Annotated in this window: 49 protein-coding genes (1 of these 49 running past the window's edge); 28 read left to right on the plus strand and 21 right to left on the minus strand. The window is 32.2% G+C overall.

Translation table 11 applies throughout. The features are described from left to right. Window positions 1-2,040: PKD domain-containing protein (locus ACJJVO_RS08145; RefSeq protein ID WP_405572703.1), on the minus strand; the 2,040-nt coding region annotated here is incomplete at its 3' end. 101 nt (window positions 2,041-2,141) lie between these two features. Continuing rightward, window positions 2,142-2,597 carry a hypothetical protein gene (locus ACJJVO_RS08150; RefSeq protein WP_405572706.1) on the minus strand — a complete coding sequence of 152 codons (456 nt, stop codon included), beginning with the start codon at window positions 2,595-2,597 and terminating at the stop codon, window positions 2,142-2,144. 199 nt (window positions 2,598-2,796) lie between these two features. On the opposite strand from ACJJVO_RS08150, the gene folE reads away from it, so the two are divergent. The 6 genes from folE (at window position 2,797) to ACJJVO_RS08180 (ending at window position 7,865) form a co-directional block, all read left to right on the plus strand. After that, window positions 2,797-3,474 carry a GTP cyclohydrolase I FolE gene (folE, locus tag ACJJVO_RS08155; protein WP_405572709.1) on the plus strand — a complete coding sequence of 226 codons (678 nt, stop codon included), beginning with the start codon at window positions 2,797-2,799 and terminating at the stop codon, window positions 3,472-3,474. Between the two features lie 58 nt (window positions 3,475-3,532). Then, window positions 3,533-5,014: a cysteine--tRNA ligase gene (gene cysS, locus ACJJVO_RS08160; protein ID WP_405572711.1), complete on the plus strand. Its 1,482-nt coding sequence runs from the start codon at window positions 3,533-3,535 to the stop codon at window positions 5,012-5,014. 2 nt (window positions 5,015-5,016) lie between these two features. Beyond that, window positions 5,017-5,253, plus strand: coding sequence for a membrane protein insertion efficiency factor YidD (yidD, locus tag ACJJVO_RS08165; RefSeq protein WP_282032120.1), 237 nt, complete (start codon window positions 5,017-5,019; stop codon window positions 5,251-5,253). 428 nt (window positions 5,254-5,681) lie between these two features. Continuing rightward, on the plus strand, window positions 5,682-6,506 hold the full coding sequence (gene lgt, locus ACJJVO_RS08170; RefSeq protein WP_405572714.1) for a prolipoprotein diacylglyceryl transferase: 825 nt from the start codon (window positions 5,682-5,684) through the stop codon (window positions 6,504-6,506). Next, window positions 6,506-7,009 (plus strand): DUF192 domain-containing protein, encoded by a 504-nt coding sequence (locus ACJJVO_RS08175; protein WP_405572715.1) that lies wholly within the window; start codon window positions 6,506-6,508, stop codon window positions 7,007-7,009. Before lgt ends, ACJJVO_RS08175 begins: the two co-directional genes overlap by 1 nt. Then, window positions 7,002-7,865 carry an alpha/beta fold hydrolase gene (locus tag ACJJVO_RS08180; RefSeq protein ID WP_405572717.1) on the plus strand — a complete coding sequence of 288 codons (864 nt, stop codon included), beginning with the start codon at window positions 7,002-7,004 and terminating at the stop codon, window positions 7,863-7,865. The genes ACJJVO_RS08175 and ACJJVO_RS08180 overlap by 8 nt, the downstream gene beginning before the upstream one ends. Before the next feature lie 79 nt (window positions 7,866-7,944). Here ACJJVO_RS08180 and ACJJVO_RS08185 read toward each other — a convergent pair whose 3' ends face one another. From ACJJVO_RS08185 to asnB, 8 genes are all read right to left on the minus strand, one after another. Next, window positions 7,945-10,023: a PKD domain-containing protein gene (locus tag ACJJVO_RS08185; protein WP_405572720.1), complete on the minus strand. Its 2,079-nt coding sequence runs from the start codon at window positions 10,021-10,023 to the stop codon at window positions 7,945-7,947. Window positions 10,024-10,187: 164 nt separating this feature from the next. Further along, entirely contained in the window at window positions 10,188-13,244 is a 3,057-nt protein-coding gene (secDF, locus tag ACJJVO_RS08190; RefSeq protein ID WP_405572723.1) for a protein translocase subunit SecDF, read from the minus strand. 164 nt (window positions 13,245-13,408) lie between these two features. Beyond that, window positions 13,409-14,020 carry a hypothetical protein gene (locus ACJJVO_RS08195; protein ID WP_405572726.1) on the minus strand — a complete coding sequence of 204 codons (612 nt, stop codon included), beginning with the start codon at window positions 14,018-14,020 and terminating at the stop codon, window positions 13,409-13,411. A 93-nt stretch (window positions 14,021-14,113) separates the two neighbouring features. Next, window positions 14,114-15,205 carry an acyltransferase gene (locus tag ACJJVO_RS08200; RefSeq protein ID WP_405572729.1) on the minus strand — a complete coding sequence of 364 codons (1,092 nt, stop codon included), beginning with the start codon at window positions 15,203-15,205 and terminating at the stop codon, window positions 14,114-14,116. Window positions 15,206-15,397: 192 nt separating this feature from the next. Then, entirely contained in the window at window positions 15,398-16,324 is a 927-nt protein-coding gene (gene mdh, locus ACJJVO_RS08205) for a malate dehydrogenase (protein WP_405572732.1), read from the minus strand. A 130-nt stretch (window positions 16,325-16,454) separates the two neighbouring features. After that, window positions 16,455-17,471, minus strand: a complete 1,017-nt coding sequence (locus ACJJVO_RS08210) for a DUF6588 family protein (protein WP_405572735.1) — start codon at window positions 17,469-17,471, stop codon at window positions 16,455-16,457. 161 nt (window positions 17,472-17,632) lie between these two features. Then, window positions 17,633-19,582 (minus strand): DNA topoisomerase (ATP-hydrolyzing) subunit B, encoded by a 1,950-nt coding sequence (gene gyrB, locus ACJJVO_RS08215; protein ID WP_405572737.1) that lies wholly within the window; start codon window positions 19,580-19,582, stop codon window positions 17,633-17,635. A 309-nt stretch (window positions 19,583-19,891) separates the two neighbouring features. Then, the gene (gene asnB, locus ACJJVO_RS08220) at window positions 19,892-21,556 is read right to left on the minus strand and encodes an asparagine synthase B (protein WP_405572740.1); all 1,665 of its coding nucleotides are present in this window, start codon (window positions 21,554-21,556) and stop codon (window positions 19,892-19,894) included. Window positions 21,557-21,820: 264 nt separating this feature from the next. Between asnB and ACJJVO_RS08225 the strand changes: the two genes are divergently transcribed. Continuing rightward, on the plus strand, window positions 21,821-22,357 hold the full coding sequence (locus ACJJVO_RS08225; RefSeq protein WP_405572743.1) for a DUF2911 domain-containing protein: 537 nt from the start codon (window positions 21,821-21,823) through the stop codon (window positions 22,355-22,357). A 138-nt stretch (window positions 22,358-22,495) separates the two neighbouring features. Here the strand turns inward: ACJJVO_RS08225 and ACJJVO_RS08230 are convergent, their stop codons facing one another. Then, entirely contained in the window at window positions 22,496-23,041 is a 546-nt protein-coding gene (locus tag ACJJVO_RS08230) for an HNH endonuclease (RefSeq protein ID WP_405572745.1), read from the minus strand. Between the two features lie 55 nt (window positions 23,042-23,096). Further along, window positions 23,097-23,729, minus strand: coding sequence for a 7-carboxy-7-deazaguanine synthase QueE (locus ACJJVO_RS08235; RefSeq protein WP_405572748.1), 633 nt, complete (start codon window positions 23,727-23,729; stop codon window positions 23,097-23,099). Between the two features lie 229 nt (window positions 23,730-23,958). Here ACJJVO_RS08235 and ACJJVO_RS08240 point away from each other — a divergent pair, with 229 nt between their 5' ends. Genes ACJJVO_RS08240 through ACJJVO_RS08265 form a run of 6 tightly spaced genes read left to right on the plus strand, consistent with a single transcriptional unit; the run spans window position 23,959 to window position 28,528 of the window. Then, the gene (locus tag ACJJVO_RS08240; RefSeq protein WP_405572751.1) at window positions 23,959-25,497 is read left to right on the plus strand and encodes a helicase HerA-like domain-containing protein; all 1,539 of its coding nucleotides are present in this window, start codon (window positions 23,959-23,961) and stop codon (window positions 25,495-25,497) included. Window positions 25,498-25,516: 19 nt separating this feature from the next. Then, the gene (locus tag ACJJVO_RS08245) at window positions 25,517-26,074 is read left to right on the plus strand and encodes a hypothetical protein (RefSeq protein WP_405572754.1); all 558 of its coding nucleotides are present in this window, start codon (window positions 25,517-25,519) and stop codon (window positions 26,072-26,074) included. Window positions 26,075-26,116: 42 nt separating this feature from the next. Continuing rightward, window positions 26,117-26,491 carry a cupin domain-containing protein gene (locus ACJJVO_RS08250; RefSeq protein ID WP_405572756.1) on the plus strand — a complete coding sequence of 125 codons (375 nt, stop codon included), beginning with the start codon at window positions 26,117-26,119 and terminating at the stop codon, window positions 26,489-26,491. A 1-nt stretch (window position 26,492) separates the two neighbouring features. Next, a complete protein-coding gene (locus ACJJVO_RS08255; RefSeq protein WP_405572758.1) occupies window positions 26,493-27,320 on the plus strand; it encodes an alpha/beta fold hydrolase in 828 nt (275 codons plus the stop codon). A gap of 21 nt (window positions 27,321-27,341) precedes the next feature. After that, on the plus strand, window positions 27,342-28,106 hold the full coding sequence (rluF, locus tag ACJJVO_RS08260) for a 23S rRNA pseudouridine(2604) synthase RluF (protein WP_405572761.1): 765 nt from the start codon (window positions 27,342-27,344) through the stop codon (window positions 28,104-28,106). Continuing rightward, window positions 28,106-28,528, plus strand: coding sequence for a VOC family protein (locus ACJJVO_RS08265; protein ID WP_405576918.1), 423 nt, complete (start codon window positions 28,106-28,108; stop codon window positions 28,526-28,528). Before rluF ends, ACJJVO_RS08265 begins: the two co-directional genes overlap by 1 nt. On the opposite strand, the gene ACJJVO_RS08270 is transcribed toward ACJJVO_RS08265, so the two are convergent. The 4 genes from ACJJVO_RS08270 to ACJJVO_RS08285 all read right to left on the minus strand — a co-directional run bounded on the left by ACJJVO_RS08270 (window position 28,514) and on the right by ACJJVO_RS08285 (window position 34,763). Further along, window positions 28,514-29,242, minus strand: a complete 729-nt coding sequence (locus tag ACJJVO_RS08270) for a TIGR02206 family membrane protein (protein ID WP_405572764.1) — start codon at window positions 29,240-29,242, stop codon at window positions 28,514-28,516. The genes ACJJVO_RS08265 and ACJJVO_RS08270 overlap by 15 nt on opposite strands. A 9-nt stretch (window positions 29,243-29,251) precedes the next feature. After that, on the minus strand, window positions 29,252-30,136 hold the full coding sequence (locus tag ACJJVO_RS08275; RefSeq protein WP_405572766.1) for a bifunctional 5,10-methylenetetrahydrofolate dehydrogenase/5,10-methenyltetrahydrofolate cyclohydrolase: 885 nt from the start codon (window positions 30,134-30,136) through the stop codon (window positions 29,252-29,254). Between the two features lie 103 nt (window positions 30,137-30,239). After that, on the minus strand, window positions 30,240-31,571 hold the full coding sequence (gene ffh / locus ACJJVO_RS08280; protein ID WP_405572769.1) for a signal recognition particle protein: 1,332 nt from the start codon (window positions 31,569-31,571) through the stop codon (window positions 30,240-30,242). A 252-nt stretch (window positions 31,572-31,823) separates the two neighbouring features. Further along, on the minus strand, window positions 31,824-34,763 hold the full coding sequence (locus ACJJVO_RS08285) for a hypothetical protein (RefSeq protein WP_405572772.1): 2,940 nt from the start codon (window positions 34,761-34,763) through the stop codon (window positions 31,824-31,826). Between the two features lie 104 nt (window positions 34,764-34,867). Between ACJJVO_RS08285 and ACJJVO_RS08290 the strand changes: the two genes are divergently transcribed. The 5 genes from ACJJVO_RS08290 to ACJJVO_RS08310 are packed head-to-tail and all read left to right on the plus strand — an operon-like array spanning window position 34,868 to window position 40,503. Beyond that, entirely contained in the window at window positions 34,868-35,383 is a 516-nt protein-coding gene (locus tag ACJJVO_RS08290) for an RNA polymerase sigma factor (protein WP_405572775.1), read from the plus strand. A gap of 57 nt (window positions 35,384-35,440) precedes the next feature. After that, window positions 35,441-36,337, plus strand: a complete 897-nt coding sequence (locus ACJJVO_RS08295) for a FecR family protein (protein ID WP_405572778.1) — start codon at window positions 35,441-35,443, stop codon at window positions 36,335-36,337. Beyond that, window positions 36,330-38,642, plus strand: coding sequence for a TonB-dependent receptor domain-containing protein (locus tag ACJJVO_RS08300; protein WP_405572781.1), 2,313 nt, complete (start codon window positions 36,330-36,332; stop codon window positions 38,640-38,642). The genes ACJJVO_RS08295 and ACJJVO_RS08300 overlap by 8 nt, the downstream gene beginning before the upstream one ends. 41 nt (window positions 38,643-38,683) lie before the next feature. Further along, window positions 38,684-39,955 (plus strand): acyloxyacyl hydrolase, encoded by a 1,272-nt coding sequence (locus ACJJVO_RS08305; RefSeq protein ID WP_405572784.1) that lies wholly within the window; start codon window positions 38,684-38,686, stop codon window positions 39,953-39,955. 2 nt (window positions 39,956-39,957) lie between these two features. Beyond that, the gene (locus ACJJVO_RS08310; protein ID WP_405572787.1) at window positions 39,958-40,503 is read left to right on the plus strand and encodes a YfiT family bacillithiol transferase; all 546 of its coding nucleotides are present in this window, start codon (window positions 39,958-39,960) and stop codon (window positions 40,501-40,503) included. A gap of 40 nt (window positions 40,504-40,543) precedes the next feature. Here ACJJVO_RS08310 and ACJJVO_RS08315 read toward each other — a convergent pair whose 3' ends face one another. From ACJJVO_RS08315 to argS, 3 genes are all read right to left on the minus strand, one after another. Beyond that, window positions 40,544-41,836, minus strand: coding sequence for a carboxypeptidase-like regulatory domain-containing protein (locus tag ACJJVO_RS08315; RefSeq protein WP_405572790.1), 1,293 nt, complete (start codon window positions 41,834-41,836; stop codon window positions 40,544-40,546). A 101-nt stretch (window positions 41,837-41,937) separates the two neighbouring features. Next, on the minus strand, window positions 41,938-42,990 hold the full coding sequence (locus ACJJVO_RS08320) for a helix-turn-helix domain-containing protein (protein WP_405572793.1): 1,053 nt from the start codon (window positions 42,988-42,990) through the stop codon (window positions 41,938-41,940). A gap of 55 nt (window positions 42,991-43,045) precedes the next feature. Further along, entirely contained in the window at window positions 43,046-44,827 is a 1,782-nt protein-coding gene (gene argS / locus ACJJVO_RS08325; RefSeq protein WP_405572796.1) for an arginine--tRNA ligase, read from the minus strand. Window positions 44,828-44,972: 145 nt separating this feature from the next. Here argS and ACJJVO_RS08330 point away from each other — a divergent pair, with 145 nt between their 5' ends. From ACJJVO_RS08330 to ACJJVO_RS08340, 3 genes are all read left to right on the plus strand, one after another. After that, window positions 44,973-46,100 carry an arabinogalactan endo-beta-1,4-galactanase gene (locus ACJJVO_RS08330; RefSeq protein WP_405572798.1) on the plus strand — a complete coding sequence of 376 codons (1,128 nt, stop codon included), beginning with the start codon at window positions 44,973-44,975 and terminating at the stop codon, window positions 46,098-46,100. A 329-nt stretch (window positions 46,101-46,429) separates the two neighbouring features. Then, entirely contained in the window at window positions 46,430-48,508 is a 2,079-nt protein-coding gene (locus tag ACJJVO_RS08335) for a tetratricopeptide repeat protein (protein WP_405572801.1), read from the plus strand. 36 nt (window positions 48,509-48,544) lie between these two features. After that, window positions 48,545-49,171: a chromophore lyase CpcT/CpeT gene (locus tag ACJJVO_RS08340; RefSeq protein ID WP_405572804.1), complete on the plus strand. Its 627-nt coding sequence runs from the start codon at window positions 48,545-48,547 to the stop codon at window positions 49,169-49,171. Between the two features lie 50 nt (window positions 49,172-49,221). Here ACJJVO_RS08340 and ctlX read toward each other — a convergent pair whose 3' ends face one another. Together ctlX and ACJJVO_RS08350 are read right to left on the minus strand one after the other, a co-directional pair. Then, the gene (gene ctlX / locus ACJJVO_RS08345; protein WP_405572807.1) at window positions 49,222-50,154 is read right to left on the minus strand and encodes a citrulline utilization hydrolase CtlX; all 933 of its coding nucleotides are present in this window, start codon (window positions 50,152-50,154) and stop codon (window positions 49,222-49,224) included. A gap of 63 nt (window positions 50,155-50,217) precedes the next feature. Further along, complete coding sequence (locus tag ACJJVO_RS08350) at window positions 50,218-50,586, minus strand: hypothetical protein (RefSeq protein WP_405572810.1); 369 nt, start codon at window positions 50,584-50,586, stop codon at window positions 50,218-50,220. Between the two features lie 39 nt (window positions 50,587-50,625). On the opposite strand from ACJJVO_RS08350, the gene ACJJVO_RS08355 reads away from it, so the two are divergent. The 7 genes from ACJJVO_RS08355 to ACJJVO_RS08385 all read left to right on the plus strand — a co-directional run. After that, window positions 50,626-52,383 carry a M14 family metallopeptidase gene (locus ACJJVO_RS08355; RefSeq protein WP_405572813.1) on the plus strand — a complete coding sequence of 586 codons (1,758 nt, stop codon included), beginning with the start codon at window positions 50,626-50,628 and terminating at the stop codon, window positions 52,381-52,383. 81 nt (window positions 52,384-52,464) lie between these two features. Next, window positions 52,465-52,653, plus strand: coding sequence for a hypothetical protein (locus ACJJVO_RS08360; protein ID WP_405572816.1), 189 nt, complete (start codon window positions 52,465-52,467; stop codon window positions 52,651-52,653). A 182-nt stretch (window positions 52,654-52,835) separates the two neighbouring features. Then, entirely contained in the window at window positions 52,836-53,039 is a 204-nt protein-coding gene (locus tag ACJJVO_RS08365; RefSeq protein ID WP_405572818.1) for a hypothetical protein, read from the plus strand. A 354-nt stretch (window positions 53,040-53,393) separates the two neighbouring features. Then, window positions 53,394-53,825 (plus strand): hypothetical protein, encoded by a 432-nt coding sequence (locus tag ACJJVO_RS08370; protein ID WP_405572821.1) that lies wholly within the window; start codon window positions 53,394-53,396, stop codon window positions 53,823-53,825. 166 nt (window positions 53,826-53,991) lie between these two features. Then, on the plus strand, window positions 53,992-54,519 hold the full coding sequence (locus ACJJVO_RS08375; protein WP_405572823.1) for an STM3941 family protein: 528 nt from the start codon (window positions 53,992-53,994) through the stop codon (window positions 54,517-54,519). A 167-nt stretch (window positions 54,520-54,686) separates the two neighbouring features. Next, window positions 54,687-56,240 (plus strand): Ig domain-containing protein, encoded by a 1,554-nt coding sequence (locus tag ACJJVO_RS08380; protein ID WP_405572825.1) that lies wholly within the window; start codon window positions 54,687-54,689, stop codon window positions 56,238-56,240. Window positions 56,241-56,466: 226 nt separating this feature from the next. Then, window positions 56,467-57,671, plus strand: the 5' portion of a protein-coding gene (locus tag ACJJVO_RS08385; RefSeq protein WP_405572827.1) for a RimK family protein. The gene runs 241 nt beyond the window's last position; 1,205 of the gene's 1,446 nt are visible here — the first part of the coding sequence; the start codon lies at window positions 56,467-56,469; its stop codon lies off the right edge, out of view.

Here is a 57,671-nt window from a genome sequence, read left to right on the forward strand (position 1 = left end):
ATCTGCATCATCAAAACTTAAATGATAACTCACATTGTAATCTGATGAGGGTTGTGATCCTAAAATAATCGCAGTCTGTGACTCTAAATCGAACTCTGAAAATCCATCATTGCTCTCATCATCACATGTCTCTAAATCTGAAACTGGATTGATGGTGGGTTGGCCGTCTACATTTAGAATAAAAGACAAAATCTCAAAACAACCAGAACTCAAATATTCTACTCTAATAAATACAATTTCTCCATCAGTACCAGAATAACTTCCAGTGTCAGTTATAGGATTAATGTCTGCATTTGCATCTCCAAGTGTATTATGGTAAGTAACCACTAAATCCGAAACATTTGTTGCACTAGCAAGAACTACTGCTGTATTAGATTCTAAGTTAAAAATATAAGGAGGGATACCCGTATCACAGATATATAAATCATTTGGACTCTCAGTAATAACCTCAGGTAAAACTTCTATACATACATCTTTTGTATATTCACAACCAAAATCATCTGTAACTTTATATGTATAACAGTATACACCTGCTGCTGATGGTTGAACTGTAATTACATTTCCGGCTGTATTAGTGATAGTAGCATCTGCATTCCATGCTTCAGTTTCAATTACGGGTGTAAATGACAATTCTGGAGGTTGAAGATTTGGATCAAACTCTATTCCCCATGCAAAAACATGGCCATTATCTGCTCCTAGATTATCTACAATTCTTATGGTCCAATCTCCATTAAGAGGAGAACCAAGAAGACCATTCAATGAGTTTATAGAACTATAAGTTCCTTCTGGAACAAATGAATCATTATAAGTTGCAGGTCCATCACCATTAGGAAACGTACCACCTGTTTGAACACCTCCTACTAACGTTGGAAACCCTCCTGTAGGCACAAAACAATACTGACTACCTGTTCCTGGAGTTGTATTATTACTATCACCGTCAACAGTTCCTGTAGCCCAAGGAATACCTAAATTAGCACTACCACCACCTTGATCATGCATTCTAACAACTTGACCATTAGGAGAAATAATTTCGATATCTAAATCCCCCAAATAAGAATGCTCCATAGTTACACATATACTAATCAATTGGCTAATATCTGTTAACTCTTGATCAGAATCATAACAATCTACAGTAATAGAAGTCTCATAAACAGCACCACTTCCATCTGGTAAAAAGGTAATACCACTTACAGGAGGTGTACAATTATTTATAAACTCAACAGCTTCAACTTCACCTGTAATATCTGTATTATCACCAAAACAAAGCACAGATTTTGCTGCTTCAGTACCTGAGAAATCAGGTTCAGTAGCTACTTGAATAACCTGATTAATTAAATTATTATTATCACATCCTAATGGATCAACAGAAGTATTAGCGTCACGAATATTTAAATTCACAATATATACACCTGGATCAGGGTATGAAAATGTAGCTGTTTGACCAGATGCCGTATTTCCGTCTCCTAAATCCCATTCATAAGTAGCTCCAGCTCCATCAACTGAAAACACACCGCTTCCTGTTAATGTAATTTCTTCGTTAGGACATACTCTAATATATCCATCTCCATTTGGAGCTGGAGATGTAGAATCAATTTGAGAGTTAATAGTTTGACAAGGTGTTAGACAATTAATATTCGCTGCCCATCCATCAATACTACCAGATCCACTTGACACAAATTGAATGGTAATACAGCCTGATGTATTATCTTCTGTAGCCTGCACTAAACCAGGAGTATTGGTCCCAGAAAAATCTCCAAAAGAAGTTGCTGCAACACTATCTCCATCATAAATTGTCATTACATCAGGTGTTGCACCTAATTGTGTGGAAAATGATATAAAATTTAATTGTATGGTTTGCCCTGGCTCTTCAGGACAAATAGTTAAAACAAAATCTTCATCATTAGAATAGTTACCAAATTCACCGCCCGAATCATAAAATATGCCTCCACATTGACTTATAGTTGCGGTTTGCATATTTACATCTTGAGCCAATAATAGCGATGAAAATAATAGAGGGATTATTGTAATTAAATATTTCATGAGTTTACTTTTATTGTTCTTTGTTAGTGTCACTATTTGTTAGCAGTTAATAATAGAATAACATTGCTTTTAATACGCTAGCTTCAAACGACGATACTATTTTATTGGTACTGAGATTTAACGATGATATAATAATTTGTATTATCCACCTGAAACAAACCAGCTTCTCTTGAATAAAAATTCAAGTCATATTTTAATGGATTAAAATCATTAGGATTAAACGCTTTAGCATCTGCAGAATTTGAATCATTAAATAAAGACACTTCAGATAATTTAGGACAGGTTTTTTTATCCTTAACATCTGAAATTAATTTAATAACAACTCTATTCCTAAGAATATGCTTTATGCTTTTTAATCGATGCGGCATATTAAAGACAAGTTTCTCTGCAGAATCACCATAAACTTCAATAATTTGAGCACGCTCTTTAGCAGTTAATGGCAAATTAACATTAGCATCAAACTTTGCTAATGGAAGTGCATTTTTTTGTTTTGATTGTTGACCAGACATGCAAAAAGGCATGATTATTAAAGTCATAATAATTAGTATTTTTTTCATAGCTTAACCATAATAATTAGAATTTCGAAAATTAAGAAAATTTTATATAACCAATTGTTAATTCGTCAATGATATTGACTTTTTAACGGTTTTACATATATAACAGTCATAATTAAAAATCTCCTACCTTTATATGAAACTATTTTTATTGTTTATCTTTGTTTTTTGTTTTTAAAAACTGATAAACAATTATTTTATAATGAAAATTGAAAATGATTTTAATGATATTGATGCACTAGGTGATGATCACCTAAGTTCATCTAGTGAAACTCCTTTGAGAGCTGATGCTTTTGAATTATCTAGCAGCGAAAAAATAAATATCATTAAAGGTGATGTAAAGCATATTTTAGAAACTCTAGGCTTGGACTTAACTGACGACAGTCTTAAAGGCACTCCAAATCGTGTTGCTAAAATGTTTGTAAACGAAATATTTAGTGGCTTAGATCCTGATAAAAAACCAAACGCTTCTACCTTTGATAATAAATATAAATATGGTGAAATGCTAGTGGAAAAAAACATTACTGTTTATTCTACTTGTGAGCATCACTTACTGCCTATAGTTGGTAGAGCACATATCGCATATATTTCTAATGGTACTGTGGTAGGATTATCTAAAATGAATAGAATTGTAGATTATTACGCCAAACGACCTCAGGTTCAAGAACGTTTAACAATTCAGATTGTAAAGGAACTTCAAAACGTTTTAAACACAGATGATGTTGCTTGCGTTATTGATGCAAAACATTTATGTGTAAATTCTCGAGGTATAAGAGATATTGAAAGCAGTACTGTTACTTCAGAATTTGGAGGTAAATTTAAAGAACCAGATACGCGAAGAGAGCTTTTAGAATACATAAAATTAGAAACGCAATTCTAGCTTTCATTTTTTTAGATTAAATTACTTAATATATTGGTTCATTTTTCAAAATAGCATCATGTCGTTATACACTTCAAATAAATTAAAAATATATAATACACTCTCTGGGGAAAAAGAAGTTTTTGAACCAATAACTGAAGGCTATGTTGGCATGTATGTATGTGGACCAACTGTTTATAGTAATGTGCATTTAGGCAATGTAAGAACTTTTATGTCTTTTGATATGATTTTTCGCTACTTAAAACACTTGGGTTATAAGGTGCGTTATGTAAGAAACATTACAGATGCTGGACATTTAGAAAATGATGCAGACGTTGGAGAAGACAAAATCACTAAAAAAGCAAGATTAGAAGCTATAGAACCCATGGAAATCGTTCAGCGTTATACGGTAGATTTTCATAATGTACTAAACACTTTTAACTTTTTACCACCAAGTATTGAGCCTACAGCCACTGGTCACATTATTGAGCAAATTGAATTAATTCAATCCATAATAGATAATGGCTTTGCTTACATTGTAAATGGCTCAGTTTATTTTGATGTACACAAATACAATGAATCTAACGAGTATGGAATTTTAAGCAAACGAAAATTAGAAGATTTAATTCATAATACGCGTGCGCTTGATGGACAAAGTGATAAGAAAAACCCTCAAGATTTCGCCCTTTGGAAAAAAGCAGAACCAACTCATATTATGCGTTGGCCATCACCATGGAGTGACGGTTTTCCTGGATGGCATTTAGAATGTACAGCCATGAGCACCAAATATCTTGGTGAATACTTTGATATCCATGGAGGAGGTATGGATCTAAAATTCCCACATCACGAATGTGAAATCGCACAAAACCAAGCCGCAAAAGGACAGGCACCTGTAAAATATTGGATGCATGCCAATATGTTAGAACTGAATGGTGCCCGTATGAGTAAATCGACTGGTAACTACATAAATCCGGCTGAATTACTATCAGGAGACAACGATATAATGTCTAAGGCATATAACCCTAGTGTTATTCGCTTTTTTATGATGCAAGCCTCTTACCGAAGTGTTTTAGATTTAACAGATGCTGGTTTGGCTGCTGCTGAAAAAGGATTCCATAGACTTATGGATGCCATTAGTTTAATCGATCTTTTGAAAACAGCAAATACATCATCATTTAATGTTGCAGAATGGAAGCAGAAATGCTACGACGCTATGAATGATGATTTTAATACGCCTATTTTAATTGCTACGCTTTTTGAAGCTGTTAAATTCATTAACCAAGTTAAAGATGGAAGCGCAACAATAACTGCTGATGATCTTATACTTCTAAAAGAAACTATTGAAACTTTTGTGTTTGATGTACTTGGTTTAGTCAATATTTCTAAAGAAAATACTAGTAACGACAAATTAGCTGGAGCCGTTGACATTTTAATCAATCTCAGAAAAGAAGCACGATTAAATAAAGACTTTGCATTGTCTGATAAAATTAGAGACGAATTAGCTGAAGCTGGCATTCAACTTAATGATAGTAGGGAAGGCACCACTTTTACGACTAACTAATAGTGAAGAAATTTTTAACCTATCCGTTTCTATTTATTATTAAAGTCTATCAGACCATAATATCTCCATTTACTCCGGCTACCTGCAGATATCAACCTACATGCTCACATTATGCTAAGGAAGCTCTTGAAGTTCATGGTTTTTTTAAAGGAGGCTGGTTGGCTATAAAGCGAATTTTTAGTTGCCATCCTTGGGGAGGAAGTGGTTTTGACCCTGTTCCAAAAAAGGATGACAACTAAAAATTTTGCCAACGCGCCAGCTCGCCCGTTCTCTAAAAATGTACTCCGTACATTTTCTTTACGTTCCGTCGCCTTGGGGAGGAAGTGGTTTTGACCCTGTTCCAAAAAAGGATGACAACTAAAAATTTTGCCAACGCGCCAGCTCGCCCGTTCTCTAAAAATGTACTCCGTACATTTTCTTTACGTTCCGTCGCCTTGGGGAGGAAGTGGTTTTGACCCTGTTCCAAAAAAGGATGACAACTAAAAATTTTGCCAACGCGCCAGCTCGCCCGTTCTCTAAAAATGTACTCCGTACATTTTCTTTACGTTCCGTCGCCTTGGGGAGGAAGTGGTTTTGACCCTGTTCCACATAAAGAAGATTAATATTACGTTAATCTCATTTTCAATCGCAATCAAAATATTATATTTACCGAATAAAGATAATTTCTATGTTTCTATTACACATTGATTGGGATCCTATTAAATTTATTGATCTCGGATTTTTTAAACTTCATTTTTATAGCCTAATGTGGATTACAGCCTTTATTCTAGGCTTTCAGATCACTAAGCGTATTTATAAAAATGAGGGACAATCTGAAGAATCGTTAGATTCCTTATTCATATATTCTGTATTAGGAATTATGCTTGGCGCAAGATTAGGTCATGTTATTTTTTATCAATCAGAACTTATAACCGAAGATTTTTTTAGCATCTTTTTACCATTCAAGTTCAAAGGAGGTTTTGAATTTACAGGCTTTCAAGGTTTAGCGAGTCATGGTGCTGCTATTGCTATGATTATTTCAATGTATCTCTACAATAAAAAAGTACTACATAAAACGGTGCTTTGGATTTTAGATCGCGTAGTAATTCCTGTAGCTTTAGGAGCTGTATTTGTTAGAATAGGAAACTTTATAAATTCTGAAATAATAGGAAAATATACTGGCAGCGATTTTGGAGTTGTGTTTAAGCAATTAGGAGAAACTGCTCCAAGACACCCTGCACAACTGTATGAAGCATTCTGCTATATTTTTGTATTTCTAATTCTCTTTTACTTCTATTGGAAAACTAAAAAATCTGAACAGCAAGGCTTTCTATTCGGCCTATTTTTAGTACTACTTTGGACGGTAAGATTCTTTGTAGAATTTGTTAAAGAAGCTCAAAACCCAGAACGTGCAGATTGGTTATTAAACACAGGTCAACTACTAAGCATTCCTTTTGTTTTAATCGGATTATACTTTATGTTTATCTACAAACCCAAAACAAAACTAAATTAATGAACTTTCAACGGTTTCTATCAACAGTACTTATTGTTTTTGGACTTACATTACTTTCTTCATGTAAAGAAGACAAGAAAGCAGTGCCTGAAGACAAAGTGGTGGTTAATTTTAAAAACGAAGGTACACTTACACTAAAAAAGGCAGATTCAGATACTATAATTAAGACCATAGATATTGAAATTGCCGACGATGATTACGAAACACAAACTGGTTTAATGTACAGAACCAAACTTGAAACTAAACATGGTATGCTATTTATATTTGCAGACACGCAAATGCGTAGTTTCTATATGAAAAATACCAAAATTCCTTTAGATATTATTTACATTGACGAAGATCTATCTATTGTTAGCATTCAAAAGAACGCAAAGCCAATGGACGAAACTTCGCTGCCATCTGAAGCACCAGCAAAATATGTTTTAGAGATTAATGGTGGTCTTTCAGACACATGGCAAGTTGCCGTTGGAGATAAGATCAGTTTTACATTAAAAAATGAATAGATCGCAAGATCTATATATCAACACACCTTTAGGACACCAATTAAGCCTTACTTCTTTTAAGCCACAATGTTCAAATAATAAAAGTATTATCATTTCTTCAGCCACTGGAGTATTACAACATTATTATTTTAAGTTCGCTTTATATTTTTCAGAATTAGGTTATACAGTTTATACCTTCGATTATTCTGGAATTGGAAAATCACATTTGAGTATTACCCACTTAAAACAAAATACTAATGATTTAAAAGCTTGGGGAGAAAATGATCAAGCGTCTATTGTAAACTATGCAAAATCACAAAATTCAGACCATAAAATAACCATCATTACGCACAGTATTGGAGGTCAAATATTAGCCTTCAATAAAGAAATCTCTCAAATAGATGCTATAATTACTATTGCATCACAAAGCGGTTATTGGAAACATTGGAAAGGTTTTGAACGTTTTAAGATGTTTACGTTTTGGTATGTGCTCATTCCTACACTTACTCCTATATTCGGATATTTTCCTGCAAAGAAGTTAGGACTTTTTGAAAATCTACCTAAACTAATGGTTTATCAATGGAAACGCTGGGGAAAACACAAAGATTATTTACTGAGCGAATTTGAGTTTAATTACCTTCAATTCAAAAATTATAATAAACATTTGCTTGTGTTAAGTTTTACTAAAGATGAATTTGCTTCAAAATCATCAGTAGATTGGTTTGCTCAACAGTTTTCTAATGCTAATGTAGATAGACGGCATATAATCCCAAAAGACTTGGGTATTTCTAATGTTGGACATTTTGGATTCTTTAGAAATCAATTCAAAGCGTCTCTATGGAAAATGACGCATGAATGGATTGAGAATAATACTTAACTATTAAATTATTATTTTAAAGAAAAAAAAAAAAAAAACACCTCTCTATTAAGAAAGGCATTTTTATAATTCTATAAATCTATAGCTTCACTAATTTCTTTACAACATTTAACCCAAATTCCTCATTAGATATCTCTAATAAATAGGTCGATTTTTCTAATTCTCCTAGGTTATTAATTGTGATTTGGTTAGCGCTAATTGAATGAACATTTTGGTATACCATACGACCATTTAAGTCATAAATAGTAATGTCCAATTGACTTCCTGTTAAAATAGTTGGCACATTTATTATTAATTGGTCGCTAAATGGATTAGACAACACTTTAATATCATCTAAGTTAAAATCATCTAAACCTAGTGTATCTCCATCAACTCCATCACAGTTTTCATCAATCGCATTGCCCTCAGAATCTTCTGCATCTGGATTAATTAAACCATCAGTATCATTACAATCTAAACCATTTACAACATATCCTAAAGGAGGAGTATCAGAACAATCTTCAATTGTACTATTAGGATCACCATAACCATCACCATCTAAATCTTCATAATACGTTATTGGAGATGCTCCTTCTTCTGTTACATTAACACACACTTCTTTAGTGTATTCACATCCAAAAACATCTACAGTTCTAAACGTGTAACAAAACTCACCTGCAGATTCTGGTGCTACTGTAATTGTATTGCCATTAACCTCAGTAATACTTGAGTCAGAATCCCAAGATTGTGATACAATAGTTGGAACAAAATCAAAATCTTCTAATTGCAAACTACTATCAAAATTTAGTTCCCATGAAAAGACATATCCATTATCTTGAGCTAAATTATCAACAATATGAATTGTCCAATTTCCATTTAATGGAGAACCTAATAACCCTTCTAAAGGATTTACAGAACTATAATTTCCTTCTGGCACAAAACTATCTACATACGTATTTGGACCATCACCTGTAGGAAAAACACCACCTAACTGCACACCATCTACAAGTGTTGGAAATCCACCATTAGGCACAAAACAATAATCAAACCCATTACCTGGTGTGACATCAAAACTATTACCATCCACACCACCTGTTGCCCAAGGAATACCTAAATTAGCAGAACCACCTCCTTGATCATGCAGTCTTACTACTTGACCATTGGGAGATATAATTTCTATATCTAAATCCCCTAAATACGAATGTTCCATATTTAAACAAATGCTTTCAATCTGACTAACATCTGTTAGAACTTGAGCAGAATCAAAGCAAGTTACATTAATAGATGTACTGTAAGCCGCTCCGCTACCATCGGGTAAAAAGGTTAATTCACTTTCTGGTGGAGGACAATTATAAACTAAAGTTAATGGATTTACAACACCTATTAAAGTCGTCGTTTCTCCAAAACACAAGGTACTATCTGTTGCTTGCGTATCTAAAAAATCAGGTTCTCCAGAAACGCGTATTACCAAATTTATACTATTTGTATTTGGACAACCTTGAATAATATCATCTGTATTTGTATCTCTAATATCTAAATTCACTAAATAGACACCTGGTATGTTATATGAAACGTTAATCGTTTGACCCAAAGCCGTATTACCATCGCCCAAATCCCAAGTATAACTTGCTCCTGTTCCATCAGTTTCAAAAATACCACTACCACTTAAGTTTATATTATCACCTATACAGACCTCAATAATACCTTCTGCATTTGCTATTGGAAAGGTTGAATCTAATACAGATGTAATTTCTTGACACGGAGTTGTGCATGATATGTTTGCTGCCCATCCTATATCATTATCAGTAGAATTAGATGTAAACTCTATTGTTAAACATCCTGTTAGATTATCGAATGTAGCAATTAATACACCTGGTGATTGCGTACCTGAATAGACTCCAAGAGATGGAGCAGACACGTCATCTCCATCATAGATCGTTAAAAGATCAGTATTGAGTTGGGTAGAAAACTCTTGAAAATCCAATCGTGTACGTTGTCCAATTTCTTCAGGACAAATTGTTATAATATAACTCTCATTATCTGCGTAATTTACGAATTCACCACCAGCATCATAAAATGTTCCTGAACATGCAGTTATTGTGCCATTTTGCATAAGAACATCTTGCCCAAAACTGCAAAATCCTAACATTAAGAATAATAAGCGTAGTAAATTTTTCATTTTAGCGATTTTTTATATTAGTAAAACTGTACTTCTCCCTTTAAAGATACATAAACTGTAAAAAGGTTGCGTAAAAAGATCAATAATTATAAAACAAAAAAATGCCTTTCAATTAAGAAAGGCATTTTAAATTCTGAATATAATTCAAAAAATACTATAAAGACTTAAGCTTCCTCATCGTCTTCTTTTACTTTTTTCTTAAGTGCTTCTGTTGCATTACCTTTCTTAGCAGTATCATACATAATTGGTGTTGCAATAAATACAGAAGAATAGGTACCAACAATAACACCAACGATTAATGCAAATAACAAATCTTTAAGTGAATCTGCACCAAATAAAAACATCGCTAATAATACAACCAAGGTAGTTAAAGACGTATTTAATGTTCTACTAATAGTACTGTTTATAGAACGATTAATAGTGGTATCAAATTTCCAACCTAAGTTTTCATTGAAATATTCTCTAATTCTATCAAATACAACAACAGTATCATTCAGCGAGTAACCAATTACCGTTAAGATTGCAGCAATGAACGTTTGGTCAACTTCCATGCTAAATGGCATAAATCTCCATGTTAAAGAGTAGATACCTAATACAATTAAAACATCATGAAAAACTGCAGCCACTGCACCAAGAGAGAATTGCCATTTCTTAAATCTTAATAAGATATATAAGAAAACCACAACTAAAGACCCTAAGATGGCCCAAATTGAAGATTTTTTAATATCATCTGCAATCGTTGGACTTACTTTACTCGATAACATTTTACCGATTGCTTTATCTCCAGATCCATCTAAAAACTCAGCATAAGTCATTCCTTCTGGAAGGTATTTTTGAAGCGTTGTAAACAACATTGATTGTACTTTTTCGTCAGCTTCATTAGAACTGTCTTCAACCAAATACTTCGTAGAAATCTTTAATTGGTTTGGACCACCAATAGTTTTTACCTCAGCACTCTCAAATACAGCGTTAAGATCATTCTTAACCTCTTCAACACTCATTTCTTGATCAAAACGCACTTGGTATGTTCTACCACCAACAAAATCAATACCTTGATCTAATCCTGTTGTAAAAAGAGAACCTAAACTTGCTAAAATGAACGCTCCAGAAATGATATATGCAATCTTACGTTTCTTTAAGAAATCAATATTAACATTTGTAAATAAATTTTTAGTTAAACCTGTAGAGAATTCTAATTTACCACCTCTATTTACATACCAATCAACTAATAGACGTGTAATAAAAATTGCTGTAAATAATGATGTTAAAATACCAATGATTAATGTTGTTGCGAAACCTTTAATTGGACCAGTACCAAAAACAAATAATATTAAAGCAGTTAAACCTGTTGTAATATTCGCATCTAATATTGAAGATAAAGCGTTAGAGAAACCATCTTTAATAGATTCTTTTTGCGATTTACCTTTTGCTATTTCTTCTTTTATCCTTTCAAAGATAAGAACGTTCGCATCGACAGAAATACCAATCGTTAATACAATACCTGCAATACCAGGTAACGTTAATACAGCTCCTAAGCTTGCTAATACACCAAAAATTAACAGGATGTTTAATAATAATGCAATGTCTGCAAATCCACCAGCTTTTCCGTAGTAAAATATCATCCAAAGCAGTACAAATGCTAAAGCAATTACAAATGATTTCATACCACTATCAATAGCTTCTTGTCCTAATGATGGTCCTACCACATCTGCTTGTACAATTTCAGCAGAAGCAGGTAATTTACCAGCTCTTAAAACATTTGCTAAATCGACAGCTTCTGTTAATGAAAATGCTCCAGATATTTGAGAATTTCCTCCAGCAATTGGGCCAGAAGATACACTTGGTGCAGAATACACTATATTATCTAATACAATGGCAATAAACCCTTGAGTTTCATAAGCTTTTTTGGTCATTTCTTCCCAAATCTTAGCTCCTTTAGCGTTCATCTGCATACTCACAGCTGGTCTACTTACCGGATCGTAATCTTGCCTAGCATCCGAAATTACTGCACCACTTAATTCTGGTACTCCATCTCTATTTCCTTTTATAGCATACAATTGTGAAAATTCAGAATCTTCTTCTTGAAGACCCCAAACAAATCTTACATATCGCATTTCTGCTGGTAAAGATGCTCTGTTTTTTGGTGCATTTAATTGCTCCATAACTTTTTCTTTGTCCTTAGCTAAGAACATACCAACAACAGAACCACCATTTCCATAACCTTGAATACCTAAAGGGTTTATATTTGCTACGTTAGTAGAATCTGTTTCTATCTGACCAGTTAACTCATCAATTGCACTAGAAGTTTCATCCTGAACCTCAGTTGCATCTACAACCTCTTCTGTAATTTCTTCTTTTGCCTCTTTCTTTTCATTTTCTTCAATCAAATTTTGGTTAACTTCCATTAAATATGGTAAAACTTCTTGAGTTTTATATGTTTCCCAAAACTGTAATTGTGCTGTTTTAGTTACTAAATCCGTAACACGCTCAATATCTTTAGCGCCAGGTAATTCTAAAAGAATACGACCTGAGTTACCTAAACGTTGAATGTTTGGAGATGTTACACCAAACTTATCTATACGTTTACGTAATACTTCGAAAGCTGAAACTATAGACTCGTCTATTTTTGTTTCAATGATACTTTTAACTTCGTTATCTGACATATCGAATTTAATCTCATCACTTAACGTTCTGTTAGCAAAAATATCTGGAGATGCTAATTTAGTATCACCTTTAATAGCATCAAATGCAGTAAAAAACGATTGTAAATATGAATCTTGTGAATCTTTTTGTAATTCTTCAGCATCATCTAAAGCCTTATTAAATACAGGATCTTTAGTATTATTTGCTAAACCTTTTAAAATATCTCTTACTGAAATTTGAAGAATAACATTAATACCACCTTTAAGGTCAAGGCCCAAATTCATGGCATTATTCTCAACTTCAGTATAAGTGTATTTTGCAAAACCTAAGTTGTAAACGTCAATAGACTCAAACTTATCTCCTACTTTAATTTTAGAAGTTTTTAATGAATCTAAGTAACGAACCTCCTCTATGTTTCGCTTAGTTTGATAATCGTCTTCTGTTTCTGCGTACTTAGCAATTGCCGCTTGCTCAGCCGTATCTTCAATTTGATTTGCTCTAAACGTAAATGATAATTGGTAAATACTTACCAAACCAAATAAAAGCGCAAAAAGCTTAATTAATCCTTTGTTTTGCATTGTAATTGTTTATTTAATATCGAGTTTTAATTATAATTTTCTGGGCGCAAATATAGCCTTTACACCAAAACCCGACAATGTTTTTTATGAATTAGATTTTGATCTTTTTAGAGACAAAAAAGACCTTTGTGAAGTTCGAATTATTTTAATATTGAATAATTCTATTATGAAATTGGTCCTGCTCTGACTTCAGGAATTTTATAAGAAAGTCTACCAATAGCATTTACAACAGTATTATTAGCAGCAACTGCTACATTTACTATGTTATTAACTGGTTTTGTATTAAACGGCTTACCAGAATAATTTACTTGAAGCTGATTAGAATGATCCGTTTTTTGATTGACTTCTGTTACTTGAGTGCCTTCAAAATCCCAATTAAAATTACTATCTGATTTAATTTCAGAAATATTAAGCTCGTAATCTTTGGCCTCTTTATCTTTAGGGAAATTATTTGAATGTTGCTGAGAAGTATGATAAGCGATATCAAAACCATCTGCCTTAAAAAGCACATCTTGAATCTGTGAAACTTCAGAATCGCTATGATAGGTAATTCTAAGTTGACCATCTCTATTTTGACCAATCTGAATATGAGTAACACCTATACTTTGTAATTTGTATTGAATAGATTCAATAGCTTTTTCAGAATCTTCTATAGAAACCGATTTATCTAAAAACTGAACTACAATCTGCTGATTAGGTACCGTTTTTTGATCCATAAACGCTCCTAAAAACGCCAAGATCACAACGACTATCGCAAAATGTAATTTAATTTTCATGCGTCAAATATAAGTAAAAAAACAAAGGATTTCTATATGAATTTGAATTGCAAACTTTTAAGCCTCAACCTTCAAATTGTTAAATCTATCAATTTATTTAGCTTTTAATTCCTTGGATGGGTTTTTACCATAACCAATAAGGTAAAATGAATACTTAGGAAATAGCTTATTCACACCTATGGCAACACCCATACTCACACTTAACATAAGCAAAATAATCAAGATATAAGACAGCAACGAATAGCCTTCAAAACTTAAGTTAAAATAGTTTTTTACAGTAAAAATCATCTTTAATATATAAACATGTAAAAAATAAATAGCAAAACTTGTATTTGCTAAACTGTTTATAATGTTGCTTTTAACGTGTTCAAACCTATGTAACCATACCATAAAAAACAAGCAAACAAAGACCATTTTAAATATTATTAAATCAACACCATTATAGGTTAAAAAGTGATTTCTATAAAGACCTACATCTCCATTATTTGTTTGTAAAACAACAAAACCTAAAGCAATAATTAAGAGGTATATGTCTTTACCTTTTAATAGTTTGTAAATTTTATCCTTATGTATGGCGCACATAATTCCCATTAAATATAATGGTGTAAAATAAATCATAGATTGAACAGCTTGAAATAAAAACGTTCGGGTATAAGGTCTTTGTACAAATGAAGCAATTATTAAGAGTATAACAAATATAATGAGCTGCTGTTTAAGTTTAAGTTTAATAAACTTTACATGTAGTGGTGACATTAGCGTCATAACTACTATAAAAGGAATATACCAGTATGCCGTAATATGAGCTCCTGTTATTACATATTTAAATATTGATATTAAATACCAAAACCACCCATTATATTCGGCTAAATTAGAATTATCCCAATAGTTCGGTATGGTAATTAAACTGACAACAATAGGCAATATTGATAAAAATAAGTAAGGCTTTAAAAATCGATTTACACGTCCTCTAACAAAAGTTGAGTACTTATAGTTCTTGTATAAGACAAGATAAAACAGAAAGCCTGAGATAAAAGAAAAATTTAGTGTAGCTCCACTAATGGCGTTAAAAAAAAACTGACTGACGTAGGTATCCAATTTTAAATCAGCCACAAACTGTGCATGAACTGCAATAATCATTACGATTGCCAGTGCTCTATAATGATTAATAGAATTAAAAAACTTCATTTTTGGGACTTCAAATATAAAAGTATTAATGTTACTATCAGGAAACAAGAATAGTTAATAAAAAAACTACTATAAATGAACAATTCACATTATCTAACACCATATTTCCATGAAATTTTGAAAACAAATAACTTAACATAAAAAAAGAGGATTGCTTTAACAATCCTCTTTACTTATTTGTAAAATAAAATTTTATAGTTCTAATAAACCATTTGTTTTCTTCACACCTTCTGCACTTGCTTTCATATGTTCTTTTTCAGCAGCACTTAATGGAACATCAACAATCTTCTCGATTCCGTTTCTACCTAAAACTACTGGTACACCAATACATAAATCAGTTAAACCATATTCACCGTCTAATAAAGTTGAACATGGATAAATTTTCTTTTGGTCGCAAGCAATAGCCTGTACTAATCCACTTACTGCTGCACCTGGTGCATACCAAGCAGATGTTCCTAAAAGTTTTGTTAGAGTCGCACCTCCTACCTTAGTATCTTCTGCAACCTGATTTAAACGGTCTTCAGATAAAAATTCAGATACTTTTATACTGTTTCTTGTCGCGTGAGAAATTAATGGTACCATTCCGGTATCACTATGTCCACCAATTACCATTCCGTCAACATCACTAATAGGAGCTTCTAATGCTTCTGCTAATCTATATTTAAAACGAGCAGAATCTAAAGCACCACCCATTCCAATAATTCTATGCTTTGGCAAGCCTGTAACTTTATGCGCCAAATACGTCATAGTATCCATAGGGTTACTTACAACTATAAGAATAGTATTTGGAGAGTGCTCAACTAAACTTGTAGATACTGTTTTAACAATACCTGCATTAATACCTATTAATTCTTCACGTGTCATTCCTGGTTTACGAGGAATACCTGAAGTAATTACACAAATATCGCTATTTGCTGTTTTAGAATAATCGTTTGTACTTCCTGTAATTTTTGTGTCAAATCCATTTAAAGATGCACACTGCATTAAGTCCATTGCTTTTCCTTCTGCATAACCTTCTTTAATATCAAGAATCACTACTTCTGAAGCAAAGTTTTTAATTGCAATATACTCTGCACAACTTGCGCCTACTGCACCTGCGCCTACTACTGTAACTTTCATATTTATACGTGTTTTTAATGTAAAACTAAATGTTATTAATTACCGTAAATTTACGAATAAAATTACTGCAAACGAAGAAAGCACAAGAGTAAATCTTGTGCTTTTATATTATTTTAATGGTAATCTAATTTTATCTAAATCCGAAGTTGACTCCTAAAGAAAATGCATTAAATTCTGACAAGTGGTATTCTGCATTAAGTCTAAAAAATCCTAATTTTAATTTTGTTCCTACTGTACCTCTAACTGCAGATACTTCACTTGAAACTGAAAATGGATCTTTAATAGTTTCCGTAGTTAAAAAACCGTCAGTTACTCTATAATCACCAAGTATATCAGATTCAGAAGTTCCTTTTATATAACCAACTCCACCGTAGAAATTAATAATTTTAAATTTGGTAGAGGCTATTAATTGAAACAACCATGTATTGGTATTATTTTCTAAACGCTGGTTTTCACCTTCAATTCCAGAAGATTCTGTTATATCATAAGTTCCGTCTAAATGATTGTAAGCCACTAATCCAGACAATGCGATAGGCAAAAGATTATTGGCAGGAAGCCACTCAGTAATTTCAAATTGTAAACCAGCACCATACATAGATAGACTGCCTTGATCAGTATCAATATTAGGTACAAAACGTGCTTTTAATTCTAAACCACTACTTATACCTAATGCTCCTTGTATAAAGGCAGATGGCAATAAGCTCTGATTATGCTCTCCAATACCTTGAGGTAACTCAATTTCGGTAGTTTGCTCTCCAAAAATTAGATCGTCATAGACGACTTCTACATATATATCTGGATCATTTTGCCCTAAAAAAGAGGCTACATTTTGAGAACTTGGTCCTTGTGAAAACTGAACATTATTATAATCGGCTGCATTAAGATTAAACACTTTGTGCTCATCCTTTACCACTGCAGCATTTGCAACAACCGATATTTCAAAACCACCAAGGGGTTTTACTTTTGCGGAATTAAACCAATTGGCATTCATGCTATGCATTAAACCATTTGTTCCTGGTGCTAAATAATCGTTAGCAAAGCGTTTTGCGTCATCTATTCCTGCAGCTAATAAGACATCTAAGTCATTTTGGGCATTTGAAACTGAAGCACTAAAACATAAGGTTAGCAATAAGATTATTTTTTTCATCTAATTAAGTTTAAATTATTTGGGATACAAATATATCAAAATATCCTTAACATCACACTTCGTCGTGTTTTATTGCATTTTATCGTTGTGTTTAAAAACAAAAAAAAGCAATTACATCATTAATGTAATTGCTTTCTAATCTATTTAATTAAGTCTTTTATCTATGCATCAATATTTGCATAAATAGCATTCTTTTCAATAAACTCTCTACGAGGTGGCACTTCGTCTCCCATTAACATTGAGAATACGCGATCTGCCTCTACTCCGTTATCAATTTGAATTTGACGTAATGTTCTAAACTCAGGATTCATTGTTGTATCCCAAAGCTGCTCTGCATTCATCTCACCAAGACCTTTATAACGTTGAATTTTTGAAGACTCTCCAAAATCATCCATAATAGCCTGACGTTCTTCATCATTCCAAGCGTATTGCTTCTTTGCACCTTTTTTAACTAAGTATAAAGGCGGTGTAGCTATATAGATATGACCATTTTCAATCAACTCCTTCATATATCTAAAGAAGAATGTTAAGATTAATGTTTCAATGTGAGAACCATCTATATCGGCATCACACATAATCACAATTTTATGGTATCTTAATTTTGAAAGATTAAGCGCTTTGCTATCTTCTTCCGTACCTATAGTAACACCTAAAGCTGTAAAGATATTTTTAATTTCTTCGTTTTCAAAAACTTTATGAGTCATAGCTTTCTCTACATTAAGAATCTTACCTCTTAATGGCAATATAGCTTGAAAAGCTCTATCTCTACCTTGTTTTGCCGTTCCACCTGCCGAATCTCCCTCGACTAAGTAAACTTCACATTTTGCAGGATCTTGCTCAGAACAATCTGATAATTTACCAGGCAAACCACCAATACTCATTACCGTTTTACGCTGAACCATTTCACGTGCTTTTTGCGCTGCGTGACGTGCTTGAGCGGCAAGAATCACCTTCTGAACAATAGTCTTAGCATCATCTGGATGCTCTTCTAAATAATCAGTTAACATTTCTGAAACCGACTGACTTACTGCTGCTGAAACCTCACGGTTTCCTAATTTGGTTTTTGTTTGTCCTTCAAACTGTGGCTCTTGTACTTTTACAGAAATAATGGCTGTTAAACCCTCACGGAAATCATCACCAGCAATATCAAACTTCAACTTGTCTAACATGCCAGATTCATCCGCATACTTTTTAAGGGTATGAGTTAAACCTCTACGAAAACCAGAAAGGTGAGTTCCACCTTCATGTGTGTTAATATTGTTTACATAAGAATGTAAGTTTTCTGCATAAGAGGTGTTATAAATCATAGCAACCTCAACTGGCACACCATTCTTTTCTCCTTCAAAAGAAATTACATCGTTCATTAAAGGCTCTCTTGTTGCATCTAAAAACTTAATAAATTCTTTAAGTCCTTCTTCAGAATGAAACGTTTCACCTTCAAATTCTCCATCGTCTTTTTTATGACGCTTATCAATTAAATGAATCGTTATCCCTTTATTAAGGTAAGCCAACTCACGTAAACGACTTGCTAAAGTATCGTAATTATATTCTAAAGTCTGCGTAAAAATTGTTGGGTCTGGCTTAAAAGTAACTATAGTACCTCTCTTATCAGTTTCGCCAACTTTTTTAACAGGATACATTGCTTTTCCTCGCTCGTACTCTTGCTCCCACACGTCTCCTTTTCTGTAAACCGTTGCTTTTAAATGTTCTGACAATGCATTAACACAACTCACACCAACACCGTGTAAACCACCAGACACTTTATAAGAATCTTTATCGAATTTACCACCAGCACCAATTTTAGTCATTACAACCTCTAATGCAGAAACACCTTCTTTTTTATGTAAATCTACAGGAATACCACGACCATCATCTTCAGTAGTAATAGAGTTATCTTCGTTGATAGTTACCGTAATATTATCACAGTGACCAGCCAACGCCTCATCAATAGAGTTATCTACAACCTCATATACTAAATGGTGTAAACCACGCACACCAACATCTCCAATATACATGGATGGACGCATACGCACATGCTCCATTCCCTCTAGGGCCTGAATACTATCTGCTGAATAATTATCCTTATTAAATTCTTCTTTCTTTTCGCTCATTATAATGAAATAATTTTAGTTCGATTTATCGCATAAAAAAATGACACGATTGTATCATTTTTGAATACTAACAAATATAAGAAATTAAAACACCTTTTAAAAGCTTTTTACACGTTGAGACGGATAATTATTAACATTTGTTAATTTTTTAAAAAATGGCTTAGAATGCTTAAAAAGCAGCTTAAAACCAATTTGAAGCTCTTAATACCCATCTAAAAACAAGAGTAAACAACAAAATCTCGCAGAAGCGAGATTTTGAACATTTATATTTTAATAATTCTACATAAAAACGACGAATTCACATCTTTTTTAATACGCCTTATCATGCACATTAGCAATAGCTCTACCAGAAGGATCATTCATGTTTTTAAAGGCTTCATCCCATTCTAAAGCTGTTGCCGTACTGCAAGCAACACTTGCTTCTTGAGGCACGCTTAATGCTGCTGCATCACTTGGAAAATGACCTTCAAAAATACTTCTGTAATAATACTCTTCTTTGTTTAGAGGTGTATTTATTGGAAAACGAAATGCTGCATTTTCTATTTGCTCATCTGTAACTTCTGAAGCAACGAGTTCTTTTAAAGTATCGATCCAACTGTAACCTACACCATCAGAAAACTGTTCTTTCTGTCTCCAAGCTACGCTTTCAGGTATCATATCTTCAAATGCTTTACGAACAACCCATTTTTCCATACGTTCTCCGTTAATCATTTTATCTTGTGGGTTGATGCGCATGGCCACATCCATAAATTCTTTATCTAAAAATGGCACACGACCTTCAATTCCCCATGCTGCTAAACTTTTGTTAGCTCTTAAGCAATCGTACATGTGTAACTTATCTAATTTACGAACTGTCTCATCATGAAATTCTTTAGCATCTGGAGCTTTGTGAAAATATAAATAGCCACCAAATAACTCATCTGCTCCTTCACCAGATAATACCATTTTAATTCCCATAGATTTAATAACTCTTGCCATTAAATACATTGGTGTCGATGAACGTATGGTTGTTATATCGTAAGTTTCGATGTTATAAATTACATCTTTAATAGCATCTAAACCTTCTTGGATAGTGAACTTAATCTCATGATGAACCGTACCAATATGATCTGCCACTTTTTTAGCTGCAGCTAAATCTGGAGAACCTTCTAACCCAACTGAAAACGAGTGTAATTGAGGATACCATGCTTTTTCTTTATCATCGGCTTCGATACGTCTTTCAGAATACTTTTTAGCAATGGCAGACGTTACTGAAGAATCTAAACCACCAGATAATAAAACTCCATAAGGCACATCACTCATTAATTGTCTATGTACAGCATCTTCTAAGGCTTGCTTTACTTCAGCAATACTAGTTTCATTATCTTTTACAGCTTCATACTCTGCCCAATCGCGTTTGTACCATTTTACAAATTCACCATCTTTACTAGACATGTAATGTCCTGGAGGAAATAATTCAATTTTAGTACAAATACCTTCTAGTGCTTTTAATTCTGAAGCCACATAGAATGTTCCGTTTTTATCCCATCCTATATATAAAGGAATAATTCCCATATGATCTCTAGCAATGAAATACTCATCTTTTTCAGCATCATAAATAGCAAAACCAAAAATACCGTTCATATCATCAACAAAGTCCACACCTTTTTCTTGATACAAAGCTAAAATCACTTCACAGTCACTTTGTGTTTGAAAATCATACTTACCTTCAAATTGTTTTCTTATCGCTCTATGGTTATAGATTTCACCGTTGGCTGCTAAGATTAATTTTTTATCTGGACTTAACAAAGGTTGTTTTCCTGAAGCTGGATCTACAATTGCCAAACGCTCATGCGCCATGATCACTTTATCATCACTATAAATTCCGCTCCAGTCTGGTCCACGATGACGAATGGTTTTTGCCATCTCTAATACCTGAGGTCTTAAATCTTCAACTTTTTGCTTTATATCGAACGCACATACAATTCCGCACATAACTTTTATCTTTTTAACTAGGCTTTAATTAAACCTTACATTATTAATTAGAGGACAAATATGAAGTTAAACTTTCATATTAAAAACATAAAAAACAATAATGGTTACAATTTAAAACAAAAAATTAAAAAAACTAACCATATTAAAACCAACTTATCCTTAAATAAATAGTTTATCTGTTAATCTGTAAATTTTAGTATTTCCTTACGACATAGTACACATATTAAACTCTATTTTTAACCAAACAAAACAATTAAAATTATTATGAAAACAACAAGACTTTTTACAACTATTGCTTTTGCATTTATGATGCTTGTATCTTTTAATGTAGACGCTCAAAAATTTAGTGGCTTAGACAAAAGCCCAATGGATGCAGCTTCTTTTGGTAGAGGAAACGAACAGTTAATTAAAGTGTATTATGGAAGACCTCAACTTAAAGGTAGAGATGCTAAAAAATTAACTCAAAAAGATAAAGTATGGAGAACAGGTGCTAATGAAGCTACTGAACTTATTTTATTTACCGATATGAAATTAGGAGGCAAAACAGTTAAAGCTGGTACGTATTCTTTATTTACTATGCCAGGCGATAAAGAATGGACAATTGCCATTAGTTCTGATGTAAACAATTGGGGAGCTTCTGGTTATAAAGAAGATAATATTGTTGCTAGCATTACAGTCCCTGTAACAGAAGGCAAAGAATCTTTAGAAGCATTTTCTATCGCTTTTGATAAATCAGATGATGGTGTACAGATGCATATGGGTTGGGGAACTATTAGAGTTGCTGTACCTTTTACAAAGTAAATATATTCACTTTTAGATATTGAAAAACGCCTTGAGAAATCAAGGCGTTTTTTAGCTATTAAAAAAATAGGGTTATCAAAACAAAAACAGCCACAGAAAGAACTTCATTTAAAAAATTCTACCCTAAGTAGACACATATTATAAAGATGGTACATGTCCCCAATTCTCACCAGTTTTAATCCTTTGCAGTTGCATTGTGCTAACACCAAATCGCTTTGCTATCATTTTTAACCTCGTTCTTCTATTTGGATCATTTAGCATCTTTTTTATACGTCTAACATCGTTTTCTGAAAGCTTTGCTGAAGTTAGTTTTTCTGGCCTTTTATAACTAGGATTAGAAAACTGATGGATTTCTTTTTCGCGTTTTGTAACCCATTTAAGATTATCTATGTGATTATTCAATTTATCGTAATCTAAATGAATGACGTATACTCCATCCTTTTGCTCTAAAAAGTGTTGCGCTAGTATTTTATGCAAATAATATGTTTTGAATTTCCCCTTTTCTATTTTTTTTACTTTAAAATACAAGTAACCATGCATCTTATAGGGTTCAAAAAGAACTTTTTTTCCATTTCTAATTCGGGCTAATCGACCGTAATTAGATAATTGATATTTTTCATCAGGATGCACAAAGTCATCAAAAACAACGGTTTTCCATTGCTCTTTCCATAAATCTCTTATCATTTTATAAAAATTAAGGGTTTCTAAAAAAATAATAAAAACTAGTTTATTTTAGTTTTTAAGGGATATTCAAATACTTATGTGTTTGTAAAGAAACTTTCCATTTAGGATTTTCCATTACGTAATCTACTATTTGCGGTACCACTTTATCTCGCTTACTCCATTCTGGTTGTAAATATAATATACAATCTTTATTTACTTTAGCAGCTTGCTCTTCTGCAAAACGGAAATCGTCTTTATTGTAAATAATACACTTTAATTCGTGTGCCTTTTCGTAAACTCTTTCGGTTGGTAATTTCATCTTTTTTGGAGACAGACAAATCCAATCCCAAGTACCAGATAACTCATAAGCACCAGACGTCTCAATATGTGTTTGTACTCCTTTGGCTTTTAGTTGTGCCGTTAAAGGTCCCATGTCCCACATTAACGGCTCACCACCAGTAACAACAATGGTATTGCTATATTTCACTGCATTCTCAACAATCTTTTCCGTTTCCGTAGGCGGATGTAATTCTGCCAACCAGCTTTCTTTAACATCGCACCAATGGCAACCTACATCACAGCCACCAATTCTCACAAAATAAGCAGCAGTACCTTTGTGAAATCCCTCACCTTGAATCGTATAAAACTCTTCCATTAAAGGCAATAACAAACCTTTATCTATTAACTCTTGTCGTTCTCTTCTTGTCATAGTGGGCAAAGATAGTTATTTAGTTTACAGTCTCAGTCTCAGTTTGCAGTAATTTTAGTGATTAGAAGTTGGCTTATTAAAATCTTTTTTGCCTTGTAAAGGCGCAATGACACAAAGTTTAAAAATACAAATATAAAACTGAATACTAAGACAGCGACTGCAAACTGAGACCAAAAACTATTTCATACTTGATTAAAATTAGAGTATTTTTATCCAAATTTTCTGACTAATGAAGAATACAGAAGCATTCATAAAAGATATAAACCAAGGAAACACCTTTAAAGGCGACTATATTACCCTTGGTTCTGCCATGCTTGATGGTAAAACTATAACAAACACCTTTGTAAATGTCCCTTTAAAAACCATGAACAGACATGGTCTTATTGCTGGTGCAACTGGTACTGGTAAAACAAAAACGTTACAAGTATTAGCGGAGAATCTTTCTGAGAAAGGTGTTCCTGTTTTGTTAATGGACATTAAAGGAGATTTAAGTGGTTTAGCAAAACCGAGTCCAGGACACGCTAAGATTGATGAACGAATGGAAAAAATTGGCTTGCCTTTTGAAGCCAAAGGATTTCCTGTAGAATTATTGACGTTATCAGAACAAGATGGTGTAAGACTTAGAGCCACTATCAGTGAATTTGGACCTGTTTTAATTTCTAGAATATTAGATGTTACGGAAACACAAGCAGGAATTATTTCAGTGATTTTTAAATATTGCGACGATAACCATCTGCCGCTATTAGACCTTAAAGATTTCAAGAAAATATTGCAATATGCTACAAGTGAAGGCAAAAAAGAATTTGAAGAATCTTATGGTCGTATTTCAACAGCTTCAACAGGAGCCATCCTTAGAAAACTAATTGAAATTGAGCAACAAGGTGGAGATTTATTCTTTGGAGAAACCTCTTTTGATACTCAAGATTTATTGCGTATCGATGAGAATGGTCGTGGTTATATTAACATTATCAGATTAACAGATATACAAGATAAGCCCAAATTGTTTTCAACTTTCATGTTGAGTTTATTAGCTGAAATCTACTCTACCTTTCCAGAACAAGGAGATAGTGGACGACCAGAATTAATTATGTTTATTGACGAAGCGCATTTAATTTTTAATGAAGCGTCAGACGCCTTATTAAACCAAATTGAAAGCATTGTAAAACTGATACGAAGTAAAGGTGTTGGTATTTATTTTGTTACGCAAAGTCCAACAGATGTACCAGAATCTGTTTTAGGTCAATTAGGTTTAAAAGTACAACATGCTTTAAGAGCATTTACTGCCAAAGACAGAAAAGCGATTAAATTAACTGCTCAAAACTATCCAGATACAGCATATTACGACACAGCAGAAGTATTAACCTCTCTCGGAATTGGAGAAGCATTAGTATCTGCATTAGACGAGAAAGGAAAACCAACTCCATTAGCTGCAACCATGATGCGCGCACCAATGAGCAGAATGGATGTTTTAACCGAATCTGAATTAGGAAGCTTATTAGCCCAATCTCAATTGGCTAGAAAATACAATAAAGAGATTGATAGAGAGAGTGCTTACGAAATGCTAAATGAAAAGATTAAGCAAGCCGAAGCTGAAGAAGCTAAACAAAAAGCTAAAGAAGAAAAAGAAGCATTAAAACGTGCTGAAAGCAAACGAAAAACAAGTACAACGCGGAGAAAAAGCACACGAATGAATCCTATTGTTAAGGTTTTAACCAGTGCAACCGTTATAAGAGGAGTCTTAGGAATATTAAGTAAAATGATTAAATAAAATAATGTCTAAATCTAAAATGAAAAACACCCTATTTGCAGTATTAATTTGTGGCCTAATAATAACTAGTTGCACCACAGACAAAGCATCAAACCCTTTTGCAGTAACTAAGAGTCATATTGGGTTACTAACTGATTCTACACAAGTAAGAGAATTAGAAGCCATTTTTAGTAATGACTCAGTAGTACGTTATATTGCAGGAGATGAATTTATAGGCTCTGTAAATACCATTGAAATTTTTGAAAAAGGAGGAAAAAAACTATTAGACTTATCTCCTAAAGAAGCTTTAGATTCTACTTCAGTTATTTCTAGTGTCAACATTATTGACGCGCGATTTAAAACTGAGAAAAATATATCTACGTTAAGTACGTTTAAAGATATTAATGCCGCTTATAAAATTTCAAAAATTGATAATCTTATAAATGCTATTGTTGTTTCTGTGAATGAAATAAATGCATCTTTCACTATTGATAAAAAGGAATTACCAGCTAGTATGCGTTTTGATATGAATATGACTATTGACCCTATTCAGATTCCTGGAAAAGCGAAGATTAAATATTTTATGATTCATTGGTAGATTAAAATTAGATACCTTAATTTTAGGTAAACAGTTAAAAGTATGCACAAAAAGCAAAAATATACAATTCAAAATTCGCCATTTGTAGTGCCTACAGACGACGGTAAAATTATAAAAGAACACTTTGGAAATGCCACAGATGGTAATTCTCAATTAAGTATTGCTCACATGGTTGCGCCAGCTGGTTGGTCAGAACCTTTTCAAACTCCAGAATTCGATGAATACACCTTTATTATTAGAGGAAAAAAGCAATTTATCATCGATGGTGAAACTATAGTCTTAGAAGCTGGTCAATCAATTAAAGTAGAAAAAAATACCAGATTACAATACTCTAACCCTTTTACCGAACCTTGCGAATACTTAGCTATTTGCTTACCTGCTTTTTCAATAGAAGCAGTAAATAGAGAAGACAACTGATATGAGTAGTTTTGTAATTAAATCTATTGGAAACGCACTCAATGCAACGAGTTTAATTTCATCTAAATATGCCTCTAAAAAGGCACTTAATTTATTTGCTTCTCCAAGAAAAGGGCGTTATAACGACGATCAAAAACGCATTATAGAATCCGCTTATTTTGAAGAAGTCAAATATAACAACATGGAAATTGCAACCTACCGTTGGGTGGGCAAAGGCAAAACTGTTTTGTTAGCACATGGCTGGGAAAGTAATACCTCACGTTGGGATTATATTTTAAAAGACTTAAAAGCACAAGACTATAATATTATTGCTTTAGATGCTCCTGCTCATGGTAGATCTGATGGCAAACAATTTAATGCTGTTTTATATTCTGAATTTATAAATGTAGTGGTGAAAAAATTTCAACCAGACGTTTTAATAGGGCATTCCGTTGGTGGAATGGCAAGCGTATTTTGCTTGCATAAGCACCAATTACCATCTATAAAAAAACTTGTGCTCTTAGGTGCGCCAGCTCATTTTACAGGTGTATTTGACAGATACAAATCAATGATGGGTTTTAACAACCGAATTTCTAATGGTTTAGATCAAATTGTTTTAGAACGTTTTGAGCAACCAGTATCTTATTTTTCTGCAGCTAATTTCACGAAGAACTTTGCCGCAAAAGGTTTAATTATTCATGATAAAAATGATCGCATTATTCCATATGAAGATGGACAATTAATTGCTAGTCGTTATAAAAATTCTAAATTTATTTCTACTACTGGTTTTGGTCATGGTCTAAAAGATGCATCTCTAATTCCACAGATTATTGAGTTTATTAATGAATAATCTTTATTGTATTTTTACAGCATGTCACAAGAATTAAAACGCCTTAATAAATACCTCAGCGAAGCAGGCTATTGCTCACGTAGAGCAGCTGACCGATTAATAGAAGCAGGAAGAGTTACCATAAACGATGTTGTCCCAGAAATGGGTACAAAAGTAGCATCAGAAGATGTTGTAAAAGTTGATGGTGAAATTATTGGCGAACGCAAACAAGATTTTGTTTATTTAGCTTTTAACAAACCCGTTGGAATAGTTTGTACTACAGATACACGTGTTGAAAAGGACAATATTATTGATTACATTAATTATCCCAAACGTATTTTCCCAATTGGAAGATTAGATAAACCCAGTGAAGGTTTAATTCTACTTACGGATGATGGAGATATTGTAAATAAAATTCTAAGAGCTAGTAATAATCACGAAAAGGAATATATCGTCACCGTTGACACTCCTATTTCTCAGACCTTTATTGAGCGTATGTCTGGTGGTATTTATTTGGAAGACTTAGGTAAGCGCACCAAAAAATGTGTAGTTAAGAAGATTGACAAATTTACCTTCAGTATTATTTTAACACAAGGCTTAAATCGCCAAATTCGTCGCATGTGTGAGTACTTAAATTACGAAGTACAAACCTTAAAGCGCGTAAGAATAATGAATATAAAGTTAGATATCTCATTAGGTCAATACAGAGAGCTTACTAAAGAAGAATTTAAAGAATTAAACACACTTATAAGTGATTCTGTAAAAACATTTCAACCCAAAACAATAGATAGGTCTAATAATCATTAATTATGGCACTTACTCCTTTTCACTTAGCAATTCCTGTAGATAATCTTTCTAAATGCAGAAATTTCTACACTAATGTTCTAAATTTTGAAGAAGGACGTAGCAGTGATCATTGGGTAGATTATAACTTTTTTGGACATCAGTTAGTCATACACTATAAAGAAAAACAAACCACTGCAGATGCTACTAATTTGGTAGATGGCAAAGCTATTCCTGTACCGCATTTTGGTGTTGTTTTACCTTGGAAAACATTTCAAAATTTTGCCGAATTATTAAAATCTAAAGGCATTACATTTATTATTGAACCTTATATACGATTTGAAGGACAAGTTGGTGAACAAGCCACCATGTTTTTTAAAGACCCTTCTGGCAATGCTCTAGAGTTTAAAGCTTTTAAAGATATGACTCAGTTATTTGCTAAGTAGTTTTTCTTGCTTACCACAAAGTAAAAACGGTAAATAAATTAAAAGAAACAAAGGAATAATAATCAACTGACCAACTAGAATATAATAAGGCCATTCCCCAAAATAATCTAATAACGTCGCTGATTTAGGTTTCTCATTTAAATAAAAATAATTAGCATCTAAGAGTACATTCAATACTATCATTAAAACGACATAAACCTGAAGTGCTAAAAAAGATTTAAAAACACTTCTCAAGGTTGGTTTCATTTTCAATTCAAATACAAAATAGAAAATAATGGATAGTAACCCTAAATGCACTACCCAATACCTAAAATAATCGAAACTAGGAAAACCATTCGTTATATCTGGTGTAATAACAGCTTGTAAAGTGCCTCCTATGATCCAAAACACTAATATTTCAAACATCCAGTACTTACGGTAGTGTGTAAAAAAAGGAATGAGAAGTGCCATTAAACTACAGAGGTAAAGTGGCAAATCGGTTTTGACATTATAATTACTGAAAAGTATGCGATATAAATGAAATCCAATAAGCGTAGCAGAAACCATCCACCCTAAATAGTGAACAGCCTTTTGTTTTTGTGGCTCATTAAAATGCTTCTTAGAATATTTAACTAGAAAAACAGTAAAGCCAATAGCAAACAGAATAGGAATGATATGCTGAAAACTACCTATCGTTACTTTTGTATTAACGATAGATAGCCACAGTAACTCCATACAAAAATATTACCTATTGTATTTTCTGTGCTGCTCTCTAGCCAATAATGTATTTTTTAATAGCATTGCAATAGTCATTGGGCCTACTCCACCAGGAACCGGAGTGATAAAACTCGCTTTTTTACTCACGTGTTCAAAATCCACATCTCCTGTTATATAATAACCTTTTTCAGAATCATCAGTTACACGAGAAATCCCAACATCAATAATAACAGCATCATCTTTTACCATTTCTGCTTTTAAGAAATTAGGAATACCCAATGCTGATATAATAATATCTGCTTGTGATGTAATCTGTGTAATATTCTTAGTGTGACTATGCGTTAAAGTTACAGTTGAGTTTCCAGGAAAACCTTTTCTACCCATTAGTATACTCATAGGTCGACCAACAATGTGAGAACGACCAATAATTACGGTATGCTTACCATCTGTATCAACTCTGTAACGTTCTAATAATTCTAAAATCCCGAAAGGCGTTGCAGGAATAAAAGTAGACATATCCAATGCCATTTTTCCGAAATTCATAGGATGAAATCCATCCACATCTTTGTTAGGATCTACAGCCATTAATACTTTTTGAGTATTAATTTGACGTGGCAATGGCAACTGTATAATGAAACCATCGATATCATTATTCTTATTTAACTCTTCAATTTTATCTAACAACTCAATTTCACTCGTTGTACTCGATAAACGTACCATTGTAGACTCAAAACCAACACGCTCACATGCTCTCACTTTACTGCCAACATAAGTTAAACTTGCTCCATCATTACCAACAATTACTGCTGCTAAATGCGGAACTTTTTCATCATTAGCTTTCATCTTATCGACTTCGGCTTTGATTTCGTTTTTAATGTCGTTGCTTATTTTTTTTCCGTCTAAAATTGTCATGCTGTTGGTTGTTGTTTTCTAGCAAAAGCGCTATAGCGCTAATATTTACTTGGTTATATTTAAATATTTAAAAAAATCTACGGAATATAGAAACTTAAAATTTCTATTTTGGCATATTCTGCATCGCTTGCATCATACGCTTTCCTCCTCCACCTTGCATCATCTTCATCATTTTACTCATTTGCGTAAATTGCTTTAAGAGTTGATTTACTTCTTGTACAGATGTACCAGAACCTTTACCAATTCGTTTTTTACGACTTGCATTTATTACTGATGGATTAGAGCGTTCTTCTGGTGTCATTGAATGGATAATTGCTTCAATACCTTTAAAAGCATCATCATCGATATCAATATCTTTCATCATTTTGCCAGCTCCAGGAATCATTCCGATAAGATCCTTCATGTTACCCATTTTCTTGATTTGCTGAATCTGTTTTAAGAAATCATCAAACCCAAACTGATTTTTAGCAATCTTCTTTTGAAGTTTACGTGCCTCTTCTTCATCAAACTGCTCTTGAGCACGTTCCACTAAAGACACCACATCACCCATACCTAAAATACGATCTGCCATACGTGATGGATAGAAGACATCAATAGCTTCCATCTTTTCACCTGTACCAATAAACTTAATTGGTTTATTTACTACAGACTTAATAGAAATTGCTGCTCCACCTCGTGTATCACCATCTAATTTAGTTAGGATAACACCATCAAAATTCAAGATATCATTGAAGGCTTTTGCCGTATTCACCGCATCTTGACCTGTCATAGAATCTACAACAAATAAGGTTTCTTGTGGTTGAATTGCTTTGTGAATATTAGAGATTTCAGTCATCATCGCTTCATCTACCGCTAAACGACCTGCTGTATCAATAATAACAACATTAAAACCATTAGCTTTTGCATGAGCAATACCTGCTTGCGAAATCGCTACAGGATCATTATTTCCTCTATCACTAAAAACCTCAACACCTATTTGATCACCGACAACATGTAACTGATCTATTGCAGCAGGACGATAAACATCACAAGCTACCAATAAAGGCTTCTTCGTTTTTTTGTTTTTTAAATAATTGGCAAGCTTACCAGAAAAAGTGGTTTTACCAGACCCTTGAAGACCTGACATTAAAATTACACTTGGATTACCAGAAAGATTAATACCTTCTACATCACCTCCCATTAATTCGGTTAATTCGTCTTTAACGATTTTAACCATTAATTGACCTGGTTGTAATGTGGTTAGTACATCTTGACCAAGTGCTTTTTCTTTTACACGTACGGTAAATTCCTTTGCAATTTTAAAGTTAACATCGGCATCTAAAAGCGCACGTCTTACTTCCTTAAGTGTCTCAGCAACATTTACTTCTGTAATGCTACCATGACCTTTTAATACGTGTAACGCTTTATCTAACTTATCACTTAAATTATTGAACATGTTTCTAGTATTCTATTTGCAGCCTGCAACAAAGCAGCCCGTAATTATTTAATAAGCTGCAAATTTAAGAATTTATGAGCGAATTACTAATGAGTTTAAGAATTAGTTTTTTGTTACAAATGAAGGTTTAAGAAGATAAAACATTACATATATTGACTTTTTGCTTTTAAAGAAAAAGAGCTACTCATGGCGAGCAACTCTTTTTAATCAACTTAACTAACTTACTAAAATTACTAACTTTTAGCACTTTCTTTATTCACAGGTTCTATCTAGAACTATTTCATTATTACTATCATTAACATTATGCAACACTAATTGTTCTGCTGTACATTCCACCACTCTCCAACTACCGTTTATAGCTTGGATATTTGGACCTGCAACATTTGAGAATTCAATAATTACACCATTGTTTTGTGATGTTATCCAACTAGCATCGATTGTAATTGTATCATTATAAATAACTACTATACCTGAGTTTGACTCAAAATCGAAATTATAACCGATTAGATTATCACTTCCGTTATAACTTGTGATGTTCCATTGGCATTCAGTTAAAATTCCATCAATATCTCCTTCTGTACAATCATTAGAATTACAATCTTCTATAATTAACTCATGGGTAAATATTTCATAAACCAAATTATCTGAAGCTAAAGCCACCCTAGAATATATAATTTGTGGATTTGAATAATTTGTAAAAGGACTGACTAAAGCTCCAACTTGTGCTTCAGCATCAGCTACCGACAAGTAAAAATTATACTCTACATCATCATTTGGACAGTTTGCAAAGATTTGCTGTAAATTAAAGTTTGCTAAGCCATCCACAGCACCATCTTCTTCATCGCATGCTGTTAAATTATAATTACCAAAACACTCAAAATAATTGCATTCAACCGTATTTAAGAAAACAGCAAAGACTTCAAAGTTTCCGCTTTCAGCTTCTATTCTTAAATACACTTCTGTCACTAATGTTCCGTATGCTTCAGTATTTACTATTGGGTTTACATCATTCTGTGCATCTATTAAAGTTTCGTGAAATGATGGATAATAAACTTCAGTACAATCTACCAAACCTATGGTGTTTGCGCTTAAATTATAAACAGGCACATTATTTGGTTGGTCACATTCTACAATTTCAAAATCTCCGAAACAACTAAAAACAGCATCATTACAAGATTCAACTATAAGCTCTAATTCTTGTATAGCAAATTCATGTGTTTCTTGATTAAACACTCTAAAATATATGGTTTGAGATGCTAATTCTGTTGGTGTTGTTAACTGAATATTTAAGTGATTTGTTGTATTCACAGCATCTTCATATGTAGGATGATAACTTCCAGCTATTGGATAAAGTGCTATACATTCTGACGTTTGTAAACTATTAGTTTCAAAAACAAAAGTTGCTATTCCGTCATTATTATCATCACATTCTTGAGACAAAACATATAGACTATAACAATTTAAAAGATCTTGATTATTAACTTCACAAGCTTGTTCTAAAACAATATTATTATCATCGTTAACCAAATACAATTCGCCTTGTTCACATTCCACAACTTGCCATTGCCCATTTAATGTTTCATAACCTTGTTGAAATGTAAAATCTATAAATATGTTTGTTGAAATGGTCACAAGATCCCAAGTACCAATTGGTGATTCTAAATTATCTGCACCTTCAACAAATACATTTCCATCAGGTCCAAAATGAACATAAACAGGAACAAATGAATCAAAAAGATTTGTTTGTAACGACCAAGCACATTCCAAAATATCTGCATTAATATCTTCAACTGAACAACCTAAATCTCCTAAACAATCTTGTTCTAATTCCAGTATAGTATTATCTTGAATAATTGTTAATTCATTTGAGGATTCATCATTGTCATTACAAGAGATAATTATCCATTCTCCTCCTAAACTATCTTGAAATGCCGTTAAGTTTGAAAATGTAAGCGCAACACCATTATCTGTAGAAGACAAACTCCAATAACCACCAATTGCAGATGCTGCCATCCCTTCTGAGATTTGTAGCTCTCCATTATCATTAAAAATTAATTGATAGTTGTCATAATTACCTGTGCCATCTGTAAAATCCCATGGACATTCTTGTAAAATGCTACTGATATCTGTAATTGAGCACTCTAAATCATCATCACAATCTTGTTCAAAATACATCCCTGTTCCGTCAACTGAAAGGTGTTCAAAACGTAACTCGTCATCACCACATTCTACAATTAACCAATTACCAAATTCAGCTTCGTAGTAGTAGAAAGATTCAATAAAAAGCTCCAAGCCTGCATCTGTTTCATTAATTGCCCAGGACGTGTAATGTGTTTCTGTTGTAATACCTTCAATAGTTAAAACAGCATTTTCATTAAAATTAAAAAAATACGGACCATCTAAATTATCTAAATCATTATTAGTGTATACATAAACTTCCCAAGGACATTCCATTAAATTCAATACAACTTCATCTTCTACACAATCATCGTTCTCATCCTCACAAAATTGATCTGCGTCTTCAATTGCATTTGCTAATTCTTCATTAGTGTTAACCTCAATGGTTTCACCATTACCATATTCTAAAGTTATAGGAAAGTCTAAACTAACGATTAAAGTATTTTCATCTTGATCCAATTCTTCCAAAAACACGTATAAAGCTTCATCATTTTCAATGACAATGGTTTCGATAAGATTAAATCCTGAATTAAAAACCGAAAATGAAATAGGGTATATAAAATCGACACATTCAATAACATCAATATCATCCTCAACACATGCTTCAATAAAATTTAGAAGTTGGTCTTCATTCTCAATGACAATTTCGCTATAATCACTAAATATAACAGTAATAGGAAATATAAAATCTAAGATATCGTCATCAACAGAAACGTTACTTAATAAATCCTCTAGTTCAAATAAATCAGCTTCAGTTTCAATTATAATAGTAATATCGCTTAACACAATAGTCACTGGTAATTCTACTGAAAAGCAACTTGCATTGTCTAAAAAATCGTCTACTGCTCCATCATTAGTTGCAGTTCTACTCATAAGATTTGCCAAATTAGTACCTGGCACAATAGTTTCTTGCTCATTTTGATCTTCAATTTGAGAAATCTCGTCTTGACAAGATGAAACACAAAAAAGAACAAAAATGAAGCTAATTAGAAAGTGCTTAAATTTGGTTTTCATAGTATTTATACTTTAACTATTTATTATAAAACAGTTTAGTTATAAAAAGTCCTACTCGCAATTATTAAAATATTATTTATAATTTGTGGCACCTTTAAGAAGCTATGAGTAAACCTTTACGAAATAACATTTGCGAATCACAATTATTTGAAAGTATCTATAAAAAGCACGCCAAAAACTTGCATGATTTTTTGTATTACAAATTTGGAGAACACTTAAATCCACAAGATCAAGTTCAAGAGGCATTTATAAAATTGTGGAATAATTGCAGTAAAATTGAACCAAGCAAAGCAAAAAGTTACTTATTCACTACAGCAAATAACTTAATGCTGAATGCTTTTGCGCATCAAAAAGTAGTATTAAAGCATAGTAAAATCCCTCAAAAACATTCTACTAATGAAACACCAGAATTTGTTTTACAAGAAAAAGAATACCATCAAAAACTAGAAAAAGCCATCAATAAACTAACTGAAGCACAACGTGTTGCATTTTTAATGAATAGAGTTGAAGGCAAACGCTTTAAGGAAATAGCAGAACTCTTAGACATTTCTGTAAAAGGTGTTGAAAAACGTATTTATGGAGCTTTAAAAAAATTAAGAGAAGACATAGATGAACTTTAAAACTTAAAGATGGTAGGGATTTTTAAACCTAGACTGTTATATAGTTGAAATAAGAATATGAAAAGAGAAGAACTCATAAAAAAATGGTTAGATAATAACCTAAATCCTGAAGAGCAATATGCTTTTGAGCAGCTTGAGGATTATAATCAACTAATTAAAATGGATGCGACTTTAAAAGGTTTTAAAGCTCCAGAATTTTCAGTAGACCAAACTTACCAAACACTAAAACCGCATCTTAAATCTCAGTCATCAAAAACCAACCAATGGTTAAAACCGCTACTTAGAATAGCAGCTGTATTAGCTATAGGATTTAGTGTCTATTTTTATACTTCAAACTTAGACGAACATATTGAAACTCTTGTTGCACAGCAAACAACAATTCAATTACCAGATAACTCTACGGTAGATTTAAATGCGAATTCAACCTTAACTTTTAATGAAAACAACTGGAGTAAAACAAGAGCAGTTACGTTAAATGGCGAAGCCTTTTTTAAAGTTGCCAAAGGTGAGAAGTTTGATGTCATTACCTCAGATGGAATTGTTAGCGTTTTAGGTACACAATTTAATGTAAAACAGCGTGAATCTTACTTTGAAGTAACTTGTTACGAAGGTTTAGTTGGCGTTACACACAATAATAAAACCGTAAAATTAAAACCAGGACACACCTTCAAAATTATTGACGGAGAACAACTTACAGCTGATAAAGAAACTGACACACAACCTATTTGGCTACATGGAGAAAGCAGCTTTAAAAGCGTTCCTTTAAAACATGTGATTACTGAGTTTGAAAATCAATATGATTTACAAATACATACAGATCAAATTGACACCTCGCGTTTATTCACAGGAAGCTTTACTCATAATAATTTAGATTTAGCCTTGAAATCTGTTACAATACCATTAAATTTAAGCTACAGCAAATCAGGAAAATCTATTTTACTAAAGCGTGAATAAAAAATTACTCTGTCTATTTTTTTTCTTTTTAACTATTGCCTCTTGTAACCTTGCTTTCAGCCAAGAACAAGAGGAGAAACAACCGCTTGCCAAAATTCTAATAGATTTAGAAAAACAATACAACGTAAAATTTTCTTTTGAAACCAAAACAATTGAAGGTCTATTAATTTCTCCATTGTACCCAGAATTATCCTTAGAACAAGTAATTACTCAATTAAAACTTGTTACACAACTTAATTTTGAAATTTTAAGTGACCGATTCATCGCTATTACACCAAAAAGCATATCAGAATTACAAAATGAAATTCAGCATTTAGAAGAAGTTGTGGTTATCAATTATCTTACTAAAGGTATTTCTAAAACCAATAATGGTACAATTGAAGCAGACACCAAATCATTTGAAATTTTACCTGGATTAATTGAACCAGATATACTACAAATAGTACAAAATTTACCAGGAATTATTAGCGTAGACGAACGCATTTCTAACATTAATGTTAGAGGAGGAACAAATGACCAAAATCTTATTTTATATGAAGGCATAAGAATGTACCAAACTGGTCATTTCTTTGGATTAATCTCTGCTTTTAACCCTTATTTATCTGAAAATATTACGGTTTCTAAAAACGGAACAAGTGCCAAATTTGGTAATGGAGTCTCGAGCACTATTGCTATAAAAAATGTAGATGAATTAGATAAAAAAAGAAGCGGAGGCATTGGAGGAAATCTATTAAGTGTAGATGGTTATGCAAAAATTCCGCTCTCAAAAAAAACCGAACTACAATTAGCAGCAAGACGCTCTTTTACTGATATTTTGGTTTCTAAAACTTACGATGCTTATTTTGATAGAATTTTTAGAGATTCAGAATTAAATACAACTAATAACAACACACAATTAGCATTAGATGAACGTTTTTTGTTTCACGATTTTAATGCTAAGTTTTTATACGATATAGACAACACCTCTAAGTTCCGTATTAATGTGATGAATATGTATAACAACTTATATTACAATCAAGTTTTTACCACTTCCGAAAATAATTTTCAAGAAACAAAGAGCCAGCTTAACCAAGTAAGTTTTGGAGCTAGCGCTAATTATGCTAAACAATTAAAAAATGAAATAAGTATATCTACTGAAGCGTATTATTCTAGATATGTCCTAGATGCCAAAAACAATAACATTACTAGTAATCAACTTTTAGAACAAAAAAATAAAGTTGAAGATTATGGTTTACGATTTGATATTTCAAAAGTATTAAGCCCAAGTTTAAAATTAAATTTTGGCTATCAGTTTAATGAAGTTGGTGTGACCAATTTAGAAGATGTTATTAATCCTAATTATACAAGCCTCAAAAAAGAAATTATAAGATCACATGCATTATTTGGTGAAATTGTACGTTACTCTCAGTCTCGTAACACATATTTACGTTTTGGTGCAAGAATCAACTATTTTAGTAAACTACAAGATCTTATTATTGAACCTAGATTTGCATTTAATCAAAAAATATCTGATCACTTTAGGCTAGAAATATTAGGAGAAATTAAAAATCAAGCAATTACGCAGGTTATAGATTTACAGCAAGACTTTCTAGGTATAGAAAAACGACGTTGGCAATTAGCAAACACAAACAATACTCCACTAGTTACAAGCCAACAAGTATCTGCTGGCATTAGTTACAACCATAATAACCTTTTAGTTTCACTTGAAGGTTATTACAAAAATGTCAGTAATATTACAGCCCAAAGTCAAGGGTTTCAAAATCAATTTCAATTTATAAATGACATAGGTTCTTATACCGTAAAAGGCATTGACTTTTTAATTAACAAACGCATTAGTAATTTTAGTACTTGGCTAAGTTATTCTTATAGTAAAAACGATTATCATTTTGAGAATTTAAACGACGGAAATTCTTTTCCAAACTCCTTAGATTTACAACATGTTGCCAATGCTTCTTTAACTTACAACTATAATAATTTTAAAGTTGGTTTTGGTATTAATTGGCATTCTGGCAGACCATTTACAACACCGTTATCATTACAAGATGAAAGTAATATGGTGATAGAATACAACGCGCCAAATAACAAAAGACTACCAGGTTATTTTAGAACCGATATTTCAGCAATTTATAATTTCACAATTTCAAAAGGCGTGAAAGCAGATATAGGAGCTTCAGTTTGGAATATTTTCAACCAAACCAACATTGTCAATCGCTATTACAGTTTAGATGCAGACGATTCACTTATAAAAATTGATAACCGTTCTTTAAAAATCACACCAAATTTTAGTTTTAGAATCAATTTTTAATGGTTTAATGCTATTATTGTAGTACCAACCAACTACAACAAATGCATTACAAAAACTATTTCGGTTTATTTATAGCACTAATTATAATCGTTTTTCATCAAAAATGTTTAGCTCAAACACCTTCTACTAGCGAGAACAATTCACTGTTTTTTATACCTGAAATTCTCATCGGAAAAACACTAGAAGCTAATACTGATTTCCCGGAAACGAAACTTCAAAAAAACTTATTTTTTAGTATAGGACGTTATAATTTTAAGCAAAATAAAGAATGGGCAGCAAGATTGAACTATCCTAAAACTGGTATTTCATTTGGCTATACAGATTTTGGAAATTCAGAAAAAGTGGGTCAAGCTTACTCTATATTGCCATTTATTGAGTTTTCATTATTTAAAAAACGTATTCAAGGCTTAAACTTACAAATTGGCTTAGGTGGCTCTTATATGAATACACAATATGATGAAATTACTAACGAATTCAATAGAGCTATAACCACTAAAATCAATTGGTCATTTAGATCATTTATATATTATGACATGTTTAAATCCAAATCAACAGATTGGAGATTTGGATTGGGTTATTTACACCATTCTAATGGACATACTAATCTGCCAAACCAAGGTTTAAATTCATTAGCAGCAAGTATCTCCACAAAAATTGACCACAAACAATCGCGTATTTCTACGTTTGAAAAATCAAATTTCAAGGCTAAATCTCAAATGTATTATGATTTTAGATTTGGGTTAGGGCAAAATGTACTATCAAAACATTTCAATACTAAAAAAGAAGTGTATTCTATTGCTGCTTCTGCAGGAAAAATTATTAATAACACCTTTAAATTTGGTGGTGGATTTTATTACAGATTCTACGAGCACTATTATGATTATATAAAAAACAATGAAGCTTTAGTTGCAGAACAATTACCACATTTTACAAAAAACCCTTATAGTTACGCAACCGCTTTTGGTTTATTTGCATCTTCAGAATTACTAATAGACCACATTGGTATTGAGTTTAATATTGGACTAAACATATACAAACCATTTTATAAAATAGACTGGCAACTTAACCAAGGGTATTCTTACGACCTAGAAAACGGAGAAACCGTAGAAGTTTTAGGAGAGCTAGATTGGTATTACGAAATTAAACGAACCGTTTCTGCCAGATTGGGCTTAAAATATTACTTATGGTCTACCAATAATGCACCAAAAAACAATGCTTATGTCGGAGCACATATTAATGCTAATTTGGGACAAGCAGATTTTACAGAATTAAGCATTGGTTATGAATATCGTTTTGATTTAAAAGAAAACTAATTATGACAGCTGAAGAACTATATCAATTAAAATTTCCTATTGGCGAATTTATAACTCCAAAAAATATAACAACAGAGCTTCTTAAAGATTGGATTATATCTATTGAAAAATTTCCACAATCTCTAATTTCAATAACACAAAATCTCAACGAAAAAGAACTTAACTATCAGTACAGACCAAATGGCTGGACAATTAAACAAGTGGTTCATCATTGTGCAGATAGCCACATTAATAGTCTTTTGAGATTTAAATTAGCGCTTACAGAAGACACTCCTATGATAAAACCTTATTTTGAAGACCGATTTGCAGAGTTAAAAGACTACTCAGAACCTATTGACACTTCCATTTCAATACTAGTTGGAGTTCATAAAAAACTTGAAATACTTCTTAAAAAGTTAAACAAAGAGGATTTAAAACTCCAATTTATTCACCCAGAACATGGCAAGTATTTTTCAATTGAGCAAACCATTGGCACTTATGCTTGGCATAGTAATCATCATTTAGCACACATTGAACAAGCTTTAAGGTTTCAAGATAAATTTAAATAAACCAGTCACTTAATTATTGACTAATAATCTATTCATAAATTTAGCCATTAGAAGAATTTTTAGTTTCTCGGTTTTTCTGCTTTTCAATATTTCTTCTAATTTTATCAATAGCAGATTCAATAGATTTGTCTGGTTCTATAAGGTTATATTCTCCCCAAAAGTCGGGATCAGAAAATCCTGAAATAGCATCCGTAATTATTACGCTTGGTTTTAATTTATCTTTATTTTTAATTTTCTTATCCGCTACATTAACTTCCCAATCCGTTACTGCCATTTCACTCGCTAAGGTATACACTTTATTAAAAAGTTCATGTTTTTTATTTATTTTAAATTTTAAGCTTAAATTAGAATAACTGTAATACCATTTATTTCCATTTTCTTTATAATCTACTTTATAATTAGCTTCTAAAGGATAAACTTCAATATCTCTCGGTTTTTTTCTTACAAGTAGATTTTTCGTTTTATTCTCATTACTTAAATCCAAACTATAATTTGCACTTACTAATGCCAACGATTCTACATCTATAAAAAGCTTACCTATATAATTTACATCTTGAAAAGCATTTTTTGGACTGAAATTTATCACATATACATTTCGGTTATTTATGGTTGATGGATTATCAAAAGAAAAATTATATATCCCAATACTCTCGTCTGTAAAAATATATTCAGGATATTTCATAATATCCATATATACCGTTGAAAATGGACCACCTTGTAATTTTACAGAAACCGTATCTAAACGCTTATAATCTGTACTTTTTCGAGCTTTACCTAACTGTAATGCATCACGCTGATCTGAAGTTATAGGTTGTTTTAAAATATTAACTATGGCCTCAGTTAACGATACATTTCTATTTCTGCGTTTTATGGTTTCTCTATAAAAAGCTGTCATAAAAACACTAGATTCTTCTAGATTTTTATTTTTATCGTCAAATACTTTTCTTACCAAACTCTCAGCATCCTTATATGCAGAAATACTTACAGCAGATAACTCGGTAATTGCCATATACAATTTTATGGTATTATCTTCTACAGACAACTGAGATAACGGAACTACGTAACTGTTGTATCCTAATAAGGAAATTACCACTTTAGAATCTAAATAAGCACTAGGAACTTTTAGCGTAAATTCTCCTTCAGAATTTGTAATTGTACTGATATTGGTGGCATTAATATTTAAACTAGCTGCTTCTAAAATTTTATTAGAGCGACCGTCAATAACCTTTCCATTATATTCAGTAAAACCTGTTTGAGCATGCATAGAAAATGCAATGAACAATATTGAAATTAATGTACTAGCGAAATGCTTTAAGGTGTGAGATTTTTCCATAACAGTAAGTTTTAATGAACGATTTAACAATTACTAAGATACGACAAAAGTGACTTTTCACTTAAAAATCAATTCATTTAACCGTAAACAATTATTATTATTCACTTTTTTGACTTGCGAAATGCAGCCGGAGTTTGCTCAGCAAACTTAGTAAACGCCTTGTAAAATGTTACTTTATTATTAAAACCACTTTCTAAAGCAATGGCTTCAATTTTATAATTATCATATTTAGGATTGTGCAAGAATTGTTTCGCAATTTCTATTCTATGCTTATTTACATAGTCGTTAAAATTCTCCGAAATGAGTTCTGAAAATGTTTGAGAGACATGATGTTGTTTTTCATTTATTGCTTTACTAAATGCAGAAATATTAAAACTACCATCTAAAAAAACTTGGTCTTTTTTAAAGGCCTTTTGAATTTTAGACTGAATACGAAGCATATCCTTTTTACTCAAATTTGAAGCAAAATATTTCTTTTTAATCTGAAGCAAAAATTCTGGATTTTTAACCAAAAAATAACCAACACCAAAGATCAAAAAGGTAACTAGCACATAATACCATGCAAAATCTCGCCAACCTTCTGCAAAATGTGTCAAATAAGAAATTAAAATTGAAGAACAAACATAAGACACCACCAAAAATACGGCATATTGGAATCGCTTTTTAGATAATTGGCTACGATTTAAGTAAAGAAAAACTGAAGAACCTATAGCATAAAGCATCATCTGAAATGCTAACAAATAATTCCAAAACATGGTTCTTGTTAAGAAATGAGCATTAATATATGCACTTCTAATGTTCCCTTCCATAAGTAAAACATCTCCGTAACCTAACCAAAAAATAAGAATTGGAATTACATGCAATAGATCTATTAATAGTAATTGCTTCTTATTTAAAATAAGACATTGCAAGTGAATAAAAATTAGAGGTCCAAATAGAAAAGCAATTTCATAATAAAACCAACTTTTAAACTCAGGATATATATGAACCAACTCACCAGAACCAAAGAGGAACAACAAAATATGACATCCAAAACATGCAATAAGTAAAGACAATGTTAAACTCCTTAGCTGTCTCGATTTAAAAAAAACACCTCCAGCTACAAAAAATGCAACAAATACTTGCGCAAACAATATGTAACGAACAATATTCAAAATGTGTCTTTAATGAGTTGACACAAGTTAAGCTATATTTTTTAGTTATTCAAAACTACATGCGCTCTGGCACTTGTATCCCTAAAACTTGAAATGCATTTTTAATAGTTTGACTCACCAATTTAGACAAATCAACTCTAAAACTCTTTTCTACCTCAGAATCAGCTCCAAGAATAGAAACATTTTGATAAAATGAATTAAACTCCTTAACCAATTCGTAAGTGTAATTAGCGATTAAAGCCGGACTGTGTTGTTCTGCCGCATTTTGAATTATTTCTGGAAACAACTCTAATTGCTTAATAAGTTGTTTTTCTTTTTCATGTAAAACAATTTCATCATTAGACGAAGTTTGAGCGACGTTATCAGAATCTGCTTTTCTTAAAATAGATTGAATTCTCGCATAAGTATATTGAATAAAAGGACCTGTATTTCCTTGAAAATCGATAGACTCTTTAGGGTCGAATAAAATTCGTTTTTTAGGATCTACTTTTAAAATGTAATATTTTAAAGCACCTAAACCAATAGTTTTATAGAGGGCTTGTTTTTCATCTTCGTTGTATTCTTCAAGCTTTCCAAGCTCTTTAGAAATCTCTTCGGCAGTATCTGCCATTTCTTGGATTAAATCATCAGCGTCTACAACGGTTCCTTCTCTACTCTTCATTTTTCCGCTTGGTAAATCTACCATTCCGTAACTTAAATGAAATAGATTTTTTGCCCAATCGAAACCTAATTTTTTCAATATTAAGAATAGTACTTTAAAGTGATAATCTTGCTCATTACCAACTGTATAAACCATACCTCCAACATCTGGATAATCTTTAATACGTTGTATAGCTGTACCAATATCTTGCGTCATATAAACAGCTGTGCCATCACTACGCAATACTATTTTTTCATCTAATCCATCTTCGGTTAAATCGCACCAAACCGAACCATCTTCTTTCTTAAAAAAGACACCCGTTTTTAAACCTTCGGCAACAAATTCTTTTCCAAGCAAATAGGTATTGCTTTCGTAATAATAGGTATCAAAATCTACACCTATGTTTTTATAAGTCACTTCAAAACCATCATAAACCCATTGGTTCATTTTTTTCCAAAGCGCAACGACATCTTCATCTCCTGCCTCCCATTTAATAAGCATTTCTTGAGCTTCTAATAATAGAGGTGCATTCTTTTTTGCCGCTTCTTCAGATTGTCCTTGAGCCACTAAATCTGTAATTTCAGCTTTATATTCTTGGTCAAACTTTACATAATAATTCCCTACTAACTTATCACCTTTTAATTCTTCAGTTGGTGTTTCGTTTTGTCCAAATTTTTGATAAGCCAACATACTCTTACAAATATGAATGCCTCTATCATTTATAATTTGAGTTTTATAAACTTTCTTTCCTGAGGCTTTTAAAATTTCGGCAACACTGTAACCTAAAAGCACATTTCTAACGTGTCCTAAATGCAAAGGTTTGTTGGTGTTTGGCGAAGAATACTCTACCATAACGGCTTTGTCATCTTTTTGCTCAACAAAACCATAATTCGTTTTATCTTTTACAGACTGAAAGAAATTGAGATAATAAGAATCGCTAATCTCAATATTTAAAAAGCCTTTAACCACGTTAAATCCCTGTACCAAATCTACATTGTCTAAAAGATACTGACCAACTTGTTCACCAATTACCACTGGATTTCCTTTTACTACACGTAACATTGGAAATACAACAACGGTAATATCTCCTGCAAACTCTTTACGAGTTGCCTGAAATTCTACGGATTCCAATTCTGATTGAAACAACGCTTTTATCGCTGCCTTTACGTGTAATTCTAGAGTATCTTGAAGATTCATAATCTGCCTTATTGTAGTATTTTAAAACGCTTGCAAAGATAGAGGTTTTATTGTTTTATTGGGATTCTATAAAAACATTATTACTTAACTTTGGAAGTCGTTTGAAAAATGCATGATAGACGGAAGACAAAAATTGCGATTCAACATGAAATTATTAAAATATACGCTTTTTGTAAGCATCATTGTATTGGCATCATGTTCTAAAAAGGATGACAACATTAATAGCCCAATAGTTACAGAAACCTTTTATAAAGGCATGGATTTATCTTTTCAAAGTGAATTAGAAGATTACAATGTACCTTACAAAGACGTCAATGGAAACGCTGTAGAACTTCTCGACTTTGTTAAATCTAAAGGCACAAATCTTGTGCGTTTAAAACTTTGGCATACTCCACAAGACGGACAAAACAGCTTAGAAGACGTAAAGAATTATGCTCAGCGCATTAAAGCTAAAGAAATGAACTTCCTTCTCGATTTTCATTACAGCGACTTCTGGGCAGATCCTGGGACGCAAACGCCTCCTGCTGCTTGGCAAAGCTTAACGTTAGCAGATTTAAAGATTGCTATTTATAATTACACTAAAAATGTGGTTCAACAATTAAAGGCACAGCATACTCTGCCAGAAATAATTCAAATTGGCAATGAAACCGACAGCGGCTTTCTTTGGGATTATGGTAAGGTTTGGAATGAATTTAATGATAATTGGATCAACTACGCTAGTTTAGTTACCGAAGCTATTAGAGCGGTTAGAGAAATTGATACCGAAAATAAAGTTAAAATTATGTTGCACCATAGTAGTGTAGAAAATTCGATTTACTTTTTTAATGCACTTCAAACTTACAATCTTGATTTTGATATTATAGGACTATCCTACTATCCTCAATTTCAAACTAAAGACTTAGATGTAGTTACTTCAAAATTAAACACCTTAGCAACAACATTTGATAAAGAAATTTTAATGGTTGAAGTTGCCTATCCTTTTACATTAGAATGGAATGACAATCTCACAAATTACATTGGTAGCTTAGATCAAACTATTCCAGAATTTGCACCAACACCTCTAGGACAAAAAGCATACTTAGAATGGTTGATTAATACCGTTAAAAATATTCCGAATAACAAAGGTATAGGGTTTTGTTATTGGGCTCCAGATTGGGTGGCTTTTAATGGTAACGAAAACACCTCAACAAATGGCACTTCTTGGGAGAATCAATGTGTGTTTGATTTCAATTTAAAAGCACTGCCCATATTAGATGCATTTAACACTAACTAATTAAAAAACAACATCCTAACAGAAACGTGCATTTCATCGATAAAACAGTTATACTCCCATGATTTTTACCGTTAGTCGATAGGTGTTTTTTTTCTAAAAATAATATTGACCGTTCATCTAATTTATTAGTATTAAAACCTAAATATTAGCATATTTGTATACATAGTAGCACTTTTGGTAGGCTATTAATCAATGTCCCAAACATTAATGAAGCTTGATGATCAAACTTTAACTAAGTTGTTATTGTTTTGTGTTAACTTACTTTTTCTATCCCTCTATAAAAGTTTTTCGCACCAAAACAGCGCGATTCATTTTAATACTATATTAAGATGAAACAGATACTAACATTAGCTATTTGTCTTGTGTCGTTTGCTATTTTTTCACAAAACGAAAAAATAGATGAACTAACAGTTCAGTTAACATATCTAAACCCTGACTCTACGAAAGTAGATAAGTCGCTTATGCTTATAAGTAAACTTTACGAAGTTAAGGATTACGACAAAGCTTTACTTTATGTTAATCAGACTTCAAAACTTGCAAAAGATTTAAACTATATTAAAGGACTTGCTGAGAGCAACTATTATAGAGCCTTAATTTACACAGAACATAATGATTATTTTAATGCTATAGATAACTATAAAAAATCTAGAGATTTATACCTTCAAATTAGTGACACTTTAGGTGTTGCAAAAGTGAGTAATAGTATAGGTTTAGTTGAAATTAAACGTGGAAATTATGCTATTGGGTTGCAAAACTCATTATCTGCAATCGATATTTTTGAAAAGCAGCATCTTCAAGAAGAATTAAGTAAAGCGTATAACAATTTAGCAGAGGCTTATCACAAAACAAATCAAATTGATAAAGCCATTGAATTTAATTTTAAGGCTTTAGAAGTCCGAAAACAAATTCAGGATAAAAATGGTATTAAATCTTCTACTAAGAATATTGCTGAACTATACTCTTTATTGAAAGAGCACAGAAAAGCGATTGAATACTATGAAAAAGCTTTAGATATTTTAAATCCAAAAACAGATCAAGATTTACGAGGAGAAATTCTGCCTAAATTAGGTAGTGAATATTTGCGTTTTAAGGAATATGATAAAGCATCTGAGTATTTAGTTGAAGGTTTAAAATACAATCGCAAACAAGACAATAAAGAAGGCCTTTTAAGAGCATTGAATGCTATTGGAAATCTTAATCTTCAAAAGAAGAAAGTTAAACTTGCAGAAAAGCAACTTAATGAAGCCTATGCCATTGCTCAAAAAACAAATAACAAAACTGAACTTTTAGAAAATTACAAACTTCATATTGCCTTAGACTCTACTCGTGGCTATTTTCAAAATGCATTCTTTTGGCAGAATAAGTTTTACAACTTAAAAGACTCGATTTTAAAAATTGACCAACCTGTTTTCCCAACAGATGTTACTGCTTTAGATTTAATTTCAAAAAACAATAACGAAACAAATAATCAAAACAATAACAATCTTGCTAAAACAGATCTACAGACACAGCCTGTAAAATCATCATCTTATTGGCTCAGTAATCCTTATATTTTATATGGTATAATTGGTCTTTTTGCATTGTTGCTAGCGCTTTTAATATTTAGTTTAACAAAAACAAAATCTCATAAAGAAGAGTTAGACATACAAAAAGAGAGATTTGCAGAAGAGCAAGTAAGAACGGATGCTATTTTAGAACAAACGCATCATTTAGAAGAAGTTAACCAAGTAAAAGACAAACTTTTCTCTATTGTTTCGCATGACTTGAAAGATTCGATTTCTTCTATTAAAGCATTTTTAGATTTATTAAAAGAAGGTAGTATTTCTAAAGATGAGTTTTACGAACTTATTCCGGAATTAAGCGAGAATGCAAATAACGCATCATCACTTTTATTTAATTTATTAAACTGGTCTAAATCGCAATTGCAGAATTTAGAACCAAAACCAGAGTTGTTTAATATTCAAGATGTTTTTCATTCTAAAATTGCATTAGTAGAACAAAAAGTTGAAGACAAAAGGATTGTACTTATTGATGAATCTCAACGCGATTTTGTTTACGCAGATCGTAGTATGGTAGAAATTGTAATTCAGAATTTAATTACCAATGCGGTTAAATTTAGTAGAACTGGTGATGTAATTACCATTTCTAATATAGATGTAAATGGTAGAGCCTTAATCTGTATAGAAGATTCTGGTGTTGGTATTGCTAAAGAAAATATTGATAAATTATTTGCTGCACATAAAAACTTTACCACTACCGGAACTAAAAATGAAAAAGGAACTGGATTAGGCTTAACCATTGCGAAAGATTTAGTAGAATTAAACAATGGTAGAATTTGGGTAGAAAGCACGCAAAATGTGGGAAGTAAATTCTTTGTAGAGTTACCAAAAGCAGAATCTAAAGCTTAATTTCTTTTTATATCTTTGTTTCTCTAACACTAGTTTATGAAACGTATAATTCCCTTTGTAATTATTTTACTTGTATTATTTAATTGTAAAAATAATACCTCATCTGAGATTAAAGAAGATACAGAACTCAATGAATTATTTGCATTAATGCAAGGTTCTTTTACTTCTGAAATTCAAGCAGAAGTAGATTCTACATATTACAATATTTCATTACACATGTATCCTATTTGGGAAAACCAAGGCCATTTTCTTTATGTAGAACAAGCCTTAACAAGTACACCTAAACAACCTTATCGCCAGCGCATTTACGAAGTTAAAAGAGACTCAGACAGCACCTTTAGTTCTGCCATCTACAAATTAGACACAGATTCTTTATGGATTGGTAAATGGAAAAATCCAAAAGCTTTCGATTCTATCTCTTTAAATAATATTGCTTTAAAAGAAGGTTGCGAAGTTATTCTTAAGCGCATAGCTCCAAATCAATTTATAGGAAAAACAGGAGACAACACTTGTGTAAGTACTATGAGAGGTGCCTCTTTTGCACGTAGTGAAGTAGAAATATTAGAAGACAAAATTATTTCTTGGGATCGTGGTTTTGATGCCAATGGAGACTATGTTTGGGGAGCAGAAAAAGCAGGTTATATTTTTAATAAAATAGACTAACAATTAGCACAAAAAACGATGTCTTCTTTTTAAGCCACTAAACAATGGGCTTAATTTTTTGGAAGAAACACCTCTGCCATCATACAACGTGCACTGCCACCACCACAAGTTTCAATAGTTTCTAATGAACTAGAAATTATAGGACAGTGTTTCTCAATACTAGAAATTTGATGAGGTGTTAAACTTTTATGGGCAGCTTCACTCATTACTAAATAACGCTGTTCGTTTTCACCTTTAAGTTGAAGCATATTCCCAGCAAACTGATGCATTTGAGCTTCTGTTATAGAAATAATTTCTTTACCATCTTGCTTTAAATGTTTTACCACATTTTTACGCTCCTTTTTATCATCAATGCTATCTAGACAAATCACAGAAAACGTTTCTGCCAAACACATCATTACATTGGTATGGTAAATGGGTAAACGCTTTCCTTTTACTGTTTGGTATGCCGTAAAAATAACAGGAGTGTATTCAAAATCCTCACAGAATTCAATAAACAACTCTTCATCAGCTCTAGCAGATAAAGCACAATAGGCTATTCTATTTTCACGATCTAAAGCCATACTTCCGGTACCTTCTAAAAAGAAACCTTCATGTTCTGCAGACGTATAATCAACAATATTTTCTATAACAAAGCCTTCTTCTTCTAATCTTATAAAAACCTCATCTCTACGTTCGCGCCTTCTATTTTCGGCAAACATTGGATATTTAGCAACATCACCATTACCATGAAAACTCACCCAATTATTAGGAAAAATAGAATCTGGTGTATCATTTAATTTATCATCCTCTTCTACCACTACATCAATACCAACTGAGCGTAATTTTTCTACAAAAGCATCAAACTCTTCTTGTGCTTTTATATTTATTTCGGCATTTTTTAAATTCAAATCTTCTTGAAAATAATTATTGACAGCCGTTTGCTCGTTCATCCTAAAACTTACCGGACGAATCATTAATATGGTATTTGTAGTTTGTTGCATAAGAATATAAAGTGATAAAACTTATGCAAAGTTATTGTTTTTTAAAACGAAAACTATCATAAATTAATCTTCATTTTCTAACCATTCTAAGGCTTCGTCTCTTAGTCTAAAAGTCTTAATATTCCAATTGTGCTCTTTATTAATACCAATTAAAAAATTAGTAGAAATTTTTGCATTAAAATCTTCTACAACAACAGCCATAGCTTTAATTTCTTTTAAAGTCGCAATAGTTTTTTGAGCTTTATACGTATAGGCATAAGAAAACTTTTTGTTTACAAGGAGAGAAAAAGGTGCTTCTAAATGAGTTAACAAAAAAGTATGATATTCATCTACCATTTTCAAATCCATTAGAACTTCTTCATTAATTATAACTTCTGCAAGATTAGGCTTAAGGATAATAATTTTGCCAAAGCTTAATTGATGTGATTTCATATCAATAAATATAAGTAATTTTAGGACAAATATATTATAATGAAAAAGCTCACCTTCCTTTTCCTGATTCTTTTCTCGTGTAATGATAAAACAGAAACACAAGATTCAGAAGAAAAAAAAATTTCAATAGATTTCACTACTGTTTTTGAAAAAAGTAAAGGCTTAGAGACAGCAACTTACCACGAAACTATTAAATATTACCAAGATTTAGCAGACAGTTACCCAGAAATTTCAATGAAAGAAATTGGAGCTACAGATTCGGGAAAACCGCTTCATATGGTCACCTTAAATATGAAAGGCTCTGGTAATAATTTTGAAAACCTTCAACAAAACAACAGAATAATATTAATAAACAATGGTATTCACCCAGGCGAATCTGATGGTATTGATGCCACCATGATGCTCTTTAGAGATTTGGTTCAAGGTGAAGTTGAAGCTCCAAAAAACACCATTTTAGTTACCATACCTATATATAATGTTGGAGGCAGTTTAAACCGTAATTCTACAACTCGAACCAACCAAAATGGCCCAAAAGCATACGGATTTAGAGGTAATGCAAGAAACTATGATCTCAATCGAGATTTCATAAAAGCAGATACTAAAAACGCCAAAACCTTTACTCAAATTTTTCATTTGGTGCAACCAGACGTATTTATAGATAACCACGTAAGTAACGGAGCAGATTATCAATATACATTGACCCATTTATTTACACAGCACAATAAACTAGGAGGTAGTCTTGGCGAATTTATACATACTGAAATGATGCCAACATTAGAAGAAAAACTAAAAGCAAAATCTTGGGACATTACACCTTATGTTAATGTATTTAATAGAACTCCAGATTCTGGATTCACACAATTTTTAGACTCTCCTAGATACTCTACAGGTTATACTACGTTGTTTAACACACTTGGCGTAATGGTAGAAACACACATGTTAAAACCATACAAACAACGTGTAGAAGGTACTTACGAATTAATGAAAAGCATTATTGAAATTACCGAAGAGCAAGGAGAAAAAATCGCACACCTTAGACTGACACAAACCAAATTATGGTCTGCTGGAAATAAGTATCCATTAAATTGGGTAGTTGACACCACAAAATCATCTACCTTAAAATTTAAAGGTTATGAAGGAGAAATGGTTCCAAGTGAATTTACAGGAGCCAAACGCTTAAAATACGATAGATCAAAACCATTTACTAAAGACGTTTTGTATCAAAACTATTTCAAAGCAACAGATTCAATTACAATTCCTAAAGCATACATTATACCTCAAGGTTGGTACAATGTCATTGATTTATTAAAACTGAATAATGTAGAGTTTACAAAATTTAAAAACGATACCACCGTAACTGTTGAATCCTATAAAATCGGAAGCTACGAAACTCGTACTTCTCCATACGAAGGTCATTACGCACATTATAATACAAACGTAAATACTTCAAATGAAAAAGTAAAATTCCGAAAAGGAGATTATCTCATTTATACGAACCAAAAAGCCATACGTTATTTATTGGAAACGTTAGAACCTTCTGCTACGGATTCATTTTTTAACTGGAATTTCTTCGATACCATTTTACAACAAAAAGAAGGCTTTTCTCCCTATGTTTGGGAAGACAGAGCAAAACAACTTTTAGATGAAAACCCAAAACTTCAAATAGAATACAATGTAAAAATTAGTTACGATGAAGATTTTGCAAATAACTGGTATGCGCAATTAGATTGGTTGCATAAGCAAAGTAAACATTATGAGTCTGCTCATTTACAATATCCTGTTTATCGCTTAAAATAAAAACTAACGATATCCCTTAAATAATACATGATAAGCATATATTTATTGAACATAATACGAGTTGTAAAACATTTAAACTGAATGAAAATAACATTAACAATAATTGCTGTAATCGGAATTGCTTTATTAATATTTTCCTGTACTAATAAGACTAAAAAACAAGAAAGTGAAACGATTACTATTGACCCAAACGAATTAATACCTAATGAACTATCCGAAAATGATGCTGATTATATATTGAGTGAGTTTGAAAAACAAATGAATAAATAAAAACGTTTTACAACAATGGCTATAAGTAATTGCTTGTCCTCGCCTACTTTGGAAATTCCTTCAGAATTTCCAACTCGATGTGTACTTGCAAAGTTTAGTGCTAACCCACGCAACTACTCATAGCCGAGACCGTTGGCATTCATTGGCGGAACGAACTCAAAACTAAAATTTAAATTAATATTATGAAGTCATACACAAAAAGAGCTATAAAATCTGGAATTTTTGCTGGAATTGGATTTGGAATTGCTACAGCTGGAATAGATTATTATAATGGAGACGATTTTGAATTATGGAAACTTGTTTTTAAGATTTTATTTTTCGCTGTATTTATGGGACTATATTTTAATTATAGCTTTAAAAAACAATCCGAAAAGGAATCTAAATAGAAACCTAAAACCGGACTGAATGTGGAATTTAGCAAATTGCGGAATTACTCACTCAAATGTAACTGAAAGAAATAACGAAATAAAAAGTGGTTGAATTCATTTAAACGTTAAAAATCAGAAAAAGGAATTTAGTGTAATAAAATGCAGACCGATTTGACTCAAAACTCTGAAAAAATAATCTGAAATAAAAACAACGTAATGGCAACAATATATATATTTTATTGCTAGGTATAGCCTACTTACGAAAGTCTTCTCGGACTTTCTATCTGTGATTTATTTGCTAACTTTAGTACTTAAACACGCAACGAAATCATACACGATCACGTTGCCTGTAATGTAAAACCGAACTAGACGATGAAATTTAAAACACTTATTATATTGGGATTTATTCTTTTACTATTTTCTTGTAAAACATATACAATTCCCGTTGAAAGTTTCAGAAAGCAAATGACTGAATCTGGAAATGAAAAACTACGTGATGTCGAAATAAATAATCCGATTTCATACTGGAATCTTAAATATCAGGCGAGTAGTGTAAAATCAATAGTTGTTGTTGATAAGAACGGAAATAATGTGGAATTAGAAAATTCACCAAAATTGGAAATGCGAATCACAAGAAAAAGTGGAAAAAAATACATTCTTCTTTTTGACACAGTGATTGTAGAAAATGACACTCTAAAAGGTGCTAGGTCAAGAATGTTTCAGAATTTGAGAAGAGAAATTCCTTTGAAGGACGTTGAACAAATTGAAATTCAAGATAGCGGGAAAGTTTATAAATATCAATAAATGAATAAAACACTATTGGCAACACCTGTATAATTAATTGCTATGTCACTGCCGACTTACGCACATTATTGCGGAATATTCTTTCTGTGATTTATTTCCTAAATTAGTCGCTTAACCACGCAACTAGCCATTCATAAACACGTATTGCAAGTAATTAAAAACGAAAATGGAAGAAAAAATTATAGAAATTAGTAAAATTAAAATTATTGGTTTAGTTGGACTTTCACTGTTATTTGTATTATTAGGAATATGGATTGCCTTTTATGCACCAATTGTTAATTTTGAGATACTAAATAATAATATTTTTAGAAAACTAATTGGATTTCTTTCTATAATCTTCTTTGGAGGCATGGGAATATTGATTGCAAAAAAGCTCTTTGAAAATAAATACGGAATAAAAATTAATGATAAGGGAATTTATGACAACTCAACTTCCATAAACTCTGGACTTATAAAATGGGAGAATATTGAAAGTATTAAAAAAAGTAAAGTCGTAAATCAAAATTTTATACGAGTAATTGTTAATAACCCAAACGATTTTATCAACAGACAAAAAAATACTCTAACAAGAAAAAACGTTGAAACTAATTTTAAAAAATTTGGCTCACCGATTCAAATATCAACAAATGGGTTGAAAATTAAATTTGAGGAATTATATGAAATAATGACATCTGAATTGAATAAAAGAAAATAACTACTTACAACACCGCATATAATTTATGGCTAGAGTTTCTACCGTCCAATCTGAAAATTCTCTTAATTCTCCTCACGTTCATCCGTTTTAGCTAACTTAGTACATCAAGCAATTAAGCATGCACATAAACCGTTGGCAATCATTAAAATATGTAAAAACTATAAATAATGTATTTTAAAAAACCATTACTCTTTATTATTTTATTTACACTGTTTATAACAGATAAAATAGAAGCACAAATGCCACAACCAGATTTAGGGAAACGAGCAGATTGGATGCGTGGCACGTATGGGTTAAACTGGAAACCAGGTAAAGGCGCTAATGGCAAATATGAAAGTGAAAATTATACAATTAACCATTTTTTAAATCAAATAAGTCATCTTAAAACGGTAGATTACATTCAGTTGCATTTAAATGAATCTAATATTTATACTCCAGTACATGCCGCACCACACGACTTAATTGAATCTTTTTGGGAGGGAGATATGAGTGATGGCAGCCCTATTAACCTAGTTGTTCCTCGAAATTCTATTGGAAGAGACCCTTTTTTGGATATATTAAAAGCGATAAGAGCAGCAGGATTAAAAGTACAGGTATATGTTAATAGTTCAAACATGCTAAGACGTGCAGGCAGACCTTCTCCAAATGATTTTCCTGATGTAACAAACCGATGGATGAATTGGTGCGATACAGACCCATACGCACAAGAATTTATAAATAGCAAATCATATCATACAGATGGTATTAATACAAATCGACCGTATATGTTTTGTTACGCAGAATTCATACTTAAAGAATATGCTGTTCGTTATGGAGATTTAATCGATGCTTGGTGTTTTGATTCTGGACGATATATGTGGCAATACGGAGGAGATAATCGAGATAGTGATGATTTAAATGAGCAAAGGATTTATCAGGCATTTGCAGATGCTTGTCATGCAGGCAACCCTAATGCCGCTATATCTTTTCAAAATTCACCTGGTAGTAAAAACTTGGTAGACAACCCATTTACACCTGCTACACTTTTTTGCGACTATATGTTTGGGCATCCGTTTAACGGTGGTAAAAATGTTGGTAGCAATGTCAAAAATAAATTTATTATTGATTGGACAGCAACAAGGAATGGTTACGCGCATCTTAATGACCATAATAAACCAAATCGTACTTGGGACGATAAGGTTGTTGGACATTATGACCCACCTATGAGTACCACCAGATGGAATACTGGCTCCAAACCTGGAGTTGATAACGCCATTTTTGCAGAGTATTATAGTGATATGATTATAGGAAATGGTGCCGTATCTTTTGGAATCCCTCTTAATAGTAGGTATAATTTTGACAGTCAATTTTTATGTCGTGATTGGGCTATTATACAACTAGAGTTGTTAGACGATTATTTAAATGTTAATCAATTTCCAGGAGCGCCAAATTGGGCTAGACAACGTACAATCTTACCAGATGCTGTGTCAGGAATTCCATATACACATACTTTAGTTGAAGGAACAGATTTTTGGGATCCTGAAGGTGATGCTATTACTTCTCTTAAATCCACAGAGAATTCCCCAGCATGGTTAACGATTTTAGAAACAGAACCTGGTGTATGGACATTAAGTGGAAGACCTAATGAAACAATTAATAAAGAATATGAATTTAATTTAGTAGTTAGTGATGCTTCTGGAAGGACTAGTAGGTTGGTTAGCATGAAAGTAAATGTTAATTAATGTACTATCTGCGGAAAACAAAAATTGCATTTATCTTTAGACTATAAAACACCACATATGGTATAAATTATTAGCGCAAATCAATTTTAACCTGTAGCCATATTTCAGGACTAGACACTAAAACAAACCCTGAAATAAACTAAAAAAAATAGTTTTCAACACACGTAAAACCAATCAAAAAATAGTATAATTTTGTTTAAAATTATAATAGCGTAACGCGCTCTAAATGAACAAATACATTGTTGTTAATCAACCTGAAAAATGGAACTTTTCAATTGATAATATCACCGTAATTTCCGCTCAAGATTATCTTACAAATCCTAAGTATTCCCTATTAAAAAATGCACGAATTTTCAATTTATGCAAGGATTACTCATATCAATCCAAAGGCTATTACGTATCACTTTTGGCAGAAGCCAGAGGTCATTTACCAATTCCAACTACAAAAAACATTGTTGATCTTAAAGCATTAAAATTAGTCCGAATCGTTTCTGATGAGTTTGATGATGTTATTCAGCAAAGTCTTAAAAACATAAAGTCGCAAGATTTTACATTGAGTATTTATTTTGGGCAAAACGTAGCACAGAAATACAAAAACTTGAGTGCACTTTTTTACAAGCATTTTCAAGTCCCATTTTTACGCGTAAATTTTAATCATGCTACAAAATGGAATATACAGAGCATTAAAGCGATTTCAGAAGCTGAAATTCCAAAAGAACATATATCTAGCGTACATGAATTTGCGAATCAATATTTCGCCAAAAAGCGCTATGATAAAGCAAAGGTTAATAATTACGATTTCGATTTAGCTATTTTAGTTAACCCAAAAGATCCTGCTCCACCGAGCAATTCTAAAGCTTTAAAGAAATTTATAGACATTGCAGAAAAGATGAATATCTATGCAGAAATTATTGAGCCTAAAGATTTATCACGCTTATCCTCATTTGACGCTTTATTTTTGAGACAAAGTACAGAAGTAAATAATGAAGCGTACACCTTTGCTAGAAAAGCACAGCAAGAAGGTATCGCCATAATTGATTATCCGGATGCTATTTTAAAATGTTGTAACAAGGTTTATATGGCAGAAGCCATGAATAATGCTAACATTGGCACACCAAAAACAGTAATCGTACATAGCAATAACAGAAATGCAGTCTTAGAACAAACAGGATTACCTTGTGTTTTAAAAGCACCTGATTCTACCTTTTCTTTTGGTGTAAAAAAGGCAAAAAACAAAGACGAATACAACACCTTAGTGACGGAAATGCTAAAGGAATCTGATTTGATAATTGCACAAGAGTTTTGTCCTTCGGATTACGATTGGCGCATTGGTATTATTGACAACAAACCATTTTACGCTTGTCGCTATTATATGGCGAAAGGTCATTGGCAGATTTACAACTGGAAAGCCACAGACAAAAACGAACAAGA

Origin of the sequence: Winogradskyella sp. Asnod2-B02-A, assembly GCF_045063645.1 — a bacterium.
In the GTDB taxonomy this organism is placed as follows: domain Bacteria; phylum Bacteroidota; class Bacteroidia; order Flavobacteriales; family Flavobacteriaceae; genus Winogradskyella.

Coding starts and splice junctions, on each gene's coding strand:
- ACJJVO_RS08150 (WP_405572706.1), bottom strand. CDS start 2,597: ATGAAAAAAATACTAATTATTATGACTTTAATAATCATGCCTTTTTGC.
- folE (WP_405572709.1), top strand. CDS start 2,797: ATGAAAATTGAAAATGATTTTAATGATATTGATGCACTAGGTGATGAT.
- cysS (WP_405572711.1), top strand. CDS start 3,533: ATGTCGTTATACACTTCAAATAAATTAAAAATATATAATACACTCTCT.
- lgt (WP_405572714.1), top strand. CDS start 5,682: ATGTTTCTATTACACATTGATTGGGATCCTATTAAATTTATTGATCTC.
- ACJJVO_RS08175 (WP_405572715.1), top strand. CDS start 6,506: ATGAACTTTCAACGGTTTCTATCAACAGTACTTATTGTTTTTGGACTT.
- ACJJVO_RS08180 (WP_405572717.1), top strand. CDS start 7,002: ATGAATAGATCGCAAGATCTATATATCAACACACCTTTAGGACACCAA.
- ACJJVO_RS08185 (WP_405572720.1), bottom strand. CDS start 10,023: ATGAAAAATTTACTACGCTTATTATTCTTAATGTTAGGATTTTGCAGT.
- secDF (WP_405572723.1), bottom strand. CDS start 13,244: ATGCAAAACAAAGGATTAATTAAGCTTTTTGCGCTTTTATTTGGTTTG.
- ACJJVO_RS08195 (WP_405572726.1), bottom strand. CDS start 14,020: ATGAAAATTAAATTACATTTTGCGATAGTCGTTGTGATCTTGGCGTTT.
- ACJJVO_RS08200 (WP_405572729.1), bottom strand. CDS start 15,205: ATGAAGTTTTTTAATTCTATTAATCATTATAGAGCACTGGCAATCGTA.
- mdh (WP_405572732.1), bottom strand. CDS start 16,324: ATGAAAGTTACAGTAGTAGGCGCAGGTGCAGTAGGCGCAAGTTGTGCA.
- ACJJVO_RS08210 (WP_405572735.1), bottom strand. CDS start 17,471: ATGAAAAAAATAATCTTATTGCTAACCTTATGTTTTAGTGCTTCAGTT.
- gyrB (WP_405572737.1), bottom strand. CDS start 19,582: ATGAGCGAAAAGAAAGAAGAATTTAATAAGGATAATTATTCAGCAGAT.
- asnB (WP_405572740.1), bottom strand. CDS start 21,556: ATGTGCGGAATTGTATGTGCGTTCGATATAAAGCAAAAAGTTGAAGAT.
- ACJJVO_RS08225 (WP_405572743.1), top strand. CDS start 21,821: ATGAAAACAACAAGACTTTTTACAACTATTGCTTTTGCATTTATGATG.
- ACJJVO_RS08230 (WP_405572745.1), bottom strand. CDS start 23,041: ATGATAAGAGATTTATGGAAAGAGCAATGGAAAACCGTTGTTTTTGAT.
- ACJJVO_RS08235 (WP_405572748.1), bottom strand. CDS start 23,729: ATGACAAGAAGAGAACGACAAGAGTTAATAGATAAAGGTTTGTTATTG.
- ACJJVO_RS08240 (WP_405572751.1), top strand. CDS start 23,959: ATGAAGAATACAGAAGCATTCATAAAAGATATAAACCAAGGAAACACC.
- ACJJVO_RS08245 (WP_405572754.1), top strand. CDS start 25,517: ATGAAAAACACCCTATTTGCAGTATTAATTTGTGGCCTAATAATAACT.
- ACJJVO_RS08250 (WP_405572756.1), top strand. CDS start 26,117: ATGCACAAAAAGCAAAAATATACAATTCAAAATTCGCCATTTGTAGTG.
- ACJJVO_RS08255 (WP_405572758.1), top strand. CDS start 26,493: ATGAGTAGTTTTGTAATTAAATCTATTGGAAACGCACTCAATGCAACG.
- rluF (WP_405572761.1), top strand. CDS start 27,342: ATGTCACAAGAATTAAAACGCCTTAATAAATACCTCAGCGAAGCAGGC.
- ACJJVO_RS08270 (WP_405572764.1), bottom strand. CDS start 29,242: ATGGAGTTACTGTGGCTATCTATCGTTAATACAAAAGTAACGATAGGT.
- ACJJVO_RS08275 (WP_405572766.1), bottom strand. CDS start 30,136: ATGACAATTTTAGACGGAAAAAAAATAAGCAACGACATTAAAAACGAA.
- ffh (WP_405572769.1), bottom strand. CDS start 31,571: ATGTTCAATAATTTAAGTGATAAGTTAGATAAAGCGTTACACGTATTA.
- ACJJVO_RS08285 (WP_405572772.1), bottom strand. CDS start 34,763: ATGAAAACCAAATTTAAGCACTTTCTAATTAGCTTCATTTTTGTTCTT.
- ACJJVO_RS08290 (WP_405572775.1), top strand. CDS start 34,868: ATGAGTAAACCTTTACGAAATAACATTTGCGAATCACAATTATTTGAA.
- ACJJVO_RS08295 (WP_405572778.1), top strand. CDS start 35,441: ATGAAAAGAGAAGAACTCATAAAAAAATGGTTAGATAATAACCTAAAT.
- ACJJVO_RS08305 (WP_405572784.1), top strand. CDS start 38,684: ATGCATTACAAAAACTATTTCGGTTTATTTATAGCACTAATTATAATC.
- ACJJVO_RS08310 (WP_405572787.1), top strand. CDS start 39,958: ATGACAGCTGAAGAACTATATCAATTAAAATTTCCTATTGGCGAATTT.
- ACJJVO_RS08315 (WP_405572790.1), bottom strand. CDS start 41,836: ATGGAAAAATCTCACACCTTAAAGCATTTCGCTAGTACATTAATTTCA.
- argS (WP_405572796.1), bottom strand. CDS start 44,827: ATGAATCTTCAAGATACTCTAGAATTACACGTAAAGGCAGCGATAAAA.
- ACJJVO_RS08330 (WP_405572798.1), top strand. CDS start 44,973: ATGAAATTATTAAAATATACGCTTTTTGTAAGCATCATTGTATTGGCA.
- ACJJVO_RS08335 (WP_405572801.1), top strand. CDS start 46,430: ATGAAACAGATACTAACATTAGCTATTTGTCTTGTGTCGTTTGCTATT.
- ACJJVO_RS08340 (WP_405572804.1), top strand. CDS start 48,545: ATGAAACGTATAATTCCCTTTGTAATTATTTTACTTGTATTATTTAAT.
- ctlX (WP_405572807.1), bottom strand. CDS start 50,154: ATGCAACAAACTACAAATACCATATTAATGATTCGTCCGGTAAGTTTT.
- ACJJVO_RS08350 (WP_405572810.1), bottom strand. CDS start 50,586: ATGAAATCACATCAATTAAGCTTTGGCAAAATTATTATCCTTAAGCCT.
- ACJJVO_RS08355 (WP_405572813.1), top strand. CDS start 50,626: ATGAAAAAGCTCACCTTCCTTTTCCTGATTCTTTTCTCGTGTAATGAT.
- ACJJVO_RS08360 (WP_405572816.1), top strand. CDS start 52,465: ATGAAAATAACATTAACAATAATTGCTGTAATCGGAATTGCTTTATTA.
- ACJJVO_RS08365 (WP_405572818.1), top strand. CDS start 52,836: ATGAAGTCATACACAAAAAGAGCTATAAAATCTGGAATTTTTGCTGGA.
- ACJJVO_RS08370 (WP_405572821.1), top strand. CDS start 53,394: ATGAAATTTAAAACACTTATTATATTGGGATTTATTCTTTTACTATTT.
- ACJJVO_RS08375 (WP_405572823.1), top strand. CDS start 53,992: ATGGAAGAAAAAATTATAGAAATTAGTAAAATTAAAATTATTGGTTTA.
- ACJJVO_RS08380 (WP_405572825.1), top strand. CDS start 54,687: ATGTATTTTAAAAAACCATTACTCTTTATTATTTTATTTACACTGTTT.